50 protein-coding genes and 1 tRNA gene (2 of these 51 cut by a window edge) are annotated in these 57,017 nt (G+C 59.0%); 22 read left to right on the forward strand and 29 right to left on the reverse strand.

Annotated elements, in window-relative coordinates:
- The 4 genes in view from nirB to cobA are tightly spaced (at most 13 nt apart) and all read left to right on the forward strand, a layout consistent with a single transcriptional unit that may run on beyond the window.
- On the forward strand, positions 1-1,058 hold the end of the coding sequence (gene nirB, locus QOL84_RS10060) for a nitrite reductase large subunit NirB (protein ID WP_283437123.1). Its footprint begins 1,396 nt before the window's first position; only the last 1,058 of its 2,454 coding nucleotides appear in the window; its start codon lies off the left edge, out of view; its stop codon occupies positions 1,056-1,058.
- Positions 1,055-1,372 (forward strand): nitrite reductase small subunit NirD, encoded by a 318-nt coding sequence (gene nirD / locus QOL84_RS10065; RefSeq protein ID WP_129391445.1) that lies wholly within the window; start codon positions 1,055-1,057, stop codon positions 1,370-1,372. The genes nirB and nirD overlap by 4 nt, the downstream gene beginning before the upstream one ends.
- Positions 1,372-4,086, forward strand: coding sequence for a nitrate reductase (locus QOL84_RS10070; RefSeq protein WP_283437124.1), 2,715 nt, complete (start codon positions 1,372-1,374; stop codon positions 4,084-4,086). The genes nirD and QOL84_RS10070 overlap by 1 nt, the downstream gene beginning before the upstream one ends.
- Before the next feature lie 13 nt (positions 4,087-4,099).
- Positions 4,100-4,894, forward strand: a complete 795-nt coding sequence (gene cobA, locus QOL84_RS10075) for a uroporphyrinogen-III C-methyltransferase (protein ID WP_283437125.1) — start codon at positions 4,100-4,102, stop codon at positions 4,892-4,894.
- 70 nt (positions 4,895-4,964) lie between these two features.
- Here the strand turns inward: cobA and QOL84_RS10080 are convergent, their stop codons facing one another.
- The 8 genes from QOL84_RS10080 to ppsA form a co-directional block, all read right to left on the reverse strand.
- A complete protein-coding gene (locus QOL84_RS10080) occupies positions 4,965-5,996 on the reverse strand; it encodes an OmpA family protein (protein WP_283437126.1) in 1,032 nt (343 codons plus the stop codon).
- A 107-nt stretch (positions 5,997-6,103) separates the two neighbouring features.
- On the reverse strand, positions 6,104-6,694 hold the full coding sequence (gene sigX, locus QOL84_RS10085) for an RNA polymerase sigma factor SigX (protein ID WP_129391433.1): 591 nt from the start codon (positions 6,692-6,694) through the stop codon (positions 6,104-6,106).
- A 90-nt stretch (positions 6,695-6,784) separates the two neighbouring features.
- Positions 6,785-7,609, reverse strand: a complete 825-nt coding sequence (locus QOL84_RS10090; protein ID WP_007916401.1) for a mechanosensitive ion channel family protein — start codon at positions 7,607-7,609, stop codon at positions 6,785-6,787.
- 2 nt (positions 7,610-7,611) lie between these two features.
- Entirely contained in the window at positions 7,612-7,860 is a 249-nt protein-coding gene (locus QOL84_RS10095) for a hypothetical protein (protein ID WP_008076827.1), read from the reverse strand.
- 63 nt (positions 7,861-7,923) lie between these two features.
- Positions 7,924-8,919, reverse strand: coding sequence for a zinc transporter ZntB (locus tag QOL84_RS10100; RefSeq protein WP_283437127.1), 996 nt, complete (start codon positions 8,917-8,919; stop codon positions 7,924-7,926).
- Positions 8,920-8,940: 21 nt separating this feature from the next.
- Positions 8,941-9,432, reverse strand: coding sequence for a ribonuclease E activity regulator RraA (gene rraA, locus QOL84_RS10105; RefSeq protein WP_129391426.1), 492 nt, complete (start codon positions 9,430-9,432; stop codon positions 8,941-8,943).
- A 226-nt stretch (positions 9,433-9,658) separates the two neighbouring features.
- Positions 9,659-10,648 carry an alpha/beta fold hydrolase gene (locus QOL84_RS10110; protein ID WP_283437128.1) on the reverse strand — a complete coding sequence of 330 codons (990 nt, stop codon included), beginning with the start codon at positions 10,646-10,648 and terminating at the stop codon, positions 9,659-9,661.
- Between the two features lie 185 nt (positions 10,649-10,833).
- Positions 10,834-13,209, reverse strand: coding sequence for a phosphoenolpyruvate synthase (gene ppsA / locus QOL84_RS10115; RefSeq protein WP_129391420.1), 2,376 nt, complete (start codon positions 13,207-13,209; stop codon positions 10,834-10,836).
- A 174-nt stretch (positions 13,210-13,383) separates the two neighbouring features.
- Between ppsA and ppsR the strand changes: the two genes are divergently transcribed.
- Entirely contained in the window at positions 13,384-14,202 is an 819-nt protein-coding gene (ppsR, locus tag QOL84_RS10120) for a posphoenolpyruvate synthetase regulatory kinase/phosphorylase PpsR (protein ID WP_129391417.1), read from the forward strand.
- 94 nt (positions 14,203-14,296) lie between these two features.
- Here the strand turns inward: ppsR and QOL84_RS10125 are convergent, their stop codons facing one another.
- A complete protein-coding gene (locus QOL84_RS10125) occupies positions 14,297-15,712 on the reverse strand; it encodes an aminotransferase-like domain-containing protein (protein WP_283437129.1) in 1,416 nt (471 codons plus the stop codon).
- Positions 15,713-15,803: 91 nt separating this feature from the next.
- Between QOL84_RS10125 and QOL84_RS10130 the strand changes: the two genes are divergently transcribed.
- Complete coding sequence (locus tag QOL84_RS10130) at positions 15,804-16,742, forward strand: DMT family transporter (RefSeq protein ID WP_283437130.1); 939 nt, start codon at positions 15,804-15,806, stop codon at positions 16,740-16,742.
- A gap of 99 nt (positions 16,743-16,841) precedes the next feature.
- Here the strand turns inward: QOL84_RS10130 and prpD are convergent, their stop codons facing one another.
- The 6 genes from prpD to QOL84_RS10160 form a co-directional block, all read right to left on the reverse strand.
- Positions 16,842-18,326: a 2-methylcitrate dehydratase gene (prpD, locus tag QOL84_RS10135; protein ID WP_283437131.1), complete on the reverse strand. Its 1,485-nt coding sequence runs from the start codon at positions 18,324-18,326 to the stop codon at positions 16,842-16,844.
- A gap of 438 nt (positions 18,327-18,764) precedes the next feature.
- Positions 18,765-19,967, reverse strand: a complete 1,203-nt coding sequence (gene prpF, locus QOL84_RS10140) for a 2-methylaconitate cis-trans isomerase PrpF (RefSeq protein ID WP_283437132.1) — start codon at positions 19,965-19,967, stop codon at positions 18,765-18,767.
- Positions 19,968-20,021: 54 nt separating this feature from the next.
- Positions 20,022-22,616 carry a Fe/S-dependent 2-methylisocitrate dehydratase AcnD gene (gene acnD / locus QOL84_RS10145; RefSeq protein ID WP_283437133.1) on the reverse strand — a complete coding sequence of 865 codons (2,595 nt, stop codon included), beginning with the start codon at positions 22,614-22,616 and terminating at the stop codon, positions 20,022-20,024.
- Positions 22,617-22,788: 172 nt separating this feature from the next.
- Positions 22,789-23,916 carry a bifunctional 2-methylcitrate synthase/citrate synthase gene (gene prpC, locus QOL84_RS10150; RefSeq protein WP_283437134.1) on the reverse strand — a complete coding sequence of 376 codons (1,128 nt, stop codon included), beginning with the start codon at positions 23,914-23,916 and terminating at the stop codon, positions 22,789-22,791.
- A 149-nt stretch (positions 23,917-24,065) separates the two neighbouring features.
- Positions 24,066-24,959, reverse strand: coding sequence for a methylisocitrate lyase (prpB, locus tag QOL84_RS10155; RefSeq protein ID WP_283437135.1), 894 nt, complete (start codon positions 24,957-24,959; stop codon positions 24,066-24,068).
- Entirely contained in the window at positions 24,956-25,678 is a 723-nt protein-coding gene (locus QOL84_RS10160; RefSeq protein ID WP_171057355.1) for a GntR family transcriptional regulator, read from the reverse strand. The genes prpB and QOL84_RS10160 overlap by 4 nt, the downstream gene beginning before the upstream one ends.
- A 347-nt stretch (positions 25,679-26,025) precedes the next feature.
- Here QOL84_RS10160 and rloA point away from each other — a divergent pair, with 347 nt between their 5' ends.
- The 4 genes from rloA to pabB all read left to right on the forward strand — a co-directional run bounded on the left by rloA (position 26,026) and on the right by pabB (position 30,658).
- Positions 26,026-26,562: a retropepsin-like aspartic peptidase RloA gene (rloA, locus tag QOL84_RS10165; RefSeq protein ID WP_008081000.1), complete on the forward strand. Its 537-nt coding sequence runs from the start codon at positions 26,026-26,028 to the stop codon at positions 26,560-26,562.
- Between the two features lie 5 nt (positions 26,563-26,567).
- The gene (rloB, locus tag QOL84_RS10170) at positions 26,568-28,103 is read left to right on the forward strand and encodes an osmotic stress tolerance membrane protein RloB (protein ID WP_129391393.1); all 1,536 of its coding nucleotides are present in this window, start codon (positions 26,568-26,570) and stop codon (positions 28,101-28,103) included.
- The gene (locus QOL84_RS10175; RefSeq protein ID WP_129391389.1) at positions 28,103-29,089 is read left to right on the forward strand and encodes an alpha-L-glutamate ligase-like protein; all 987 of its coding nucleotides are present in this window, start codon (positions 28,103-28,105) and stop codon (positions 29,087-29,089) included. The genes rloB and QOL84_RS10175 overlap by 1 nt, the downstream gene beginning before the upstream one ends.
- A 225-nt stretch (positions 29,090-29,314) precedes the next feature.
- On the forward strand, positions 29,315-30,658 hold the full coding sequence (gene pabB / locus QOL84_RS10180; RefSeq protein WP_283437136.1) for an aminodeoxychorismate synthase component I: 1,344 nt from the start codon (positions 29,315-29,317) through the stop codon (positions 30,656-30,658).
- A 132-nt stretch (positions 30,659-30,790) separates the two neighbouring features.
- Here pabB and thrH read toward each other — a convergent pair whose 3' ends face one another.
- Positions 30,791-31,408, reverse strand: a complete 618-nt coding sequence (gene thrH / locus QOL84_RS10185; protein WP_283437137.1) for a bifunctional phosphoserine phosphatase/homoserine phosphotransferase ThrH — start codon at positions 31,406-31,408, stop codon at positions 30,791-30,793.
- Between the two features lie 163 nt (positions 31,409-31,571).
- Here thrH and QOL84_RS10190 point away from each other — a divergent pair, with 163 nt between their 5' ends.
- The 3 genes from QOL84_RS10190 to QOL84_RS10200 all read left to right on the forward strand — a co-directional run bounded on the left by QOL84_RS10190 (position 31,572) and on the right by QOL84_RS10200 (position 35,162).
- Positions 31,572-32,312, forward strand: a complete 741-nt coding sequence (locus tag QOL84_RS10190) for a phosphoadenylyl-sulfate reductase (RefSeq protein ID WP_129391383.1) — start codon at positions 31,572-31,574, stop codon at positions 32,310-32,312.
- Positions 32,313-32,839: 527 nt separating this feature from the next.
- On the forward strand, positions 32,840-34,378 hold the full coding sequence (locus QOL84_RS10195) for an NCS1 family nucleobase:cation symporter-1 (RefSeq protein WP_283437138.1): 1,539 nt from the start codon (positions 32,840-32,842) through the stop codon (positions 34,376-34,378).
- 55 nt (positions 34,379-34,433) lie between these two features.
- The gene (locus tag QOL84_RS10200) at positions 34,434-35,162 is read left to right on the forward strand and encodes an aspartate/glutamate racemase family protein (protein ID WP_064116940.1); all 729 of its coding nucleotides are present in this window, start codon (positions 34,434-34,436) and stop codon (positions 35,160-35,162) included.
- A gap of 132 nt (positions 35,163-35,294) precedes the next feature.
- Here QOL84_RS10200 and QOL84_RS10205 read toward each other — a convergent pair whose 3' ends face one another.
- Positions 35,295-36,221, reverse strand: a complete 927-nt coding sequence (locus tag QOL84_RS10205; RefSeq protein ID WP_283437139.1) for a LysR family transcriptional regulator — start codon at positions 36,219-36,221, stop codon at positions 35,295-35,297.
- A gap of 125 nt (positions 36,222-36,346) precedes the next feature.
- Here QOL84_RS10205 and QOL84_RS10210 point away from each other — a divergent pair, with 125 nt between their 5' ends.
- Positions 36,347-37,093: a 3-oxoacyl-ACP reductase family protein gene (locus tag QOL84_RS10210; RefSeq protein ID WP_283437140.1), complete on the forward strand. Its 747-nt coding sequence runs from the start codon at positions 36,347-36,349 to the stop codon at positions 37,091-37,093.
- Positions 37,094-37,161: 68 nt separating this feature from the next.
- Here the strand turns inward: QOL84_RS10210 and QOL84_RS10215 are convergent, their stop codons facing one another.
- Positions 37,162-37,857 (reverse strand): HAD-IA family hydrolase, encoded by a 696-nt coding sequence (locus QOL84_RS10215; RefSeq protein WP_129391371.1) that lies wholly within the window; start codon positions 37,855-37,857, stop codon positions 37,162-37,164.
- A 247-nt stretch (positions 37,858-38,104) separates the two neighbouring features.
- On the opposite strand from QOL84_RS10215, the gene QOL84_RS10220 reads away from it, so the two are divergent.
- The 3 genes from QOL84_RS10220 (at position 38,105) to QOL84_RS10230 (ending at position 43,805) form a co-directional block, all read left to right on the forward strand.
- Positions 38,105-42,949, forward strand: a complete 4,845-nt coding sequence (locus tag QOL84_RS10220; RefSeq protein ID WP_283437141.1) for an RHS repeat-associated core domain-containing protein — start codon at positions 38,105-38,107, stop codon at positions 42,947-42,949.
- A gap of 2 nt (positions 42,950-42,951) precedes the next feature.
- Positions 42,952-43,344, forward strand: a complete 393-nt coding sequence (locus QOL84_RS10225; protein ID WP_129391365.1) for a hypothetical protein — start codon at positions 42,952-42,954, stop codon at positions 43,342-43,344.
- Between the two features lie 71 nt (positions 43,345-43,415).
- The gene (locus QOL84_RS10230) at positions 43,416-43,805 is read left to right on the forward strand and encodes a hypothetical protein (RefSeq protein ID WP_129391362.1); all 390 of its coding nucleotides are present in this window, start codon (positions 43,416-43,418) and stop codon (positions 43,803-43,805) included.
- Between the two features lie 92 nt (positions 43,806-43,897).
- Here QOL84_RS10230 and QOL84_RS10235 read toward each other — a convergent pair whose 3' ends face one another.
- From QOL84_RS10235 to QOL84_RS10250, 4 genes are all read right to left on the reverse strand, one after another.
- A complete protein-coding gene (locus tag QOL84_RS10235) occupies positions 43,898-44,059 on the reverse strand; it encodes a hypothetical protein (RefSeq protein WP_283437142.1) in 162 nt (53 codons plus the stop codon).
- A 122-nt stretch (positions 44,060-44,181) separates the two neighbouring features.
- On the reverse strand, positions 44,182-44,601 hold the full coding sequence (locus tag QOL84_RS10240; RefSeq protein WP_283437143.1) for a YMGG-like glycine zipper-containing protein: 420 nt from the start codon (positions 44,599-44,601) through the stop codon (positions 44,182-44,184).
- 138 nt (positions 44,602-44,739) lie between these two features.
- On the reverse strand, positions 44,740-45,111 hold the full coding sequence (locus tag QOL84_RS10245) for a bacteriocin (protein WP_129391356.1): 372 nt from the start codon (positions 45,109-45,111) through the stop codon (positions 44,740-44,742).
- Between the two features lie 323 nt (positions 45,112-45,434).
- Positions 45,435-45,623: a hypothetical protein gene (locus QOL84_RS10250; protein ID WP_129391353.1), complete on the reverse strand. Its 189-nt coding sequence runs from the start codon at positions 45,621-45,623 to the stop codon at positions 45,435-45,437.
- 239 nt (positions 45,624-45,862) lie between these two features.
- On the opposite strand from QOL84_RS10250, the gene QOL84_RS10255 reads away from it, so the two are divergent.
- Positions 45,863-46,147, forward strand: coding sequence for a hypothetical protein (locus tag QOL84_RS10255; RefSeq protein WP_283437144.1), 285 nt, complete (start codon positions 45,863-45,865; stop codon positions 46,145-46,147).
- Positions 46,148-46,206: 59 nt separating this feature from the next.
- Here QOL84_RS10255 and QOL84_RS10260 read toward each other — a convergent pair whose 3' ends face one another.
- Both QOL84_RS10260 and QOL84_RS10265 read right to left on the reverse strand, forming a co-directional pair.
- Positions 46,207-46,527 (reverse strand): YbjQ family protein, encoded by a 321-nt coding sequence (locus QOL84_RS10260; RefSeq protein WP_129391348.1) that lies wholly within the window; start codon positions 46,525-46,527, stop codon positions 46,207-46,209.
- A gap of 142 nt (positions 46,528-46,669) precedes the next feature.
- A tRNA-Ser gene (locus QOL84_RS10265) sits at positions 46,670-46,759 on the reverse strand.
- Between the two features lie 295 nt (positions 46,760-47,054).
- Between QOL84_RS10265 and QOL84_RS10270 the strand changes: the two genes are divergently transcribed.
- The 3 genes from QOL84_RS10270 to QOL84_RS10280 all read left to right on the forward strand — a co-directional run bounded on the left by QOL84_RS10270 (position 47,055) and on the right by QOL84_RS10280 (position 49,789).
- Positions 47,055-47,744, forward strand: a complete 690-nt coding sequence (locus QOL84_RS10270) for a crotonase/enoyl-CoA hydratase family protein (protein WP_283437145.1) — start codon at positions 47,055-47,057, stop codon at positions 47,742-47,744.
- Positions 47,745-47,960: 216 nt separating this feature from the next.
- On the forward strand, positions 47,961-48,683 hold the full coding sequence (locus QOL84_RS10275) for a 1-acylglycerol-3-phosphate O-acyltransferase (protein ID WP_129391345.1): 723 nt from the start codon (positions 47,961-47,963) through the stop codon (positions 48,681-48,683).
- Positions 48,684-48,817: 134 nt separating this feature from the next.
- The gene (locus QOL84_RS10280; protein ID WP_283437146.1) at positions 48,818-49,789 is read left to right on the forward strand and encodes a magnesium and cobalt transport protein CorA; all 972 of its coding nucleotides are present in this window, start codon (positions 48,818-48,820) and stop codon (positions 49,787-49,789) included.
- Between the two features lie 60 nt (positions 49,790-49,849).
- Here QOL84_RS10280 and QOL84_RS10285 read toward each other — a convergent pair whose 3' ends face one another.
- The 3 genes from QOL84_RS10285 to QOL84_RS10295 all read right to left on the reverse strand — a co-directional run bounded on the left by QOL84_RS10285 (position 49,850) and on the right by QOL84_RS10295 (position 54,039).
- Positions 49,850-50,572: an amidotransferase gene (locus QOL84_RS10285; protein ID WP_283437147.1), complete on the reverse strand. Its 723-nt coding sequence runs from the start codon at positions 50,570-50,572 to the stop codon at positions 49,850-49,852.
- 92 nt (positions 50,573-50,664) lie between these two features.
- Positions 50,665-52,809, reverse strand: a complete 2,145-nt coding sequence (locus tag QOL84_RS10290; RefSeq protein ID WP_283437148.1) for a 3-hydroxyacyl-CoA dehydrogenase NAD-binding domain-containing protein — start codon at positions 52,807-52,809, stop codon at positions 50,665-50,667.
- 24 nt (positions 52,810-52,833) lie between these two features.
- Complete coding sequence (locus QOL84_RS10295) at positions 52,834-54,039, reverse strand: acetyl-CoA C-acetyltransferase (protein WP_283437149.1); 1,206 nt, start codon at positions 54,037-54,039, stop codon at positions 52,834-52,836.
- Positions 54,040-54,624: 585 nt separating this feature from the next.
- Between QOL84_RS10295 and QOL84_RS10300 the strand changes: the two genes are divergently transcribed.
- Entirely contained in the window at positions 54,625-55,446 is an 822-nt protein-coding gene (locus QOL84_RS10300; RefSeq protein WP_283438645.1) for a c-type cytochrome, read from the forward strand.
- Positions 55,447-55,568: 122 nt separating this feature from the next.
- Here QOL84_RS10300 and QOL84_RS10305 read toward each other — a convergent pair whose 3' ends face one another.
- Together QOL84_RS10305 and QOL84_RS10310 are read right to left on the reverse strand one after the other, a co-directional pair.
- Positions 55,569-56,372 carry a transglutaminase family protein gene (locus QOL84_RS10305; protein WP_008080952.1) on the reverse strand — a complete coding sequence of 268 codons (804 nt, stop codon included), beginning with the start codon at positions 56,370-56,372 and terminating at the stop codon, positions 55,569-55,571.
- Positions 56,369-57,017, reverse strand: the 3' portion of a protein-coding gene (locus QOL84_RS10310; RefSeq protein ID WP_129391327.1) for an alpha-E domain-containing protein. It continues 302 nt past the right edge of the window; 649 of the gene's 951 nt are visible here — the last part of the coding sequence; the start codon falls outside the window, past its right edge; its stop codon occupies positions 56,369-56,371. The genes QOL84_RS10305 and QOL84_RS10310 overlap by 4 nt, the downstream gene beginning before the upstream one ends.

Genomic DNA, 57,017 nt, shown 5'->3' on the forward strand with positions numbered 1-57,017 from the left:
TCGAGCAGATCCTGATCAACACCGTCGGTGGTGCGGCCGACGTCAAACCGAAAAGCGAAAAAGCCATCTGCGGTTGCAGCGATCTCAACCACGGGCAGATCCGTCAGGCCATCCGCGAACAACATCTGCTGACCATCGCCGGCACCATGAGCTACCTCAACTGGCGCACCCCGAACGGTTGCGCAACGTGCCGTCCGGCGCTCAACTATTACCTGATTTCCACCTGGCCCGGCGAAGCCAAGGACGACCCGCAATCGCGCCTGATCAACGAACGCGCTCACGCCAATATCCAGAAGGACGGCACTTATTCGGTGGTACCAAGGATGTGGGGCGGCGTGACCAATCCTTCCGAGCTGCGGCGGATTGCCGATGTGGCCGACAAGTACAACGTGCCGATGGTCAAGGTCACCGGCGGTCAGCGTATCGATTTGCTCGGCATCAAGAAGCAGGACTTGCCGGGCGTCTGGAAGGATCTCGACATGCCGTCCGGCCATGCCTACGGCAAATCCATCCGCACCGTTAAAACCTGCGTCGGCAGTGAGTTCTGCCGTTTCGGCACGCAGAACTCGACGCAACTGGGCATCGAGCTCGAGCACGATCTGTTCAACATGTGGTCGCCGCACAAAGTGAAGCTTGCTGTCTCCGGATGCCCACGCAACTGCTCGGAAGCGGGCATCAAGGACGTAGGAATAATCGGCGTCGACTCCGGTTGGGAGATGTACATCGGTGGCAACGGCGGGATCAAAACCGAAGTTGCCGAATTCTTCGTCAAGCTGAAAACCGCCGAGGAAGTGCGCGAATACAACGGTGCCTTCCTGCAGCTGTATCGCGAAGAAGCCTTCTACCTCGAACGCACCGTGCACTACCTGCAACGGGTCGGCATGGAGCACATCAAGAAAGCCGTGCTGGAGGACCCGGAGCGCCGCAAGGCCCTGAACGAGCGCCTGCAATTCTCCCTGTCATTCGAACAGGATCCGTGGAAAGAACGCCTGGCCCAGCCGCAACTGAAGAAAGAATTTGACGTGATCCCGGTGAAAAACCTGGAGGTGCCGGCATGAACTGGCTCGATATCTGTGCTCTCGAAGAGATCAACGCCCTCGGCTCGCGGATCATTGCCGGGCCAAAAGGTGACATCGCGATTTTTCGTACAAGTGACGATGAGGTTTTCGCCCTCGACGACCGCTGCCCGCACAAGGGCGGGCCGTTATCGCAAGGCCTGATCTACGGTAAACGCGTCGCTTGCCCGCTGCACAACTGGCAGATCGACCTGCAATCCGGTGAAGCCCAGGCGCCGGACATCGGTTGCGCGCATCACCATCCGGCGCGGGTCGAAAACGGTCGGGTGCAGTTGGCCCTGCGGGAAGCCATCTGATGAACCGCCAGACGACCGCCTCGACCTGCTGTTATTGCGGGGTCGGCTGCGGCGTGCTGATCGAGCATGACGGCGAACGTATTTTCGGCGTCAGCGGCGATCCGGCGCATCCGGCCAACTTCGGCAAACTCTGCAGCAAAGGCTCGACGCTGCACCTGACCGGCGACCTCGCGGCCCGCGCGCTATACCCGGAATTACGTTTGGGAAAAAACCTGGCGCGCAGTCGCACGGATTGGGACACCGCGCTGGAACATGCTGCCAACGTGTTCGCCGAGACCATCGCCGAACACGGCCCGGACAGCGTGGCGTTCTATATCTCCGGGCAACTGCTGACCGAGGACTACTACGCCTTCAACAAACTGGCGCGGGCGCTGGTCGGCACCAACAACATCGACAGCAATTCACGCTTGTGCATGTCGTCGGCGGTGGTCGGCTACAAGCGCAGCCTTGGCGCCGATGCGCCGCCGTGCAGCTATGAAGATCTGGAGCTCAGCGATTGCGTGATGATCGTCGGCAGCAACATGGCCTACGCCCATCCGGTACTTTTCCGTCGACTGGAAGAGGCAAAATCGCGCCGCCCACAGATGAAAGTCATCGTCATTGATCCACGGCGCACCGACACCTGTGACCTCGCCGATCTGCATCTGGCGATTCTTCCCGGCACCGATGTCGCTTTGTTCCATGGGATTTTGCACCTGCTGTTGTGGGAAGACTGGATCGACCGTGAATTCATCAAGGCGCACACCGAAGGCCTCGCCGAACTGAAGAGCTTGGTACGCGATTACACCCCGCAGATGGTGTCGCAACTGTGCGGGATCAGCGTCGAGCAATTGCAGCAATGTGCCGAATGGGTCGGCACGTCACCGAGTTTCCTGTCGCTGTGGTGCATGGGCTTGAACCAGTCCACCGCCGGCAGCGCGAAAAACAGCGCATTGATCAATCTGCACCTCGCCACCGGGCAAATCGGTCGGCCCGGTGCAGGACCTTTCTCTTTGACCGGTCAGCCGAATGCCATGGGTGGCCGCGAAACCGGCAGCCTGTCGAATCTGTTACCGGGCCATCGCGACGCGGCCAACCCTGAGCACCGCGCGGAAGTGGCGGCTTATTGGGGTGTCGATCGGTTGCCGGAAAACACCGGACTGAGTGCCATCGAACTGTTCGAACAGGTGCGCAACGGCAAGATCAAGGCGTTGTGGATCGCCTGCACCAACCCTGCGCAATCGATGCCCGATCAACACTCGGTGCGGGCAGCGCTTGAGGCCTGCCCGTTTGTGGTCCTGCAAGAAGCCTTTCGCACCACCGAAACCGCGGCGTTCGCCGATCTGCTGCTACCCGCCGCCAGTTGGGGCGAGAAAGAAGGTTCGGTGACCAATTCCGAGCGGCGAATTTCCCACGTGCGCAAAGCCATTCTCCCACCTGGCGAAGCGCGTCCGGATTGGGCGATCACGGTGGATTTCGCACAACGGCTGGAGAAACGTCTGCGTCCCGCTGAATCGAGCCTGTTCAAATTCGATCAGCCGTGGCAGTTGTTCGATGAATTCATAGAGCTGACACGCGGGCGCGATCTGGATATGTCCGGGATCAGCCACGCCTTGCTCGACCAGATCGGGCCGCAACAGTGGCCCTTCCCCACCGGCGCCCGGCAGGGAACCGTGCGCCTCTATGAAGACGGCGTTTTTCCTACGGCCAACGGACGCGCGCAGTTCATTGCCGAGCCGTATCGCGCTGCCAAAGAGCAGCGTGACGCGCGCTTCCCGTTGACGCTGATCACCGGCCGCCTGCGCGATCAATGGCACGGTATGAGCCGCACCGGCACCGCTGCGCAGTTGTTCGGGCATGTCAGCGAAGCGGTGCTGAGCCTGCACCCGGACGAATTGCGTCGGCAGCGTTTGCAGCCGGGCGATCTGGTCAATCTGAAAAGTCGTCGCGGCGCGGTGATCGTCGCGGTCGGCAGCGATGACGGTGTAAGGCCGGGCCAGGCCTTTTTACCGATGCACTGGGGCGACCGGTTTCTCAAGGGCGGCGTCAACAGCCTGACCCTGTCGGCCTTCGATCCGTTGTCGAAGCAGCCGGAACTCAAACACAGCGGCGTGCGCCTGGAACCGGTGAATTTGCCTTGGCAGCTTTTCGCACTGATCGAGGGTGATGTTCAACGGCATTTCGAGACGCTACGACCGCTCTGTGAGGCGTTTTCCTACGTAAGTCTCAGCCTTGTCGGACGTGAACGATCGGCATTGCTGATACGTGCTGCCAGCAGCGAGGCGCCGAATCCGCAATTGCTCGGTGCTATCGACCAGTGCCTGTCACTGATCGACGGGCCGGTATTGGCCTATGACGATCCGCGTCGGGCGATCGGTAAACGGGTGCGCATCGAAAACGGCCGGATTACGGCGATTCGACTGGCCGGCGAAACCCTCGCGCAACATTGGTTGCAAAGCCTGTGGCTGGAGGGCCGTGCCGACGAGCAGTTGCGGCGTTGGCTGCTGGCGCCCATGAGTGCGCCACCGGGGAGCGTCGGCGGGCAGGTCGCCGTGGATAAAACCCTGTGCAATTGCAGGAACGTCAGCTTCAACGCGGTCTGTGCCGGCATTCGCCAAGGCCTGGATTTGCAGGGTTTGAAAAACAATTTGGGCTGCGGCACGCAATGCGGCTCGTGCGTCCCGGAAATAAAGCGCTTGCTGGCTGCCGAGTTGCAGCCGGTCGCCGTCATCTGATGAGGAACACTGCATGAATGCAAAAGTCTGGCTGGTGGGCGCAGGCCCCGGCGACCCGGAACTGTTGACCCTCAAGGCCGTGCGCGCATTGCGCGAGGCGGCGGTGGTGCTGATCGATGACCTGGTCAACGACGCGGTGCTTGCGCACTGCCCTGGCGCGCGAATCATTGCCGTGGGTAAACGCGGTGGCTGCCGCTCGACACCGCAGGCGTTTATCCATCGGTTGATGCTGCGTTATGCCCGCCAGGGAAAGTGCGTGGTACGCCTCAAGGGTGGTGATCCGTGCATTTTCGGCCGTGGCGGTGAAGAAGCGCAGTGGATGCGTGAACGCGGGGTTGAAGTGGAATTGGTCAATGGCATTACCGCCGGACTGGCCGGGGCGACGCAGTGCGATATTCCGCTGACGCTGCGCGGTGTGGCGCGCGGCGTGACGCTGGTGACGGCGCACACCCAGGACGACAGCCAGTTGAACTGGCAGGCGTTGGCGCAGGGCGGCACGACGCTGGTGATTTACATGGGCGTGGCCAAGCTGGGCGAGATTCGCGATCAGCTGTTGGCGGGCGGGATGGCGGCGGATACGCCGGTGGCGATGATCGAGAATGCTTCGTTGCCGGAGCAGCGGGAATGCCGCAGTGATCTGCGGGGCATGGGAGAGGATGCGTGTGCGTTTGGACTGAAAAGCCCGGCGATTCTGGTGATTGGTGCGGTGGCGGCTGTTGCTGAAGAGCAAAAGATCGCAGCCTGCAGCAGCTCCTACAGCACGTGTGCAGATTTCATGCAGGAGCTGCCGCAGGCTGCGATCTTTTAAAGCTTCAAAGCCAAATCGCAGGCAAAGAAAAGCCCGGCCTAAGCCGGGCTTTCCTCAGAGCGGCAGCTAATTACTTAGCTTGAGCTTCAACCTGCGCTTCTACGCGACGGTTTACAGCGCGGCCAGCTTCAGTTTTGTTGTCAGCAACTGGGCGGGATTCGCCGTAGCCAACAGACTGAACGCGGGACGATTCAACACCGTACTGGTTGGTCAGAACTTGCTTAACGGCGTTTGCACGACGCTCGGACAGTTTCTGGTTGTAAGCGTCAGGACCGACGGAGTCAGTGTGACCTTCAACAGTAGTGGTGGTGGATGGGTACTGCTTCATGAAGTCAGCCAGGTTCTTGATGTCGCCGTAGCTGTTGGTTTTAACAACAGACTTGTCGAAATCGAACTTAACGTCCAGCTCAACACGAACAACTTCAGCAACTGCTGGGCAGCCATCAGCGTCAACAGTTACGTTGGCTGGGGTGTCCGGGCACTTGTCAACGTTGTCGCAAACGCCGTCGTTGTCGCTGTCGGAGCAGACTTCAGCTGGTGCTGGAACTGGAGCAGCAGCAGGCTTGGAGCCGCCACCGAAGTTCACACCGATACCAACGCTAGGAGCCCACTCGGTGTCGCCCTGGTCGATATTGTATTGAGCTTCAACGCCAGCACGGGCGTAGAAGTTCTCGGTGAAGTACAGCTTGGCACCAGCGCCAACGTTGGCGAAGGTGGAGCGGTTACGACCGGACTCGTTCTGACCGATGCTCTGATCGGAGAAACCAGCCGAAACGTATGGACGGACCATGTCGCCTGGGTTGTTGAAGTGGTACAGAGCGTCCAGAGCGGTGTTGGCGCCCTTGATGTTACGGCCGTTGTCGGCACGTACGTTGTGCACTTCGTCGTAGCCCAGACGCAGTTCAACGTCGTCGGTCAGGAAGTAACCAACCGAACCACCGAAGAGGTTGCCGTTGTTCTTGAAGTTACGAGCGCTGTCGAATTGTTCTTTCTTTGCGAAGCCTTCGATTTCAACTGCGCCTTGGCCTTGTGCCAGAGCGCCGAACGAAGTGGCGGCAATCAGAGAACCAATGGCCAAGCCCAAGGTGTTTTTCAGTTTCATCCGTTAAATCCCCATCTGGTGATTGTGAAGCAGTCCCGCAAACCGGGGGACAACTCGGCGGCAAGTCTATCAGAACTTGCCTACACGTAAGAGATATTTGCGCTGAACTAAGTTTCAGCAATGCCTGCAAATTTCTCACGCAATTTATCTAGAGCACGTTTGTATCGCATTTTTGTCGCACTCAAACCCATGTGCATGATGTCTGCGATCTCCTGAAATTCCAGCTCTGCGACAAATCGTAGCACCAGAATTTCGCGGTCGATCGGGTTCACATACACCAGCCAGCGATCGAGTCCGCCCTTCTCCTCGGCTTTAGGCGTCTTTTCTTCAGACGCTTCCTCGAGGGGGTCAAGACTCAATGCGTCCATCAAGCGACGCTTTCGCCGTTCCTTCCGATACTGCGTAATACATTCGTTGTACGTGATGCTATATAGCCATGTCTTGAACTTCGATTTCCCCTCGAAGTTCTTCAGGCCATACAGCACCTTCAACATGACTTCCTGACAGACATCGTCCGCGTCGCGATCGTTCCCAAGATATCTCGCACAGACGTTAAATAATGTTCGCTGGTAACGCCGCATCAGTTCTTCATAAGCGCGCGTTACGTGAAAAAGCTCGGTATGCGAGCGCGCGACCAACTCCTCATCAGAGAGCTCGCGGGGGTCGTAGCGCGTAGATAGCGTTTGGGCTTTATTCAAAACAAGTCGTGCCGACAGTCAGGTCAATGTCCACCGCAACCAGCATCAGCTGGCATTTTGCGGCGGCATACATTAGCAGGGTTTGCCGGATTAGCGGCTACTCACATGCTGTTCCAGCAGGATCCGATTGGAGAGTGAGACTAGCTCACCTTCATCGGTCAGCAATGTGGTTTTAACCGTGCCGATCTCTTCGATCTGGCCTTCGACCTCGCCAACACGCACTTGTTGCCCAACCTGATACAACTCACGCACATAGATTCCCGCAAGAATCTGACCGGCAATTTCCCGGCTTCCCAAACCCATGGCCAGCGCAACCGCCAGACCAACGGTAATCAATACAATGACAATCACATGGTTCAGCAGGTCGGTCTTGACCTCAAGCTGACTGATCGCGACCGAGATGCTGATGATGATTACCAGCCCCTGAGCAATTCGCCCAAGCCCTGAAGCGTAGTCGAGCCCTACGCCTTCTGCCGCCCCGCGCACCAGCCCGTTGGCCAGTTGCGCGAGCAAAACACCTACCAGCAACACCAGGGCCGCACCGAATACTTTCGGCAAATACAGCGCCAACATATCCAGCGTAGCTGAAACTCGCTCAAGTCCAAGGGATTCTGCTGCAGAAACCAGGAAAATCAGCAGAACGAACCAATAGACGATTTTGCCGATGAGCGTCGAGATCGGCACTTGCAGCCCCGCGCGCGACATCAACTTGGTCAAACCGGTGCCGCCCATCAGGCGATCGAGACCCAGTTTGGCGAGCAATTTGGACAGCAAGGTATCGAGCAGCTTGGCCACAACGAAACCCAACAGCAGCACGACCAGTGCGCCGAACAGGTTCGGAATGAAGTTGGCTACTTTGGTCCACAACGCAGTCATTGCAGTGACGAGGCTCTGAGTCCAGAGGTCGAGTTCCATATTCAATCAGCCTTATCAGCAGTGCGAGCGGTAGGTTTACGAAGACGGGAAACCGGCGAGACATGCGCCGATCCATTATTCAGGGCAATCATCAGCGCGGGCAGCCAGCGGCCCAGCAGGCTGAACAGATCACCGGCGCCGACCTGGCGGTTGGCGGTTTTGAGTACGCGGCCCAGACAGGCATCGTCGTCGCGGCTGGACGGCGAAGCGTTGAGCATGTCACGCAAAGACTGTTCAAACGGATCGTGCATACGCACCTCTCGTGATGTCTGTGAAAGACGCGGGCAGATTTGCTCGGGTCACATGCGCCATCTTCAGACCCAGCGCAAACGACGAAATAACCACCACTGACCGAAGGCCAGGGCGAGCACCGTCAAACAGGCGATCAGGAAACCATAAGGGCTGCTGGAGAAGGGAATTCCGCCAACATTTATACCCAGCAGACCGGTGATGAAACTCATCGGCAAAAAGATGCAGGTGATGATCCCGAAGCGATACATCGTGCGGTTCATGCGCTCGCTCAAGCGCCGGTCTTCCGCCTCCAGCACAAGCCCCACGCGCTCTCGGGTCAATTCGAGCTCTTCGAGGTAGCGCGTCAGGCTGTTGTTCAATTCGTTCCAGTAGTCGGCATCGTCATCGACGAACCACGGCATTTTTATCCGCGTCAGTTGGCCGAAAATATCCCGCTGCGGTGCCAGGAAACGCTTCAGTCCGGCAGCCCTGCGCCGGATGTGCAAAATGGCCCCATGCTCGGGGGTGTACCGTTCGTCGGCATCCATCTTTTCTTCTTCCTCATCGGCGATTTCCGAGAGGCAAGTGACCAGATCCTGCACCTTGTTGGTGAGGAACTGGGCCAGATAAAGAATCAGTTCCGACGCGGTGTTCGGGCCTTTGTCGTCGGCCAGTTCCGACAACAGTTCATCGGTGGCGCGCAATGGCCGTAACCGCAGGGAAATCACCCGTTGCGCGGAGGCGAAAATCCGCACCGAGACCATGTCTTCCGGCTCGGCACCCGGATTGAGGTTGACCCCTCGCAGAAACAACAGCAGCTCGGAGTCCGGCAGCGGCAACAAACGCGGTCGGGTGTTCTCTTCCAACAGCAGATCGCAGGTGAATTCGTTGAGACCGCTGGATTTGCGCAGCCAGGTCTGGGTCTGCGGATGGCTGCGATCCCAATGCAGCCACAGGCTTTCGTGGGCCTGCAACTGCAAATCGTCGAGCTCAGTCCGGGCTATCGAACGCGCACCGCCTTTACCGTCCAGCACCAGGGCATGCACCAGCCCCCATTGCGCGTTTTCTTCCTCGAACATCCGCATCCCTTTGTCGAAATCTTATTCAGGCATTTTCAGCGGACTCGGCGAGATGATCACGCCGTTGTTGTCCGCATAAATGTATTGGCCCGGGTGGAACGTCACGCCGGCAAACGTTACCGGGACGTTAAGGTCGCCGATGCCGCGCTTGTCGGTTTTCATCGGGTGGCTGGCCAGTGCCTGCACGCCCAGATCGGTCTGCGCGATAACGTCGACGTCACGGATGCAGCCGTAGATCACCAGCCCTTCCCAGCCGTTTTTGGCGGCCTTCTCGGCGAGCATGTCACCCAGCAATGCACGGCGCAGTGAACCGCCGCCATCGACCACCAGCACCTTGCCATTGCCCTTGAGATCGACTTGTTCCTTGACCAGCGAGTTGTCTTCGAAACATTTGATGGTCACGATTTCGCCGCCGAAGGAATCACGGCCGCCGAAATTGCTGAACATCGGTTCCAGCACCTGCACCAGCTCCGGATAGGCGTCGCACAGGTCAGGCGTGAGGTAATGGTTCATCGAAAAACTCCTGTAACAAGGAAGACGATCAAGGATGACGCACTCTTTTGAGACGAGTTCCGGTGGTCGCTGTTTACCTTAGTTCATGCAATGGTCGCTGAACCAACCTGAACAAACGCTGAAACGTAATCGCTAAACAGCCACCCAATATGACCAGAACCAAACAATCCGTCATATCTTAGCCGCAAGCCGACTCGAACGAAATGGCCTTTTCCGAGCCTTCAGCTCAGACCGCCGCAGCCAGATCGGGCTTCTCGCCGCGCAATGGCGACGTTTGATCGCTCAGCCAGCGCGCCACCAACGGCCAGACTTCAGCTTGCGCCGCTTTGCTCACCAACATCTCGACATGGCCGAAATTATCGTGGAAGCCCTGCTCGCGCCCCAGATTGATGAATTGCTTATGCTCGGAACCAACCTGCTCGAACAGTTTGCGACACGCCCACGTCGGATCCTGATGATCGCCCGCCGCACTCACCGCCAGCACCGGCACTTGAACGTCGGCCAGCCCAGCCCACCAATCCTTGTCCTTATCGCCAAAACGCCCGAACAAGCCGTACCAGCGCATGCTTTCGATGGCCAGACCGATCGGCTCGTCTTCCGGGCCGCGCTTGAGACGCGAACCGGACAATTGCGCAAAGCGCTTGAGAATAAAGCGCCCGCTCCACTCCAGCGGCGGGATTTTCAACGGCCAGTAAGTGCGGCTGACCTGCGTGCCAAAAAACGCCGCCGAGGCTACGGCGGGCTCGCCAAGGTATTCGCCACCCAGCGCCGCCGCCAGCGTGATGCCACCCAGCGAATGACCGATCCAGTGTGGCACTTGCCCGCTCTGCTCACGCACGAACGCGGCAATCGCCGGCAGATCGTAGCGCGCGTAGTCCGCGACACGGTTGCGCCGGTATTCCTCGTTGCGTTGCGACAAGCCGTGGCCACGCATCTCCGGAATCCACACGTCGAAGCCCAGTCGCGTCAGGTACGCGCCCAATCCCAGGCCTTTGGGAGAAAACCAGAAGCGTCGATTGGAAAAACTGCCGTGCAACAGAATCACCGGCACACCGCGTGGCGCCGAGTCATCGGCCATGCCCAGACGGGTGACGGCGATCTCCACGGACCAGTCAGGGCTGTTGCCGGGTTTCAAACGATAGACGTCTTCGCTCAGATCGCCGCGCCGTTCGGCGCTGATCAGGGCGACAGGAAATAGGTTGCTGCTGCTTTGCATAATGCTCTTGCACAAAAAAGGGCGGCATCTACAGGAGCCCGCCCTACTTGAATCTCAAAGCCCTGCCCTTTGTAGGAGTGAGCCTGCTCGCGATTTCGGTGTATCAGCCAACATTTATGGCGATGGTGTGCCGTCTTCGCGAGCAAGCCCGCTCCCACAGGGGGAGTGGGCCGCTTACATACTCATCAAGCCTGCGCTTGGCCTTCGGCAAGGAAGAACCAGGTTTCCAGCACGGAGTCCGGGTTCAGCGACACGCTTTCGATGCCCTGCTCCATCAGCCATTTGGCCAGATCCGGGTGATCCGAAGGACCCTGACCGCAGATACCGATGTACTTGCCAGCCTTGTTGCACGCGGCAATCGCGTTGGCCAACAGCTTCTTGACCGCCGGATTACGCTCGTCGAACAGGTGCGCGATGATACCGGAGTCGCGGTCCAGGCCCAGGGTCAGCTGAGTCAGGTCGTTGGAACCGATCGAGAAACCGTCGAAGAATTCGAGGAATTCTTCAGCAAGGATCGCGTTGGATGGCAGTTCGCACATCATGATGATGCGCAGACCGTTTTCGCCGCGCTTCAAGCCGTTTTCGGCGAGCAGATCGATGACCTGACTGGCTTCGCCCAAGGTACGCACGAACGGCACCATGATTTCGACGTTGGTCAGGCCCATCTCGTTGCGTACACGCTTCAGCGCGCGGCATTCGAGTTCGAAGCAGTCACGGAACGATTCGCTGATGTAACGCGAAGCGCCACGGAAACCCAGCATCGGGTTTTCTTCTTCCGGCTCGTAGAGCTTGCCGCCGATCAGGTTGGCGTATTCGTTGGACTTGAAGTCCGACAGACGCACGATGACTTTTTTCGGCGTGAACGCTGCAGCGAGGGTGCTGATGCCTTCCACCAGTTTGTCGACATAGAAACCGACCGGATCGTCGTAACCGGCGATGCGCTTGTCGACGCTATCCTTGATTTCCTGTGGCAGACCGTCGTAGTTCAACAGCGCTTTCGGGTGCACCCCGATCATGCGGTTGATGATGAATTCCAGACGGGCCAGGCCGACACCGGCGTTCGGCAGTTGCGCGAAGTCGAAGGCGCGGTCCGGGTTGCCGACGTTCATCATGATCTTGAACGGCAGCTCCGGCATGGCGTCGACGGAGTTCTTCTTGATGTCGAAGCCCAGCTCGCCTTCGAAGATGTAACCAGTATCGCCTTCGGCGCAGCTCACGGTCACACCCTGGCCATCCTTGAGCAGTTGGGTGGCGTTGCCGCAACCGACCACTGCCGGAATGCCCAGCTCACGCGCGATGATCGCCGCGTGGCAGGTACGCCCGCCACGGTTGGTGACGATGGCGCTGGCGCGTTTCATCACCGGTTCCCAGTCCGGGTCGGTCATGTCGGAAACCAGCACGTCACCCGGCTGGACTTTGTCCATCTCGGAGACGTCCTTGATGATCCGCACTTTGCCGGCGCCGATGCGCTGGCCAATCGCGCGACCTTCAACCAGCACGGTGCCGGTTTCTTTCAACAGGTAACGTTCCATGACGTTGGCCTGGGTGCGGCTTTTCACGGTTTCCGGACGGGCCTGCACGATGTACAGCTTGCCGTCGTCACCGTCCTTGGCCCACTCGATGTCCATCGGGCACTGATAGTGCTTCTCGATGATCATCGCTTGCTTGGCCAGCTCGCTGACTTCAGCGTCGGACAGGCAGAAACGTGCACGCTCAGCCTTGTCGACATCGACAGTCTTGACCGAACGACCGGCCTTGGCCTCGTCGCCGTAGATCATCTTGATCGCTTTGCTGCCCAGGTTGCGACGCAGGATCGCCGGACGACCGGCCTCCAGCGTGCCCTTGTGCACGTAGAACTCATCCGGGTTCACCGCGCCCTGGACGACGGTTTCGCCCAGGCCGTAGGCACCGGTGATGAACACCACGTCACGGAAGCCGGATTCGGTATCGAGGGTGAACATCACGCCGGCAGTACCGGTTTCCGAACGCACCATGCGCTGCACGCCAGCCGACAGGGCGACCAGTTTGTGGTCGAAGCCCTGGTGCACGCGGTAGGAAATCGCACGGTCGTTGAACAGCGACGCGAACACCTCTTTGGCGGCGCGGATAACGTTTTCCACACCACGGATGTTCAGGAAGGTTTCCTGCTGACCGGCGAACGAAGCGTCCGGCAAGTCTTCGGCGGTGGCGGAAGAACGCACGGCCACGGCCACATCAGGGTTGCCGGCCGACAGCGCGGCGAACGCGGTGCGGATCTCGGCATTGAGTTTTTCAGGGAATTCGGCGTCCATGATCCATTGACGGATCTGCGCGCCGGTCTTGGCCAGGGCGTTGACGTCGTCGACGTCGAGCGCGTCGAGGGCCGCGTGGATCTGGTCGTTGAGGCCACTCAGTTCGAGGAAATCACGATAAGCCTGAGCCGTCGTGGCGAAGCCGCCGGGGACCGAAACACCGGCGCCTGCCAGGTTACTGATCATCTCGCCCAGGGATGCGTTCTTGCCCCCCACATGCTCAACATCGTGTTTGCCGAGCTTATCGAGGGAAACTACGTACTCTACCAAGGTGATCTCTCCACTAACTGTGTTGGAAAAGCTCAGAAACCGGCTGCTCGGGGGAGCGTTGGCCGGTTGTATGGCCTGGACCTGGAAAATAAGTGAGAATGCGGGCCAGTCGCGGCCGACAAATCGCGCCTATCATATCCAAGATTGATGACTAGCTTAAGGCCCAAGGTGCAAATGAAACGATCTGCTTTCTTCATCTCCGATGGCACCGGCATCACTGCCGAAACCCTGGGTCAAAGCCTTCTGGCGCAGTTCGAAAACATTACCTTCAGCAAATTCACGCGACCGTACATCGACAGCGTTGAAAAAGCGCGGGCCATGGTACAACAAATCAACAAAGCCGCTGAAACCGACGGCTTTCGTCCGATCATCTTCGACACCATCGTCAATCAGGACATCCGTGAGATTCTCGCAACGTCCAATGGTTTCATGATCGACATTTTCTCGACCTTCCTCGCCCCGCTGGAGCAGGAACTGACCGAGCATTCTTCCTACACCGTCGGCAAATCCCATTCCATCGGGCACAACTCCAATTACATGGAGCGCATCGAGGCGGTGAACTTCGCCCTCGACAACGATGACGGCGCGCGCACGCACTATTACGACAAAGCCGACCTGATACTAGTGGGCGTGTCGCGTTGCGGTAAGACACCGACGTGCCTGTACATGGCCATGCAGTTCGGCATCCGCGCGGCCAACTATCCGCTGACCGAAGACGACATGGAGCGCCTGACCCTGCCAGCCGCCCTGCGCGCGCATCAGCACAAGTTGTTCGGCCTGACCATCGACCCGGATCGCCTCACCGCAATCCGCAACGAGCGCAAGCCCAACAGCCGCTATTCGAGTTATGCGCAGTGCGAATTTGAAGTGCGCGAAGTGGAGAACCTGTTCCGCCGCGAGAACATTCCGCACATCAATTCGACGCATTTTTCGGTGGAAGAGATTTCGGCGAAGATTTTGGTGGAGAAAGGCGTCGAACGACGCTTCAAATAACCCCGCAAACCTCCTGTAGGAGCTACCGCAGGCTGCGTTTTTTTGATCTTGTCTTTTAAAAACAGAATCAAAAGATCGCAGCCTGCGGCAGCTCCTACAAGGGATTGTGTTGTGTCAGGGCATTTGCCAGAGCTTCAAACCCCGCCAGCAACAAACGGTCATCCCCCACCGCATTGCACACACTCACCCGAATGAATTGCGGCACCGCGCCATGCCCGACCGCAAATGATTCGGCAGTCGCCACCAGATAATTGTTCTCCTTCAACTCGGCCGCAATCTGCGACGCCCGCCACAACTCAGGCACTTCTATCCAGAAATGCGGGCTGTAGGTGTGAGTCTTGTAATTCAGGCCCTTGAGCACCGGCGCGACCAACGTCTTGCGCCGGCCGATCTCGCTAATCTGTTCATCCAGCAAATGCTCGGCCATGCCGTTTTCGATCCACAGGCTCGCCACTTCCATCGATAACGGATTGGCCATCCAGCAGGTGCTGCGAATGGCTGAACTGATCCGCCCGATCAACGCTTGCGGTGCATGCAGATAACCCACGCGCAATCCGGCGGAAACCGCCTTGCTCAGGCTGCCGATCAACACCGCGCGCTCCGGCGCGAAGTAACTCAGTGGCAGCGGACGCTGGCGGTCGAGTACGGCGTGGGCTTCGTCTTCCACAATCAGCAGATTGTGCTGGCGGCAGACGTCGGCAATCGCCTCGCGCCGTAGGACCGACATCATCGCCGCTGTGGGATTCTGGATGGTCGGCGTGCAATACAGCGCCGATACCCGATGCTGACGGCAAATATCTTCCAGCGCTGAGGGCAACAGTCCTTCGTCGTCCATTGCAGCACCGATAAGTTTTATCCCGAGCTGGCGTGCGACGCTGATCAATCCCGGGTAGGACAAATGCTCGGTGACAACGCTGTCGCCGGCCTTGAGCAGCCCCATCAGCGCGCAGAGCAAACCATGCTGACCGCCGTTGACGCACAGCACCTGATCGGCGTGCGGCACGAAGTCGCCATGGCTGAGCCAGACCGCCCCCGCCACCCGATGCCGCGCCATGCCGCCCTCGGCGGTGTACCCGGTCAATTGGCGCAACACGCCCGGCTCATTGGCGAGATCCTGCAGGCTCTGGCTCAGGAAGGTGGTTTCCTGCCCCGGAATCGGCTGATTCCGACTCATGTCGAAGCAGGTTGGCGGCTCATCGCTGACGTTGCGAAAGCCTTTGTCCTGCGCCCGCTCCATCCCACGCTGGGACACATAAGTGCCATCGCCGACGCGAGCGACGACCAGGCCGACCCGTTCCAGCTCACCGTATGCACGGCTGATGGTGCCAATGGTCACGCCCAGGCTGTCGGCCAGCAGCCGGTGCGGCGGCAACTTGCAGCCAACCTCGATCACGCCTTCATCAATCGCCTGCGCGACGCCGTCGGCGAGGCGCTTGTACTTCACACCGACGCCGTTGACGAGGCCGTCACGGAGGATTGACACCATGGCAATACTTACTTTGACAGTCATTGTCACCCCGAATAGCGTGCTGAAAACAGGTTCAATCAGCAATAAACCTTTTCATTGATCAGGTCAATTCCACCGTTCGGAGCTTGCCGCCATGTCGACCGCCATCAGCACCCCCATCAACATCAGCAAACCCTGGCTCGCCGGATTGCTCACCAGCGCGCTGTTCCTGATCGTCTGCCTGAGTTGGGGCACGACGTGGCTGGGGATCAAGATTGCTGTTGAAAGCGTGCCGCCACTGACCGCCGCCGGCCTGCGTTTTCTGATCGCGTTTCCGCTGTTCCTCAGCTTCGCCCTTTTGCGCAAGGAACCGCTGCTGTTTCCGCGCCAAAGCCGCTGGTTCTTTGTCTTCGTCACGCTGAGCTACTTCAGTCTGCCGTATTACCTGCTCAACTACGGCGAGATGCACGTGTCGTCCGGCCTGACGGCGCTGCTGTTCAGTTGCATGCCGGTGTTCATCCTGCTGTTTTCCGCGCTGTTTCTGCGCGAAAAAATCTACCCGTCGCAAATGCTCGGCATCGCCATCGGTTTCGGCAGTCTGTTCATGATCATTCGCAGCCAGGGCCTGCATCTGGATCAGGCGGAATGGCTGGGCGTACTGGCGATTCTGTGTGCGGCGGTGATGCATGCGCTGTGCTACGTGGTGACGAAAAAACACGGCAGCGCGATCAGCGTGATCACCTACAACACGCTGCCGATCGGCATTGCCGGGGCGATGTTATTTATTGGCGGCTTGAGTGTTGAAGCGCCGGTGTTTAGCGACGTGACCACACGTTCGTGGGGTGCCCTGCTCTACCTGGGACTGGTGGCGTCGGTGGGCGGATTCATCGTTTATTTTTTGCTGCTGAAACGCCTGAGCCCGATCATTCTGTCGTTCGTGTTTATCATCTTCCCGGTGTTCGCCGTGATCATCGGCGCCTGGTATGAAGGGCAGGCATTGTCGCGGGAATTGATGATCTATTCGGCGATCCTGTTGAGCGGGTTTGCCATCACCAAATTGCCCATCGAAAAATGGCGGACACGGTCCGTGTAGGAGCTGCCGCAGGCTGCGATCTTTGGATGTTGATTTTTAAAAAGCAAGATCAAAAGATCGCAGCCTGCGGCAGCTCCTACATGTAGCGTGGTTGTAACTTCAGAGGGCGAACAGGTCGACGAAGCGGTTGACCGGGGTGGACTCGAGTCGGGTTTGATCCTTGCACAGTGTGAAAATTTCGCCACTGCGCTGCCCGGTAAAACGCGTCGTGAGATTGGCTTTGAACTTGTCCTCCAGCAATGGAATGCCCTCGGCACGGCGACGGCGGTGACCAATCGGGTATTCCACCACAACGTTTTCAGTGCTGCTGCCATCCTTGAAAAACACCTGCACGGCGTTGGCAATCGAGCGCTTGTCGGGCTCGAGATATTCGCGAGTGAAACGCGGTTCTTCGACGATGACCATTTTTTCGCGCAGCACATCGATGATCGGATGCGCCCGGTGGAAATCGTCTTCGTATTGCTCAGCGACCAGATTGCCGAACGCCAATGGCACTGCAGTCATGTACTGAATGCAATGATCGCGGTCGGCGGCGTTGGCCAGCGGCCCGACTTTGGAAATGATGCGGATCGCCGATTCGTGGGTGGTGATAACGATCCGGTCAATTTCGTGCAGGCGATTGCGCACTTGTGGGTGCAACGTCACCGCTGCTTCGCAGGCGGTTTGCGCATGGAACTCTGCGGGGAAGCTGATCTTGAACAGGACGTTTTCCATCACGTAACTGCCGAACGCGCGCGCGAAAGTGAACGCGCGTTTGTCCTGCGGTTTCAGCGCCAGATCGTTGTTGGTGTGGCTGAACAGCACGTCATAAAAGCCCCACTGTTTTGCCGTCAGCACCCCGGGAATGCCCATCTCGCCGCGCATGGCGATGTCGGCCAGGCGCACGCCACGACTCGACGCATCCCCGGCCGCCCAGGATTTGCGCGAACCGGCGTTCGGTGCATGACGATAAGTGCGCAACGCCTGCCCGTCAGCAAACGCATGGGACAACGCCGACAGCAGTTGCTCGCGATTGGCGCCCATCAGTTTCGCGGTGACCGCCGTTGAGGCGACTTTCACCAGGATGACGTGATCGAGTCCTACACGGTTGAAGGAGTTTTCCAGGGCGATTACCCCTTGAATCTCGTGCGCCATGATCATCGCTTCGAGCACATCGCGAACCGTCAGCGGTGCTTCAGCGTTGGCCACGCGTTTCTGCGACAAATGATCGGCCACCGCGAGAATTCCGCCGAGGTTGTCGGAGGGATGGCCCCATTCGGCGGCGAGCCAGGTGTCGTTGTAGTCGAGCCAGCGGACGATGCAGCCGATGTCCCACGCGGCTTTGACCGGGTCGAGGCGATAGGACGTGCCGGGAACGCGTGCGCCAAACGGCACGATGGTGCCCTCGACGATTGGCCCAAGATGCTTGGTGCATTCGGGGAAACGCAGCGCCAGCAGGCCGCAACCCAGCGTGTCCATCAGGCAGTTGCGGGCGGTGTCGAGGGCTTCGGCAGAGGTGACTTTGAAGGTGAGGACGTAATCGGCGATGTCCTGCAGGACAGGGTCGTAGTCGGGGCGGTTGTTCAGGTCGACGTTGGCGCTCATTGCGGTTCTCCTGTGCGGGAATGATGAGTGGTGCGGTCTTCCTCAGGGCTTGGCTGGGTTGGTCTGGTTGATTGCAGGTCTGGGGTGCCTGCTTGTTTTGGGTTTCTTCAGTGGGTGGCCCCTCACCCTAGCCCTCTCCCGAGGGAGAGGGAACTGATTGGGGGATGTTGTAGAGGTTCGCCGACGTGATCGATCTGCGCTGAATCCGTAATCGATCTGGTCAATGAACAACTTCAAACACCTCGATGCCCTCTTGAATCCATAATCGACTCGATCTTTCAGGTCGCTATACAACCTCAGACACCTCGGTCGGCCCCTGAATCCATAATCGCCTCGATCTTTCAGGTCAATGTACTACTCCAGACACCTCGGTCGGCCCCCTCTCCCTCCGGGAGAGGGCTGGGCGGGCGGCGTTCCGATGAGGGTAAAACTTTCGGATCAGAACGAATCTCCGGGGACGCGTACATAGCCTTCCATCAGCACCCGAGCACTGCGGCTCATAATGGCTTTTTTGACGATCCACTCGCCGTTTTCCAGGCTGGCTTCAGCACCGACGCGCAACGTTCCGGACGGATGCCCGAAGCGCACGGCATTGCGTTCAACGCCACCTGCCGCGAGGTTCACCAACGTGCCGGAAATGGCTGCGGCGGTGCCGATCGCCACAGCCGCCGTGCCCATCATTGCGTGGTGCAACTTGCCCATCGACAACGCACGCACCAGCAAATCCACATCCCCGGCAGCAATCGCTTTGCCACTGGACGCCAGGTAATCCGCAGGCTTGGCAACGAACGCAACTTTCGGCGTGTGCTGCCGTTTCGCCGCTTCATCCAGATTGGCAATCAGGCCCATGCGCAGCGCGCCGTAAGCACGAATCGTCTCGAACATCTGCAGCGCTTGCGGATCGCTGTTGATCGCGCCTTGCAGTTCGGTGCCGGTGTAACCGATGTCTTCGGCGTTGACGAAAATCGTCGGGATGCCGGCGTTGATCATCGTCGCCTTGAACGTGCCGACACCCGGCACTTCCAGCTCATCGATCAGGTTGCCGGTGGGGAACATCGAGCCACCGCCGCCCTCTTCGTCCGCCGCCGGGTCCATGAATTCGACTTGCACTTCAGCGGCCGGAAAAGTCACGCCGTCGAGTTCGAAATCACCGGTTTCCTGCACCTCGCCATTGGTGATCGGCACGTGGGCGATGATGGTTTTGCCGATGTTGGCCTGCCACACGCGCACCACCGCAACACCGTTGTGCGGAATGCGGCCGGCGTCGACCAAGCCATTGCTGATGGCGAACGAACCGACCGCTGCCGAGAGGTTGCCGCAGTTGCCGCTCCAATCCACGAATGGCTTGTCGATAGAGACCTGGCCGAACAGGTAATCGACGTCGTGATCAGCCTTGAGGCTTTTCGACAGGATCACGGTTTTGCTGGTGCTCGAAGTCGCGCCGCCCATGCCGTCGATCTGCTTGTCGTACGGGTCAGGGCTGCCGATCACGCGCAGCAAAAAAGCGTCGCGAACCGGGCCGGGAATCTGCGCCGCTTCGGGCAAATCCTTGAGGCTGAAAAACACGCCTTTGCTGGTGCCGCCGCGCATGTAGGTGGCGGGGATTTTGATCTGCGGTGCGAAAGTAGCTGCGTGAGCCATGGTGCTCCTTAACCACAGGCGTGAGACCGAAATCTCACGCCTGCATCAGTAGATTTAAACGGCAACCGCCGACTCTTCGAGGAAGTCCTGAGCGAAGCGTTGCAACACGCCGCCGGCCTCGTAGATCGACACTTCTTCAGCGGTATCCAGACGGCAGGTCACCGGCACATCAACGCGCTCACCGTTCTGGCGATGGATCACCAGCGTCAGGTCCGCACGCGGTTTGCGCTCGCCGATCACGTCGTAGGTTTCGCTGCCGTCGATGGCCAGCGTGTGCCGGTCGGTGCCCGGCTTGAACTCCAGCGGCAACACGCCCATGCCCACCAGGTTGGTGCGGTGAATGCGCTCGAAACCTTCAGCTGCAATCGCTTCGACACCGGCCAGACGCACGCCTTTCGCCGCCCAGTCACGGGACGAACCCTGACCGTAATCGGCGCCGGCGATGATGATCAGCGGCTGCTTGCGCTCCATGTAGGTTTCGATGGCTTCCCACATGCGCATGACCTTGCCTTCCGGCTCGACGCGCGCCAGCGAACCCTGTTTGACCTTGCCGTTTTCCACGACCATTTCATTGAACAGTTTTGGGTTGGCGAAGGTTGCGCGCTGGGCGGTCAAGTGGTCGCCACGGTGCGTTGCGTAAGAGTTGAAGTCCTCTTCCGGCAGGCCCATTTTCGCCAGGTATTCGCCAGCGGCGCTGTCGAGCATGATCGCGTTGGATGGCGACAGGTGATCGGTGGTGATGTTGTCCGGCAGCACCGCCAGCGGGCGCATGCCCTTCAACGGACGGGCGCCAGCCAGTGCGCCTTCCCAGTACGGCGGACGGCGAATGTAGGTGCTCATCTCGCGCCAGTCGTACAACGGCGTGACTTTCGGGCCGGTGTCTTCGTGGACGGCGAACATCGGAATGTAGACCTGACGGAACTGCTCTGGCTTGACCGAAGATTTCACCACGGCGTCGATTTCTTCGTCGGTTGGCCAGATGTCTTTGAGGCGGATTTCCTTGCCATCGACCACGCCCAACACGTCCTTCTCGATATCGAAACGGATGGTCCCGGCGATGGCGTAAGCAACCACCAGTGGCGGCGAAGCGAGGAACGCTTGCTTGGCGTACGGGTGGATGCGGCCGTCGAAGTTGCGGTTACCGGAAAGCACGGCGGTGGCGTACAGATCGCGGTCGATGATCTCTTGCTGGATCACTGGATCAAGCGCGCCGGACATGCCGTTGCAGGTGGTGCAGGCGAAGGCGACGACACCGAAACCGAGCTGTTCCAGCTCAGTGGTCAGCCCCGCTTCGTCGAGGTACAGCGCGACGGTTTTCGAACCCGGCGCCAGCGAGGATTTCACCCACGGTTTGCGGGTCAGGCCGAGCCTGTTGGCGTTGCGCGCGAGCAGGCCAGCGGCGATCACGTTGCGCGGGTTGCTGGTGTTGGTGCAACTGGTGATGGCGGCGATGATCACGGCGCCGTCGGGCATTTGCCCGGGGATTTCTTCCCACTGGCCGGAGATGCCTTTGGCCGCCAGATCCGAGGTCGCGACGCGGGCGTGCGGGTTGCTCGGGCCGGCCATGTTGCGCACCACCGAGGACAGATCGAAGCTCAAACCACGCTCGTATTGCGCGCCTTTCAGGCTGTCGGCCCACAGGCCGGTGAGCTTGGCGTATTGCTCGACGAGCTGCACTTGCTGGTCTTCACGACCGGTGAGTTTCAAGTAATCGATGGTCTGCTGGTCGATATAGAACATCGCCGCCGTGGCGCCGTATTCCGGGGCCATGTTGGAGATGGTTGCGCGGTCGCCGAGGGTCAGCGCAGCAGCGCCTTCGCCGAAGAACTCCAGCCACGCGCCGACGACTTTCTGTTTGCGCAGGTATTCGGTGAGCGCCAGCACCATGTCGGTGGCAGTGATGCCCGGTTGCAGCTTGCCGGTCAGTTCGACGCCGACGCTTTCTGGCAGGCGCATCCACGAGGCGCGGCCGAGCATCACGCTCTCGGCTTCGAGGCCGCCGACACCAATGGCGATCACGCCCAAGGCGTCGACGTGCGGCGTGTGGCTGTCGGTACCGACGCAGGTGTCGGGGAACGCCACGCCCTCGCGCACCTGAATCACCGGAGACATTTTCTCCAGGTTGATCTGGTGCATGATGCCGTTGCCTGGCGGGATCACGTCGACGTTCTTGAAGGCTTTTTTGGTCCAGTTGATGAAGTGGAAACGGTCTTCGTTGCGACGGTCTTCGATGGCGCGGTTTTTCTCGAACGCCTGTTTGTCGAAGCCGCCCGCTTCCACCGCTAGCGAATGGTCGACGATCAATTGCGTCGGCACCACCGGGTTGACTTGCGCCGGGTCGCCACCTTGCAACGCGATCGCGTCGCGCAGGCCAGCGAGGTCGACCAGCGCGGTCTGGCCGAGGATGTCGTGGCAGACCACGCGCGCAGGGAACCACGGGAAATCGAGGTCGCGTTTGCGCTCGATCAGTTGCTTGAGGGAATCGGTGAGCGTTGCCGGGTCGCAGCGACGCACAAGGTTTTCCGCCAGCACGCGGGAGGTGTACGGCAGGGTGTCGTAACTGCCGGGCTGAATCGCTTCGACAGCTGCGCGAGCGTCGAAATAATCCAGAGGACTGCCGGGCAGGGTTTTGCGGAATTCTGTGTTCATCGGGTCAGGACTCGGGTCACGGTAGTTGCAAAGGGTGATGCCGTCTCGCCGCCCCCCTGTAGGAGCTGCCGAAGGCTGCGATCTTTTGATCTTTTTTTCAGGATCAAGATCAAGGGATCGCAGCCTTCGGCAGCTCCTACAGGGATTGCGCTCAGGCGTTGGCACTCACCATTCAGCGACGTTCGATTGGCACGAACTTGCGCTGTTCGACGCCGATGTACTCGGCGCTTGGGCGGATGATGCGGTTGTTGGCGCGCTGTTCGAACACGTGCGCAGCCCAGCCGGTCAGGCGCGAGCAAACGAAGATCGGCGTGAACAGCTTGGTCGGGATACCCATGAAGTGGTACGCCGAGGCATGGTAGAAATCGGCGTTCGGGAAGAGTTTTTTCTGTTCCCACATGGTCTTGTCGATGGCTTCCGAGACCGGAAACAGCACCTTGTCACCGACTTCGTCAGCAAGCTGTTTCGCCCAGCCCTTGATCACTTCGTTGCGCGGATCGCTGTCCTTATAGATCGCGTGGCCGAAGCCCATGATCTTGTCCTTGCGCTCAAGCATGCCGAGGGTGCCTTTAATCGCCTCTTCCGGCGACGAGAAGCGTTCGATCATTTCCATCGCCGCTTCGTTGGCGCCGCCATGCAACGGGCCGCGCAGCGAACCGATGGCGGCGGTTACGCAGGAATACAGATCGGACAGGGTCGAGGCGCAAACGCGTGCGGTGAAGGTCGAGGCGTTGAATTCGTGTTCGGCGTAAAGGATCAGCGAGACGTTCATCACTTTCACGTGCAGTTCGCTCGGCTTCTTGTCGTGCAGCAAGTGCAGGAAGTGGCCGCCGATGGTTGGCTCGTCACTGACGCAATTGATGCGTTTGCCGTCGTGGCTGAAGCGATACCAGTAGCACATGATCGCCGGGAACGCGGCGAGCAGACGGTCAGTCTTGTCGCGCTGTTCGGAAAAATCTTTCTCCGGTTCTATGTTGCCAAGGAACGAGCAACCGGTGCGCATCACGTCCATCGGGTGGGCGTCGGCGGGGATGCGTTCGAGCACTTCTTTCAGCGCTGGCGGCAGGTCGCGCAGCTTGCTCAGCTTGCCTTGGTATTCATCGAGTTGCGCTTTGGTCGGCAGCTCGCCGTAGAGCAGCAGGTACGCGACTTCTTCAAATTGTGCATCGGCTGCCAGTTCGCGCACGTCGTAGCCGCGATAGGTCAGCCCGGCACCGGCATGGCCTACGGTGGACAGTGCGGTTTGCCCGGCAACCTGGCCACGGAGCCCGGCGCCACTGAGTACTTTTGCTTCGGCCATTGTGTTCTCCAATCTTTTTGAATTTGTATGGGGAAAACTTGTGGGAGCGAGCCTGCTCGCGAAGGTGGCTGGAACACCTCGGTGCGTCAGGGACACCGCGTTATCGTTGGCGTCCTTCGCGAGCAGGCTCGCTCCCACAGGGGTCTTGTTCAGCCTTTCTTTTGTGCAAACAACGCATCGAGCTTCTGCTCGAACGTGTGGTAATCGATGCGATCGTAAAGCTCCATGCGAGTCTGCATGGTGTCGATGACATTCTGCTGCGTGCCGTCGCGGCGGATCGCGGTGTAAACGTTTTCGGCAGCCTTGTTCATCGCGCGGAACGCCGACAGTGGATACAGCACCAGCGACACGTCGGCGCCGGCCAGTTGTTCGGTGGTGTACAGCGGCGTCGAGCCGAACTCGGTGATGTTGGCCAGAATCGGCGCTTTCACACGGCTGGCGAACAGCTTGTACATCTCCAGTTCGGTGATAGCTTCCGGGAAGATCATGTCGGCGCCGGCCTCGATGCACGCGGCAGCGCGATCGAGTGCCGATTCCAGACCTTCCACCGCCAGCGCATCGGTGCGCGCCATGATCACGAAGCTGTCATCGGTCCGCGCATCGACCGCAGCCTTGATGCGGTCGACCATTTCCTGCTGGCTGACGATTTCTTTATTAGGACGGTGGCCGCAGCGCTTGGCGCCGACCTGATCCTCGATGTGAATCGCCGCCGCGCCGAACTTGATCATCGACTTGACCGTGCGCGCCACGTTGAACGCCGACGAACCGAAACCGGTGTCGACGTCGACCAGCAACGGCAGATCGCAAACGTCAGTGATACGGCGTACGTCGGTGAGCACGTCATCCAGACCGGTGATGCCCAGATCCGGCACGCCGAGCGAGCCTGCGGCAACCCCGCCACCGGACAGGTAGATCGCCTTGAAACCGGCGCGCTTGGCCAACAGCGCGTGGTTGGCGTTGATCGCGCCAACCACTTGCAATGGATGCTCGCTGGCGACCGCATCGCGGAAACGCTGGCCTGGAGTGCTGTGCTTGGAACTCATGACTCACCTCGTTCAGTGGCTGTCTTATTGTGGGCGCCGTCCTGGTAATGACGAGCGATGTTGCGTTTCGAGGCGCCGATGTGGCGGCGCATCAACAATTCCGCGAGCTCGCCGTCACGGTCGGCGATGGCATCGAGAATCCGGTGGTGTTCGGCGAAGGCTTGGCGCGGGCGATTCGGCGTGGTGGAGAACTGGATGCGGTACATGCGCACCAATTGATACAGCTCGCCACAGAGCATCTGCGTCAGCGTGCGGTTGCCGCTGCCCTGGATGATCCGGTAATGAAAGTCGAAATCGCCTTCCTGCTGGTAATAGCCAACGCCAGCCTGAAAGGCAGCGTCGCGTTCATGGGTTTCCAGCACGCGGCGCAGTTCGTCGATTTCTTCGACGCTCATGCGCTCGGCCGCCAGACGGCAGGCCATGCCTTCGAGGGATTCGCGGATTTCGTAGAGTTCGATCAGCTCGGCATGATTGAGCGACACCACCCGCGCGCCGACGTGCGGAACGCGCACCAGCAGGCGCTGGCCTTCGAGTCGGTGAATCGCCTCACGCAGCGGCCCGCGACTGATGCCGTAAGTGCGCGCCAGTTCCGGCTCGGAGATCTTGCTGCCCGGGGCGATCTCGCCTTTGACGATGGCCGCCTGAATACGCCGGAAGACGTTTTCCGAGAGCGTCTCGGAATCGTCGCCGCTGATGACCGGGGGATCGAGTTGGTCCAGCATGATTGTCGACACCTTTAAATCCAATGCGGCAAAAACTAGCTAATTCAACCGAATCAGTCAAAGGATAAATGGGTATTGTCGACAATCGTCTAATAACCTTAAAAGATCGCAGCCTTCGGCAGCTCCTACAGGGATCAGTGCAGGAGCTGCCGCAGGCTGCGATCTTTTGATCTTCTATAGACCACCCCCAGCGCTGGCGCCATAAAACCACCGTGCTAGAATGCCGCCCGCATTTGCTGGCCATTTATACGGCTTGTCATAAAAAGCTGATAGGCACACGAAGGGCCTTGCGCAAGTTTTGCCAAGGACCTGAACCGACAACGGAACGCTGCGCACCAGGATTTATGAGACTCAAGCCTTTTCCCACATTCTTTGCCCTGTTTTGCCTGCCCGGCCTCGCCGCCGCGGGGGAAAAAACCGTGTACGGCCTCAACGAATACGCTTCGCTTGACGGCATCAATCTCGAAGTCGCGGCCAAACTCGACACCGGCGCGAAAACCGCCTCGCTGAGTGCCCGCGACATCAAACGCTTCAAACGCAACGGTGAATCCTGGGTGCGCTTCTACCTGGCCATCGACGCTGCGCATTCGCACCCGATCGAACGGCCGCTGGCCCGCGTCAGCAAGATCAAGCGTCGCGCCGGCGATTACGACCCGGAAGAAGGCAAAAAGTACACCGCCCGTCCGGTGATTGAGCTGGATATCTGCATGGGCACCGCGCTGCGCAGCATCGAAGTGAACCTGACCGACCGAAGTGCGTTCCAATACCCGCTTTTGATTGGCTCCGAAGCGCTGAAACGCTTCGACGCGCTGGTCGATCCCAGTCTTAAATACGCTGCCGGCAAACCCGCCTGCACCATCGCCGCTCATACCGCCGAGTAATTTCCATGCGTTCTCTAACCTTCCACCTGAAAATCCTGATCACCATTCTGGTGTTGCTGGGCGTTTCGGTTACGGCTTATCAGATTTTCGTGCTCGGCATCCCGGTGACCGAAGATGCGACCGACGACTTGTGGAACATCGACGCCAAAGTCGAGTTCGTCGCCAGCACCAAGGATCCGGTGAAGATCCAGATGTTCGTGCCGCCGCTGAGCCGCGATTACGTCAGCCTCAACGAAAGCTTCATCTCGAATAACTACGGCGTCGCCGTGAACCGCGTCGACGGCAACCGCAAGGTCACTTGGTCGGCCCGTCGCGCCAAGGGCAACCAGACCCTTTATTACCGTCTGGTGCTGACCAAGCGCTACACCGCAGAAAAAACCAAGATCAAAGGCCCGACCTTCCGCGACAGCATCGCCATCGAAGGCCCGGAGAAAATCGCCGCTGAAGCCCTGCTCGCGCCGATTCGCCAACATTCGGCCGACGTTGAAACCTTCATCGGCGAAGCGATCAAACGCGTCAACAACCTCAACGATGACAACGTCAAACTGCTGCTGGCTGGCGACCCGTCGACCGCGCACAAAGCCAAAATCGTCGAGCTGCTGCTGTCCATCGCCCACGTCCCGGTAGAAAAAGTCCACACCATCCGTCTCGTCGCCGACCAGCCGCAAACGCCTGAACTGTGGCTGCGCAGCTTCAACGGCAACGACTGGCTGTACTTCAACCCGGAAACCGGTGAGCAAGGCCTGCCGACCGACCGACTGCTGTGGTGGACCGGCGATGAAAACCTGATCACCGTCGACGGCGGCAAGAAAGCCAACGTGACCTTCAGCCTGAACAACAGCGAGATGAACGCGATTCGTCTGGCCAAGCTGACCGACGAGAACACCGACGCCAACTTCCTCGAATATTCGCTGTACGGCCTGCCGCTGCAGACCCAGCAGACGTTCATGATCATGGTGATGATCCCGATCGGCGTGCTGGTGATCCTGATCCTGCGCAACCTGATCGGCCTGCAGACCCTCGGCACGTTCACCCCGGTGCTGATCGCCCTCGCCTTCCGGGAAACGCAGCTGGGCTTCGGCATTCTGCTGTTTACCGTGATCACGGCGCTGGGCCTGTCATTACGGTCGTATCTGGAACACCTGAAACTGCAAATGCTGCCGCGACTCTCGGTGGTGCTGACCTTTGTCGTGGTTTTGATCGCGGCGATCAGCCTGTTCAGCCATAAACTCGGTCTGGAGCGCGGCTTATCCGTGGCGTTGTTCCCGATGGTGATTCTGACCATGACCATCGAGCGCCTGTCGATTACCTGGGAAGAACGCGGCGCCAGCCATGCGATGAAAGTCGCGATCGGCACGCTGTTCGCAGCGTCCCTGGCACACCTGATCATGACCGTGCCGGAGCTGGTGTACTTCGTGTTCACCTTCCCGGCGATCCTGCTGATCCTGGTCGGCTTCATGCTGGCGATGGGTCGTTATCGCGGCTACCGCCTGACCGAACTGGTGCGTTTCAAGGCTTTCCTGAAGAAGGCTGACGCCTGATGTTCGGTTTCTGGAAGACCTGGAAGGCGCTGGAGGCGCGCGGCATCATGGGCATTAATCGGCGTAACGCCGACTACGTGCTCAAGTACAACAAGCGCAGCCTGTACCCGATCGTCGATGACAAGATCATCACCAAGGAGCGCGCGATCGAGGCCGGCATTCACGTGCCGGAGCTGTATGGCGTGATCTCCACCGAGAAGGAAATCGACAAGCTCGGCGAGATCATCGGCGGGCGCAGCGACTTCGTGATCAAACCGGCGCAGGGCGCTGGCGGTGACGGCATCATCGTCGTCGCCGACCGCTTCGAAGGCCGCTATCGCACGGTGTCGGGCAAGATCATTGACCACGAAGAGCTTGAGCATCACATCTCGAGCATCCTCACCGGCTTGTACTCCCTGGGCGGCCACCGTGACCGCGCGCTGATCGAATACCGGGTGACTCCGGATCAGATCTTCAAAAGCATCAGTTATGAAGGCGTGCCGGACATCCGCATCATCGTGTTGATGGGTTATCCGGTAATGGCCATGCTGCGTTTGCCGACCCGGCAATCCGGCGGCAAGGCCAACCTGCACCAGGGCGCCATCGGCGTCGGTGTCGATCTGGCCACGGGTCTGACGTTGCGCGGCACCTGGCTGAACAACATCATCACCAAACACCCCGACACCACCAACGCGGTGGATGGCGTGCAACTGCCCTACTGGGACGGTTTCATGAAACTCGCTGCGGGCTGCTATGAGCTGTGCGGGTTGGGTTATATCGGCGTGGACATGGTGCTCGATCAAGAGAAAGGCCCGCTGATTCTCGAGCTGAATGCTCGGCCGGGGCTGAATATCCAGATCGCCAACGACTGTGGGCTGACGTTGCGTACCCATGCCGTCGAGGCGCGGCTGGAAGAGCTGAAGGCGCGTGGGGTGACGGAGACGGCTGAAGAGCGCGTGGCGTTTACTCAGGAAATGTTTGGGCATATTCCTGCCGTCGAGGGCTGATCTCCCCCCGATGATCGTTCCCACGCTCTGCGTGGGAATGCATCCCGTGACGCTCCGCGTCACAGTGGACGCAGAGCGTCCATGGCAGCGTTACCACGCAGAGCGTGGGAACGATCATCCACTCAGCCTGCCGCCAATCTGCCAATCCCCGACATCCCCTCTAGGAGCAAATCGCCCGGAGGACTACAATCCCCACCCCGCCTCAACGGCCGATCTGCCCCGCCCATGTTGACCTGTTCCGTACACCCGCTGCTCTACCGCGCCAATCCCGCCGACTACTTCGCGGCCGTCCGCAACGCCCCCGGCGCCGTGCTGCTCGACAGCGGCCGGCCGAGTGCAGACCGTGGCCGTTATGACCTGCTCAGCGCCTGGCCGCTGGAACAACTGGCAGTGTTGCCGGACGAGAGCGGCAGTCATTTCCTGCAACGATTGCGCGACAATCTGCGCCGCCTCGGCGAGGCTGATTTGCCAGCGGGTTTCGAGCTGCCATTCGCTGGCGGTTTGATCGGTTACCTGAGCTACGACTTCGGTCGGCATCTGGAAAGCCTGCCCAGCCAGGCCCGCGATGATCTGCAATTGCCGGATGCTCGATTTGGCCTCTACGACTGGGCGCTGATCAGCGATCACCAGACGTCAACCAGCCAACTGGTCTTTCACCCGTCCGTGAACGACAGCGAACAACAACGGCTGATCACGCTGTTCACCCAACTGCAAGCTGAAGCGCCAACACCGTTCAAACTGCACACGCCGATGGCTGCCGATCTTTCGGCGGACGATTACCGTCAGGCGTTCGAACGCATTCAGCATTACATTCAGGCCGGCGATTGTTATCAGGTCAACTTTGCCCAGCGCTTCCGCGCGGCGTGCCAGGGCGATCCGTGGCTGGCTTACTGCAAGTTGCGCGAAGCTTGCCCGACACCGTTCTCCGGTTTCCAGAGCCTGCCCGATGGCGACGCGGTGTTGAGCCTGTCGCCCGAACGCTTCGTCAAAGTCAGCCAGCGTCAGGTCGAAACCCGGCCGATCAAAGGCACCCGCCCGCGCGGCCTGACCCCGGCCGAAGACGCGGCCAACGCCGCCGAACTGCTGGCCAGTCCTAAGGATCGTGCGGAAAACCTGATGATCGTTGATCTGCTGCGCAACGACCTCGGCCGCACCTGCCGCATCGGCTCGGTGCGGGTGCCGGAGTTGTTCAGCCTGGAAAGCTATCCGAACGTGCATCACCTGGTCAGCAGCGTCACCGGTGAATTGGCCGATGATCGCGACGCGCTGGATTTGATTGCTGGCAGCTTCCCCGGCGGCTCGATCACCGGTGCGCCGAAGATTCGCGCGATGCAGATCATCGATGAGCTGGAGCCGACCCGACGCGCTCTGTATTGCGGCTCGTTGCTGTACCTGGATGTGCGCGGCGAGATGGACAGCTCCATCGCGATTCGCAGTCTGTTGGTCAAGGATGGGCAGGTGTGCTGCTGGGGGGGCGGCGGGATTGTTGCCGATTCGGACTGGCAGGCTGAGTATCAGGAGTCGATCACTAAAGTCAGAATCCTTCTCGAAACCTTGCAGAACCTCTGAGGAATGATCGTTCCCACGCTCCGCGTGGGAATGCAGCCCGGGACGCTCCGCGTCCCATCCAGAGCCGAACGCGGAGCGTCCGTTGAGGCATTCCCACGCAGGGCGTGGGAACGATCATCAGGTAAGCCAGGTTTACAGGCTGAGGTCGCGGCTGGAGGCTTTGAGGAATTCCTGCTTCAAATCGGCAAAGGTGTGCACCGCCGGGAATTGCGGGAATTCGCGAATCACGTTCTCCGGCGCATGAAACAGAATCCCTGCATCCGCTTCACCCAGCATCGTCGTGTCGTTGTAAGAATCCCCTGCCGCAATCACCCGGTAATACAGACTCTTGAACGCCAGCACCGACTGGCGCTTGGGATCTTTCTGGCGCAGCTGATAGCTGGTCACCCGCCCGGTTTCGTCAGTAATCAGCCGATGGCACAGCAAGGTCGGAAAGCCCAACTGACGCATCAACGGCTGCGAGAACTCATAGAACGTATCCGACAGAATCACCACCTGAAAGCGCTCGCGCAGCCAGTTGACGAATTCCACCGCGCCGTCCAGCGGCTTCAGCGTGGCGATCACTTCCTGAATGTCCGAGAGCTTCAAGCCATGCTCATCGAGGATGCGCAGACGCTGCTTCATCAGCACGTCGTAATCGGGAATGTCCCGGGTGGTGGCCTTGAGGGATTCGATTCCGGTTTTTTCGGCGAAAGCGATCCAGATTTCCGGCACCAACACCCCTTCAAGATCCAGGCAAGCAATTTCCACAAGACACTCCCGTTTGTATTGATTATTTGAGTCGAGCGAGGCCGAACTCTAGCGACTCAATCCCGGCGGCGCAACGCACAGGACGCCCCGAGCGTGGCAGCTTTTTGTTACCATCGGCCCATATAGAGCGCCCAGCGCCACCGACCTGTAGGAAGCCGCCCTGATGAGTGCAACGTTCGACGTCGTGGAACTCGCCACGACCTATGCCAACAAATCCGCGCAAGACATTCTCAAACTCGCGTTTGCCGAGTTCGGCGATGACTTGTGGATATCTTTCAGCGGCGCCGAGGATGTGGTGCTGGTGGACATGGCCTGGAAGCTCAACAAGAACGTCAAGGTATTCAGCCTCGACACCGGCCGCCTGCACCCGGAGACCTACCGTTTCATCGATCAGGTGCGCGAGCACTACAAGATCGACATCGAACTGGTATCGCCGGACTACACGAAGCTGGAACCGTTCGTGAAGGAAAAAGGCCTGTTCAGTTTCTACAAGGACGGCCACGGCGAATGCTGCGGCATCCGCAAGATCGAACCACTGCGCCGCAAATTGTCCGGCGTCAAAGCCTGGGCCACCGGCCAGCGCCGTGACCAGAGCCCGGGCACCCGCAGTGCCGTGGCGGCGATGGAAATCGATACCGCGTTCTCCACGCCGGAGCGCACCCTGTACAAGTTCAACCCGTTGGCGCAGATGACCAGCGAAGAGATCTGGGGTTACATCCGCATGCTTGAGCTGCCCTACAACAGCCTGCATGAGCGCGGCTTCATCAGCATCGGTTGCGAACCGTGCACCCGCCCTGTTCTGCCGAACCAGCACGAGCGTGAAGGCCGTTGGTGGTGGGAAGAAGCGACGCAGAAAGAATGCGGGTTGCATGCCGGTAACATCATCAGCAAATCCAACAGCTAAAAGATCGCAGCCTGCGGCAGCTTCTACAGGTGATCGCATTGCCATGTAGGAGCTGCCGCAGGCTGCGATCTTTTGATCTTGAAAAATGTGTACACACGACTGTCACCATCGGTGCCATTTATGTGTGCACTTTTTTGTTTCCGCGCCCTGAAAAGTTACATCCCGCCTGAAAAACCCTCGCTTCCGTCCGCCGTGAAAATCCCCCGCAAAAAATAAATACCTGTTCAATCGGTCAATTTATAACCACTTATTTTCAGATACTTAGCGCGCTTCGATAACTTTTCGAAATGAGCGCGGCTGCGCATAGATCGATAATTGGCACAAATCTGGCTTAAGTGCATACATGTTTTGTATACAAAACTGCAGAACATAGCCACACTTTCGATCCGCAAGCCTGAAGCGCCCTATCCCGTACAGGCTGCAGATGCCCCGTAACCAGTGATGCTTTCACTGCCGCGACGAAGATTTGTCGAGCCTGACGGCTTATGCACAGTCATCGCGGCCCTGAACATCAGGAGCCTGCCGGAATGCGTACAAGTCTCTCGAATAACATCGCGCTGAATCTGCCCGCCTCTGCCCTCGATCAACCGTTACCCCATGACGGTCTGAGCGAGCCGTTACAACTCAGTCCGCGTCTGCACAACAGCGACCTCGCGCCAACCAAGGCCGAAGGTAGGCGCTGGGGCAAATACAGCATCTTTGCCCTGTGGACCAACGACGTGCACAACATCGCCAACTACTCGTTCGCCATCGGCCTGTACGCCTTGGGCCTGGGTGGCTGGCAGATTCTGTTGTCACTGGGGATCGGCGCGGCGCTGGTGTACTTCTTCATGAACCTGTCCGGTTACATGGGGCAGAAAACCGGGGTGCCGTTTCCGGTGATCAGCCGGATCAGTTTCGGTATTCACGGCGCGCAGATTCCTGCGTTGATTCGGGCAGTTATCGCCATCGCCTGGTTCGGCATTCAGACGTATCTGGCATCGGTGGTATTCCGCGTGTTACTCACCGCCGTGCATCCCGGTTTCGCCGAATACGATCACAATTCGATTCTTGGCCTGTCGACGCTGGGCTGGGTATGTTTCGTGGCGATCTGGTTCGTGCAACTGGCGATCCTCGCCTACGGCATGGAAATGGTTCGCCGCTACGAAGCCTTTGCCGGTCCGGTGATTCTGCTGACCGTCGCCGCCCTCGCCGCGTGGATGTACACGCAAGCCAACGCGACCATCGCCTGGTCGATCCGCGAGCCGCTGAGCGGTGGCGAGATGTGGCGCAACATCTTCGCTGGCGGCGCATTGTGGCTGGCGATCTACGGCACTTTGATCCTCAACTTCTGCGACTTCGCCCGCTCTTCGCCGTGCCGCAAGACCATCAAGGTAGGAAACTTCTGGGGTTTGCCGGTGAATATTCTGGTGTTCGCCGCGATTACCGTGCTGCTGTGTGGCGCGCAATTTCAGATCAATGGCCGGATCATCGAAAGCCCGACCGAGATCATTGCGTCGATCCCCAACACGTTCTTCCTGGTCCTTGGTTGCCTGGCGTTCCTGATCGTCACCGTTGCGGTAAACATCATGGCCAACTTCGTCGCTCCGGCCTTCGTCCTCAGCAACCTCGCGCCGAAGTACCTGACCTTCCGCCGCGCCGGGCTGATCAGCGCCACCATCGCCGTGTTGATCCTGCCGTGGAATCTCTACAACAGCCCGCTGGTGATTGTGTACTTCCTGTCCGGCCTCGGCGCCCTGCTCGGCCCGTTGTACGGGGTGATCATGGTCGACTACTGGCTGATCCGTAAAGGTCGGGTCAACGTTCCGCAGCTCTACAGCGAAGATCCCAACGGCGCTTATTACTACAGCCACGGAGTCAATTTCCGCGCGGTGGCGGCGTTTATTCCTGCCGCGTTGATCGCCATTGTCCTGGCCTTGGTTCCCGGTTTCCACAGCGTTTCGCCGTTCTCCTGGCTGATCGGCGCCGGGATTGCCGGAATGCTCTACCTGATCATCGCCAAGCGTCAGCCGCACTACGCCGATGTCAGTGGCGAAACCATCGCGGTCGACAACGTCTGCCACTAACTCCCTCGCGGCCCGGACTTCGGGCCGCAGAACTGCCCGCTATAAGGATTTCCCCATGCGCATTCTCGTGGTCAACGTCAACACCACCGAATCCATCACTGACGCTATCGCCCGCTCGGCGCAGGCGGTTGCCTCGCCCGGAACAGAGATTGTCGGTTTGACGCCGTACTTCGGCGCCGATTCGATTGAAGGCAACTTCGAAAGCTATCTGGCCGCCATCGCCGTGATGGATCGGGTGATGTCCTACGATCAGCCGTTCGATGCGGTAATTCAGGCCGGTTACGGCGAACATGGCCGCGAAGGCTTGCAGGAATTGCTCAACGTACCGGTGGTGGACATCACCGATGCGGCGGCGAGTACGGCGATGTTTCTCGGCCACGCCTATTCGGTGGTGACCACGCTGGATCGCACCGTGCCACTGATTGAGGATCGGCTGAAACTGTCCGGTCTGTGGGATCGTTGTGCTTCGGTGCGGGCCAGTGGTTTGGCGGTGCTGGAACTGGAACACGAGCCGCAGCGTGCGCTGGAAGCGATCGTGCAGCAGGCGGAACTGGCGGTGACGCAGGATAAAGCCGAGGTGATTTGCCTCGGTTGCGGCGGCATGGCCGGGCTGGATGAACAGATTCGCCGGCGCACCGGGGTGCCGGTGGTGGATGGCGTGACGGCGGCGGTGACGATTGCGGAATCGCTGGTGCGCTTGCGCTTGTCGACGTCCAAGGTGCGGACTTATGCGACGCCGCGACCGAAGAACATCATTGGCTGGCCGGGGCGGTTTGCCCGGTAGACCGCGTTATCGTTTATCGCGGGCAAGCCACGCTCCCACAGGTTCTGTGTCGTACTCAGAATATGTGCACAACTCAGAACCTGTGGGAGCGTGGCTTGCCCGCGATGGCCGCGCCGCGGTCCAAAGCCCTACTCAAATAGCACTAAACCGCTGCGCCAGCCCCAGCTCCGCAAACTGCTCAATCACAAAATCGACAAACGCCCGCGTCTTGCCCGGCAACAATTTATGCTCAGCGTAGTAAATCGAAATATTGCCATCATCGACAAACCAGTCCGGCAACACCCGCTGCAACCTCCCCGCCTGCAGATACCCCACTGCAAACGGCATACTCACCAGCGCGATCCCCAAGCCTTGCTCCGCCGTCCTGCAAGCGGCCTCGGAATCACTCATGGTCATCCGCGCCTTGAGCATCAACGGCCGACAATTCTGCGGATTGCGCCCGACCAATTGCCAGGAGCGCACGCGCCCGGTTTGTGGCGAGCGGATCAGAATACCGTCGTGATGGTTAAGGTCATCCGGCTCGATGATCGGCGGATTGGCCTGTAGATAGTCGGAAGACGCGACCAATATCCGGTGCGCCGGACTCAACTTGCGCGCGATCACGCCTTGCGGCAGTTCGAAGCCGCCACCAATGGCCGCATCGAAACCCTGCCCGATCAGGTCGACCTGTCGATTATCGAAATGCCAGTCCGGATTGATCGCGGGATAGCGCTGCAGAAACTCACCGAGCATCGGCACGATGTGCAGACAGCCAAACGCTGCGCCCATGCTGACCTTCAGCGTCCCCGCCGGACGCCCTTCGACACTGGACAGATTGGCCACGGCATTTTGAATGGTCGTCAGACTGCCGCTGACCTGACTCAAGAACAGTTGCCCGGCCTCCGTCAGCGTCAGGCTGCGTGTACTACGCTGGAACAGCCGCACGCCGAGCCGCATCTCAAGTTTAGCCACGCTCTTGCCGACTGCCGCCGGGGTCAGACTTAAACGTCGTGCGGCCTCGGCAAAGCTGCCGACTTCGGCACTGCGCACGAAGCATTCGATGCTGCTGAAGGTTTCCATGGTCGCCACTATAAACTTCTGGTTTACACAGACTATAGCAATCACGGTCTACACAGTTGTCGATACCACGCCGATACTCGGCACCAATACCAAGGCATTCTGCCTTGAACGTCTGGAGATCGAACATGACCACTCAACACCTCAGCGGCAAAGTCGCTCTGATTCAAGGCGGTTCCCGTGGTATCGGCGCTGCCATCGTCAAACGCCTGGCCGCTGAAGGCGCAGCAGTAGCCTTCACTTACGTCAGCTCCGCCGCCAAGGCCGAAGAGTTGCAGAACAGCATCACCGGCAACGGCGGCAAAGCCCTGGCAATCAAGGCCGACAGCGCCGACGCTGCCGCCATCCGCCACGCCGTCAGCGCCACGGTCGAAGCCTTTGGCCGAGTCGACATTCTGGTCAACAACGCTGGCGTACTGGCCGTCGCACCACTGGAAGACTTCAAACTCGAAGACTTCGACCAGACCGTGGCGATCAACATTCGCAGCGTCTTCATCGCTTCGCAAGAAGCCGCCAAACACATGGGCGAAGGTGCGCGCATTATCAACATCGGCAGCACCAACGCCGACCGCATGCCCTTCGCCGGCGGCGGTGTGTATGCGATGAGCAAATCGGCGCTGGTCGGCCTGACCAAAGGCCTGGCCCGCGACCTCGGCCCTCGCGGCATCACCGTCAACAACGTGCAACCCGGCCCGGTCGACACCGACATGAACCCGGCCCACGGTGACTTCGCCGAAAGCCTGATCCCGCTGATGGCCGTCGGGCGTTACGGTAAAGCCGAAGAAATCGCCAGTTTCGTTGCCTATCTGGCAGGCCCGGAAGCCGGCTACATCACCGGTGCCAGCCTGACCATCGACGGTGGTTTCGGCGCCTGACCGAGTCGACTGAACGAAAAACGCCGCCCCTCCTTAACAGAGGGGCGGCGTTTTTTTGTCTCGGTGGTTTAAGCCCATTCCAGCGCCGGCAAACCACAGGCACTCGGGATGAACGCTTTGAGCGTACGAAGGATGCCGTCAGCGTGAGCGTATTTCTCGTCGGCCATGGCCGCGTCGGGAATGGCGATTGCGGTCATGCCGGCGGCTTTCGCGGCAGTCACGCCAAATGGCGAATCCTCGAACACCAGGCAATCTTCAGGCGCGACGCCCAGGCGTCGGGCAGCGGTGAGGAAAATATCCGGCGCCGGTTTCGCCGCGCCGACCTCCGGATCGTCCGCCGTGACGATGAAATCGAACAGCGCAAACCAGTCACGGTGCAGCGTGGTTTTCTGCCCGAACGATTGGCGCGACGAGCTGGTGCCCACGGCGATTGGAATGTTGTGCGCCTTGAGATGGCGGATCAGTTCCTCGGCACCCGGCATCGCCTGAGCCTGGGGAAAGCGCTCGCGCATCAGCGGCTCGCGGATCACCAGAAACTCTTCGGCGGTGATCGGCAGATCCAGCGCCTGCACGACGTAGTTCGCCAGATCGTTGGCCCCACGGCCAATGATGTTCTGCTTGATGCTCCAGTCGAAGGTGCGCCCGTAACGCCCGGCAATCAACGAGGTGACCTCGGTGTAAATGCCTTCGGTGTCCAGCAGCAAACCGTCCATATCGAAAATCACGGCCTTGATCGGGCCGAACGCCTTCAGCGGTGCATTCATCATCGGATCCGTTAACAAAGACATCCCGGCGGCACGGTCGGCGCCACTACGCGGATCTGATTAAAGGGTTCAGCAGCATAACGAGCGCGAAGGACATTGGGCAACGGGCAATCTCCGTTGAGCCGATGAACTACTCGCGAGCATTTAGCGAAACATCCTACAGGCATCACCTACTTACCCGACTTCTTTCCTTTTTGATCCCCCGCAAAGTCCCCGCACCTTTTTTGATGTGCGCGAGAGACTGCGAATGCTTGAAACCGATCGGTTACTGGCCCTGAACAACAGCATCGGCCTGCTGGTAGTTGCAGCGCTCAATCCCGGGCATCCGGATTTTGAAACCCTGATCAAGGAGTTTCGCCTGTGCCTCAACGACTACGAGGCCTGGGCCGAACAGTTCTGGACCGGCACGGCACTCGATGTCGAGCAAGTGTTCAGCGTCGGCAACGACGTACGCCTCATTGCGCCGATCAAGTCCCGGCAACCGATCAGTTCATCGGTGGTGATGTGCCCGGCCAGCGGGCCGTTGACACTGGTGCACATGTTCGAGGCGGCGCAGTTCGTGCCGATCGGCGATACCCCGGTAACACTCGAACCGCTGCTCAGTGACGTCAACGGGGTCCAGACCTTTGGCGAGCCGCTGCGCCACACCATCGGCCCGAGCGGCATTCTGCAAGTGGCCGACTGTGATCGGGGCCAGCGTTATCGCATCACCTTCTTTCCCGATGTTTCCGCTGAGCATGTACAGGCGCTGTATGCCTCCTACCAGACAGTTCTCGGCCACCTGGAAGGTTGGCTGCGCGACGAGTGGGCAGGGTTTCAGCCGCAGTGGGCGGAATTTTCCAGCGCCGGGTTTCTTGATCGTTACGGTCAGTTGCAGCAGGCGGACTGGCGCGGTTTCGAGAAAGTCCTGAATGGCGTTTGGGATGACCTCAAGCAGCTGTTCGCCCTCCTCGCCGACTTGCAGGCCAACAGCGAAAAACTCCTCGAATACCTGAGCGCGGCTGAACTGACGGCGCTGCTGCAAGCCTCCAGCGAAGCCATCGCCAACGCGCTGCTGATGCTCAGTGATGAGCCGCTGCTGTTCATTCATCTGGCGGCATTTACCAGTTGGCTGAAGATGCTGCCGCCGCAGTATCTGGCGGAAGTGGTGGCCGAAGTTCGCGTCGAACTGCTGATCAGTTTTCTGTTGATGCGTGTGTGCGGCGGCGTCGGCGTGCAGATGCGCTTGAGCAGCAAGGTATTGGCCAAGATCAAGTCGCCACGAGCGCGGGAATGGCTCGCGGCTTCGGCGTTGCGCTTGGCGGAACTGAACTCGGCGCCCGAGCTGAGCAGACACGCGAGCGTGCTGAAGCCGCTGGTGGTCAATGCGCGTGATGTCGAGTTGAAACCGACGCCATCAATTCCGTTGAACATTCGTCAGGCTGATTCGTTGGTTTTGACGGTGCCGAATCCGGCGCCCGTTGCGCGCGACAAGACTCGCAACATGGCTGCCCTGCAACGCCATGAGCATCACGACGACTCCCCCGATCAAGCAAAAAACCCCAACGGTGACAGCGCCGATTGCGCGCTACTGACCTGCACCAACGGCTGTCCGGTGTCGATGGTCACCGGCGAGGAGTTGCTGACCCTGACCGATGCGGTGCTCGATGGGCGGCTGCCGTTCGAGTTCAGCCGTTTGTATCGCAGCAGCGCGGTGGAAATCGACGTTGGCCTGGGCTTTGGCTGGAGCCATTCGCTGGCGCATCGGTTGGTGTTCGAGGGCGATTTTGTCGTCTGGATCGATCATGAGAACCGCCGGACGCGGTTTCCGTTGCCGAACATCGAGCGTCCGGCGATTCACAACAGTCTGTCGCGGGCAGCGATTTTTCTTGGGGATGAACCGGAGGAACTGATTCTGGCGCTGGCGGGGGATTCGGCGCGGTTTTATCACTTTCGCGCGGGTCGGCTGACGGCGATCAGCGATGTTTATGGCAATCGTCTGCACGTTAGACGGGATCGTCAGGATCGTATCAGTCGCCTGGATAACGGCGCAGGTCGCGCGCTGTTGCTGCGCTATGACCGGGCGCAGTTGATTGCGCTGGATTACCAGAGTTTTCAGGGCGGCGAATGGACGACTGAGCAAAACCTCGTCAGCTATTGCTACGACGCCCGTCAGCGTTTGTTGGCCGCGAGCAATGCGGTCGGCGACAGCGAGCGTTACGACTACGACGACGCCAACGTCATTCTGCAACGGCAACTGGCCGGCGGCGCGAGTTTCTTCTGGGCGTGGGAGCGCGCGGGGACATCGGCGCGTTGCGTGCGGCACTGGGCGTCGTTTTCGCAGATGGACACGCGCTATGTCTGGGACGACAACGGCAGCGTCGCGGTGCATTACGTCGATGGCACCGAAGAGGTTTACGTCCACGACGACCGCGCGCGCTTGGTGCGCAAGGTCGAAGCCGACGGCGGCGAGCAGCTCAAGGCCTATGACGCGGCCGGACGTTTGATCGCCGAGCAGGACGCTTTAGGCGCTGTTACCGAATACCGCTACGACGAGATCGGACGGCTGATTGCGCTGCTTCCTGCGCAAGATGAGCCAACGTCCTACGAGTATCGCAACGGTTTCCTCTACCGGCGTTCACGTGGCGATGCGGTGTGGATTTATCGGCGCAATGCCGAGGGCGATGTCACCGAAGCGGTCGATCCTGACGGCAAGGTCACCCATTACTACTACGACGTTCGCGGGCAATTGCTGTCGATCCGCTACCCGGACAGCAGCCGGCATCGACTGGCGTGGAATGAGCTTGGCCAACTCATTGAAGAAACCCTGCCTGACGGTGGTGTGCGGCGCTTTTCCTACGATGCGTTGGGGCGGCGGACTACCACGGTTGATGAACACGGTGCGCTGACGCGTCAGCAGTGGGATGCGGCGGGGCGACTGGTTCAGACGACGTTGGCGGGCGGCGCCACTCGGGCTTACAGCTACGGCGCCTACGGTCAGGTGACTGCCGAGCGTGATGAACTCGGACGCATCACCCGATATGAATATGACGACGATTTGCACCTGGTCTCGCGGCGGATCAATGCCGATGGCACGCAGGTGCAATACCGCTACGACCATGCGCGGTTGTTGCTCACCGAAATAGAGAACGAGTCCGGGGAAAAGTACCGGCTGGATTACACGCCGACCGGGTTGATCCGCCAAGAGACCGGTTTTGATGGGCGGCGCACGGCGTATGCCTATGACCTCAATGGGCACCTGCTCGAAAAAACCGAGTTTGGTGATGACGACTCGCGGTTAGTCACCGCGTATGCACGCGATAGCGCCGGACGCCTGCTGGTCAAAACCCTGCCCGACGGGATCAAGGTCAGCTATCAATACGACCGCCTCGGTCGTTTGATCGCTGTCGATGACGGCCAGAAGCATCCGCTGGCTTTTGAATATGACCGCCAGGATCGACTGATTACCGAGCATCAGGGCTGGGGCACGTTGCGCTACAGCTACGATGCCTGCGGTCAGCTCAAACGCCTGCGCCTGCCGGACAACAGCAAACTCGATTACCACTACGCCAAGGGCGGCGCGCTGACCGGCATCGACCTCAACGGTGCGCAACTGACCACGCACGTCTTTCAGTCCGGCCGTGAACAACAACGCCAGCAAGGTCTGCTGCTCAGCGAATATGCCTACGACGATCAGGGAAGATTATTGGCCCATGCCGTAGGACATTCGCACGATGCGCTGTATCGCCGCGACTATGCCTACAGCGCCAACGGCAACCTGGAACACATCGCCGACACCCGCCACGGCCAACGCACCTACGGCTACGACAACCTCGACCGCTTGATCCGCGTCCGCCACTCGCGCGACGAACTGCCGGAGTCCTTCGCTCACGACCCGGCCGGCAACCTGTTGATGCAGGATCGCCCCGGCCCGAGCCAGATCAAGGGCAACCACCTGCTGATGCAGGGCGACCGCCATTACGACTACGACGCCTTCGGCAACCTGATCCGCGAACGCCGTGGCACCGCGCAAAAACTCGTCAGCGAATACCGCTACGACAGCCAGCACCGCCTGATCGGCCTGACCCGTCCGGACGGCCAAACCGCCTCGTACAGGTACGACGCCTTAGGCCGACGCATCAGCAAAACCGTCAACGGCGTCACCACGGAGTTCTTCTGGCAGGGCGACAACCTCGTCGCCGAAAGCAGCCAAAACGAATACCGCAGCTACGTCTACGAACCCGGCACCTTCCGCCCGCTGGCCCTGCTCGACGGCAAAGGCCCGAAAAAGGCCTGCCCGTTTTATTACCAACTCGACCATTTGGGAACACCGCTGGAGCTGACCGATTACAGCGGCGAGATTGTCTGGTCAGCGCAGTACGACGCCTACGGCAAAGTCGCTGCGCTGAGCCTGGCGGCGGCGGAATACCTCGATCAGCCGCTGCGGTTTCAGGGGCAGTATTTCGATGCGGAGAGTGGGCTGCATTACAACCGGCACCGGTATTACGACCCGCGGTTGGGACGGTATCTGACGCCGGATCCCATCAAGTTGGCTGGGGGGTTGAATCAGTACCAGTACGTGCCGAATCCGACGGGGTGGGTGGATCCGTTGGGGTTGAATTCCAATTGTCCTCCGCCGAAGAAGCCGGGTTGTGCAGTGCCGGGTGGAAGTGATGAAGTTAAGGTCGATAAGGGAGAGCCTCATCTACCATCTACTCAACCGAAAAAAGAATACCTTTATCGTGGAGATCGCAAGGGCCCCGAGGACATCTTTGCAAACGGATTCAAAAGCAAAGGCGAAAGCATAGATCTTTTACTTCACGCAATGGACAGCGACAACCCACCAAGCTACTTTATAAGTACTTCACCATCAAAAATAACTGCAATTGATTTCGGCACAAAGAATGGAACCAGGAAAGGCTATCTATACACACTTAGAAAATTGCTAGGTATCGACGTAAATAAAAAACTCGGAAAACTAGTACCTTTCGCCGACGAAACAGAAATAGCGATTCCCGGGAGCATTCACACCTCTGACATCCTGGGAGTAACTCCATTAAAAAAAGATGGTAGCTACGTTGGTTATTCAATCCCTAACCCTAATAGAGAATGACAATGGAACACGCCAAAATAACCATCATCAGGAATGGTATTAAAGAACAGGCAAGTCTGAATTATGACGACACAAAAGGATTGATAGTATTTTCCATGCTCAATGGTTTTATTAAGACATACAAAGCGAATGACCTGTATTTATGTCTAGCAAAAATCAGACACGAACATCCAGAAATTCTATTTCTTTGTAAAGGTGCAAAACTAAATGTAACCCCGTCAAGAATGTGCTCACAAATGAGCGGCGGCGCCATTGCGTATGATTTGAAACCAGGAATTCCTGCCACTCGAGACGATATAGTGCAGATATTTGATTACGAGGAAGAAAATTTATCTAAAGATTTAAAAGACCAACAAAATTACTACAATCAATGGATAAAATCATTGCAAAAATAAGATGCCAGCCCCCTAACCGACTACCCGACACCTTCTTCCAAAACACAAATACTAATTAAATAAAGACAAAAATGATCAAATCGATAGAAATAAAATTCCTCACCCCAAACGGTTTAGAAACCGCCATCATCGATATTGATAGTAGAAATACAATTCTCATATTTACTAGAAAAAACGGCCTTACAAAAAGCTATACCTCTTACAATCTTTACGGTTGTTTAGGTGAGTTGAGATTGGACTTCCCAGAGTTTACATTCCTGTGCAAAGGCGCAAAAATCAACGTGCATCCATCCAGCATGAGTTCCCAGATGTCAAACGGGCTCGTCGCCTACGAGCTTCAAATGGGAAAAAATGGAGAGGACATTGTCCGTATTTTCGACTATGACGACTGCAACTTAACAAATGATATTAAAATTCAAAAAGCATTCTACCTCGCTTGGGCAAATTCTCTAGCCAACTAATGAAACCTGATAAAAATGGAAATCCATATTCTTTCGCACAACCATGATATCCGATCCTGAAGGATCGGATCGCGACCAGCCAAGCAAATTGGTCACTGCTCATCCTCTTCATACTCAATATCCGCCTCATCCGAATCATTCAACGGCACCGTCGCATCATCCATCAACGACCCCGGATCCTCATTCCCCGGATCATTGATAAACGGTAGCCCGCTCGGGCCTTTTTCTTCCTTGCCTTCGGTTTCGGGAGTCATGGCAAACCTCATCATTCAGGGACGTGTATGACGTTCGAAAAGCCCTACAGCCAATCGTTCCAGTGTCTGACCCGCAAATACAAAAAACCCGGCAAAAAGCCGGATTTCTGTTCGAACCTCCATCAATGATGGCGGTTTTTATGTTTGTTCTTGTGCTTGTGGCCACCGCCCGAGTGCGACCCACCATCGCCCCCCAGGTTATTACCGACCGCACCACCCGCCGCGCCGCCCAACCCTGCACCGACTGCCGAACCGGTTGATCCGCCGAGGCTATTGCCGACCACTGAGCCACCTGCGGCGCCGAGGCCACCGCCAATCGCGGCTTCGGTGCGATTGTTCTTATTCGCCCCGACTGCACCGCCGGCCGCGCCACCCACACCGGCACCGACCGCCGCGCCGGTGCTACCGCCGAGTTGGCCGCCGACCACGTTGCCCAGTACGCCACCCAGTCCACCGCCCACGGCTGCCGAACCATCCCCGGCCGCCATCGCGCCCTGTGCCACCAGCAATCCGAAAAACAGTGCAGATAATGACAATCGCATATGAACCTCACAGTTCCCGAATCGGGACAATCCGCCCAAACAAGGGCCTATGTGAGATTGGAGACGCCAGCGGGAAAAACGTTCAGCAATGAAAAAGCCCGGCATCGAGCCGGGCTTTTTCCTGCAAGACGATCAGTCTCAGTGACGCTTGTGACCTTTGGCCAGGTTGCTGCCCACTGCGCCGCCAGCGGCACCGCCGAGGCCTGCACCAATGGTGGCGCCGGTCTTGCCGCCGAGGCTGTTGCCGATCACCGAACCACCGGCTGCACCGACACCGCCGCCGATGGCCGCTTTAGTTCGGCTGCCCTTGCGTGCCGTCAGTGCGCTGCCCGCCGCGCCCGCAACACCGGCACCCACTGCCGCACCGGTGCTGCCGCCCATTTTCTGACCGAGCACGTTACCCAGCGCGCCACCCAGGCCACCGCCCAGCGCGGCGGTGCCATCACCGGCAGCCATTGCACCTTGAGTCACCAGAAGCCCCAGAACCAGAGCAGGCAGAGTTAAACGCATGAAGAAAACCTCAAAAATTGGGATGACAAAAAGGGCCGGGATTTAATGCCGTCGTGGCGCAAAAGTCCAGACGAAAACAATGAGTTCCGCGCACTCGGCGCCGATTGGACAGCGATTCTGCAAAAGGTTTTATCGCAGGCAAAAAAAAGCCCGCTGGGGAGACGGGCTGGAGACTTGCTTTCTAACGGATGGCTTCACCCTACTGCGCTGGACGTGAAAAGTTTGTGAAAACCCTTCGCACCTTGCCTACCACTTGTAGGACATTTCCGTGCTGAGCGTACGGACGTAAACCCCGTTCATTGACGGGGTTGTTCATTGAAAACTCACTTTCTGGCCCGCGTGGTGACCTTGGGTAAAAATTTCGCCTTCGGCCCTTTCGGTGCCGTCGACTTGATCTTGCCGGTCTGCACCGGATCCTCGCCAAAACCTGCCTGATATTCGGTCTGGCCGCAGCGCACGCAATTGTTGAAGGAAAATTCAGCGCCATCGTCTTCGATATACGGATCAGTCATACCTTCGCCCCTTCGCCATCGGTCAACACCGGCAAAAACCCTTTTGCCTGAAAAATATCGACCTCCAAGGCTTTTGAGACTAGCCGGTCATTCCTGGACTTGTGGTTCAGATCGTCTGACGCCCGACGAATGGCCTACAAAAATTCAACGCGGTGAAGTGCCTTTGGTCCTACACCGCTAAAGAGTTCCGGAGACAGGCCGTTGCCCATTTTCATACAAATGAATCTCAAGGAAAGAACATGCAAATCAACGGATTCCCCAATATGCCCGTCGTAAAACTCACGGACGAACAGATCGCAGCCGGCAAAGCCGGGGCGGAAAAACTCAAGGAAAAGATCGCTTCCGGTGAAATCACCATCAAATTACCGGGGCCGGATACGCCGGTTCTGCAACCTGGGGTCATTTACCATCCCAGTAAGCCAGTCGAACCCAACCCACCTTCTGACACACCGCCTCTCGTCGCCATCGATACACCACTGACCTATGACGGCAAAGGCAACGTGATACTCAAGCCGCAGGGCTGATCCGCAACAAAAAGAGCCCATTCAACTGCTGAGTGGGCTCACTCGCATGAAGGCCGAAACTAGCGCAACTTCACCGCAGTGCCGGTAGCAAACACCACAACCATGCCGCCCTTGCCTGCGGGCATGCTGATCTCGAAATCCACCCCGACCACCGCATCCGCCTGCAACGCACGCGCCCGCTCCTTGATTTCATCCGTCGCCTGAATCCGCGCCTCCTTCAACGCCCGCTCCAGCGTCTGCGAACGCCCACCAAAAAAGTCGCGCATGCCGGCGAACATATCGCGGATCACGTTAACCCCTTGCACCGACTCGGCACTGACAATGTCCAGGTAAGCGGTGATCTGGCGCCCCTCAATGGATTGAGTCGTCGAGATGATCATGGCGGTCGTCCTTTTACTGATGAATAAAAGCGCTGATTGTAATGCTCAACGCTATTCCGATCCGCCGCCTGATAAATTCCAGACGCCAGAAACCACAAAACCCCTGACTTCTTTCGAAATCAGGGGTTTTGTGTACTGAATGTGGCGGTGAAGGAGAGATTCGAACTCTCGATACAGTTTCCTGTATACACACTTTCCAGGCGTGCTCCTTAAGCCACTCGGACACTTCACCGTATCTCTTCAAACATGTTCTGTCTGTCGAGGCGCGCTAATGTAGTCGAAAGCTTTTCCGATGGCAAACTTTTTTTTAAGATTTTCATGCGGTTAAGAGAAAAAGTCGTTTGGCCCGCCGACGGGCCATGGCAAACCGGCCAATCTCTGGTGACGGCGCCCCTTCTATATAGAAGCAGAATGGCGTGTTGCGCCGGGTGAGGCGAGAAACGGTGACTGACGGGTCAGTCACGGCGCTTTACCTGGCTGGCGTCGGTGGGTAACGTCTGCCCATCTTTCTAATAAGGAATAGCGTCATGAGTGAGTTGATTTCCTACCACCTCGAAGACGGTATCGCGACCCTGACCTTGAGCAACGGCAAGGTCAATGCCATTTCCCCGGACGTGATTGCGGCTTTCAATGCGGCGCTGGATCAGGCGGTGACTGATCGTGCCATCGTGATCATTACCGGTCAGCCGGGGATTCTGTCTGGCGGCTATGACCTGAAAGTGATGACCGCCGGCCCTAAAGAAGCCGTGGCGCTGGTGACCGCGGGGTCGACCCTGGCGCGTCGCCTGCTCTCTCACCCGTTCCCGGTAATTGTTGCTTGCCCGGGTCATGCTGTGGCCAAAGGTGCTTTCCTCCTACTGTCCGCCGATTACCGCATCGGCGTCGACGGCCCGTTCAGCATTGGTCTGAACGAAGTGCAGATCGGCATGACCATGCACCACGCCGGTATCGAGCTGGCGCGTGATCGTCTGCGCCGTTCGGCGTTCCACCGTTCGGTGATCAACGGCGAGATGTTTGATCCGCAGAGCGCTGTCGATGCCGGTTTCCTCGACAAGGTCGTGGCTGCCGAAGAGCTGCAAGGTGCCGCCCTCGCCGCTGCGCGTCAGCTAAAGAAGATCAACATGCTCGCGCACAAGAACACCAAGCTGAAGGTACGTAAAGCGCTGCTGGAAACCCTGGATAACGCGATCATCCAGGATCAGGAGCACTTGGGCTGATCGCTCGATCCTGGCAATAAAGAAAGCCCGACCGTCGTGTCGGGCTTTTTCTTGCGCGCTCGATTTAAAAGGCAGCGACGGCTCTAGGACAGGTCTGAGCATGATTTCGGAAACATGCGCTTAAACATCGCCTATCTCCGCACTCTATAGCGGCAATTGCCGAAAACAGTGCACATCCGTACACTGCGCCACCTTTTGTCCCGGTGGGGCCTGAAAATGCTGTTCGTGTTTCGTATGTTATTGATGGGCCTGCACTTTATTCTGGCAGGAGTACTCGGGGTAATCCTCGGGATATGCCGCCCGTTCAATCCGGACAATAGCCGTCTGTGCGCTCGCCTCTACGCTTTGCCGGCCATGTGCATTCTGCGTCTGCGGGTCAAGTCCGACGTCAGTGGTTTGATCAACAAGCCAGACAGCTGCGTGATCATCGCTAACCATCAGTCCAACTACGATCTGTTTGTGTTCGGGAATGTGGTGCCGCGTCGCACTGTGTGTATCGGCAAGAAGAGCCTGAAATGGGTGCCGCTGTTCGGGCAGTTGTTCTGGCTCGCCGGCAATGTATTGATCGACCGTGGCAACGCGCACAAGGCGCGCCAGTCGATGCTCACCACCACCAACACCTTGCAGAACGAAGAGACCTCGATCTGGGTGTTCCCGGAAGGCACGCGCAACCTCGGCGAAGATTTGCTGCCGTTCAAGAAAGGCGCGTTCCAGATGGCGATTGCCGCCGGTGTGCCGATCGTTCCGGTGTGTGTCAGCAGCTACATCAAACACATGCGCCTGAATCGCTGGCGCAGCGGGAAAATCCTCATACGCTCGCTGCCGGCGATTCCTACAGCCGGATTGACCATGGATGACATGCCCATGCTGATCAATCAGTGCCGCGAGCAGATGCGCGAGTGCATCGAATCGATGGATCGGCAGCTCCAAGCTGCATGAAAAACAAACCCGCCTTGTGCGGGTTTTCTTTTGCCCGCTGAACTGTAGAGATTTCACTGACTCTCAAGCAGCGACACGGCTAAGCTGATGTCTTGTATTCCCTGTCATCTGCCAAGAAGAAGTGAACCACCACCATGGGTCGAGTTGTTGCTGCTGCGGTGTACAGCGCGGGTAAGAAAGTCACCAATATCACCCTCGATGAAGGCGCAGCCTGGGCCGCGAAAACCGGCCACTTTGTCTGGATCGGCCTCGAAGAGCCGAGCGCGCAGGAACTGTCCAACCTGCAACGCCAGTTCAACCTGCACGAACTGGCCATCGAAGATGCCCTGGAAAAACACAGTCGACCGAAGCTGGAAACCTTTGGCGACGCTTTGTTTATCGTGACCTACTCGCCGATCCGCGAACATGGGATTCTGCAGTTCATCGAAACCCACATCTTCGCGGGCAAGGGCTACATCATTACCGCGCGTAACGGTCACTCGGCGTCCTACGCTCATGTCCGTCAACGCTGTGAGGCGCGTCCACTGCTGCTGGAACATGGCGAGGACTTCGTTCTCTATGCGCTGCTGGATTTCGTCATCGAGAACTACCAGCCGGTGGGCGAAGCGATCCATGCCGAGATCGATGAACTGGAGCGCAACGTCCTGTGCAGTGCCCTCAACGAGCATGACATCCAGCGGCTGCACGGTTTGCGTCGGGATGTCGTGCGCCTGCGCCGGTATGCCGCGCCGATGGTGGAGATCGGCGAGGAATTGCAGAAACTGAGTTTCCCGTTTATCGACAAGAACATGCGCCCGTACTTCCGTGATGTGCAGATTCACGTGACGCGGCAGATGGAAGACCTCAGCACGCTGGCCGACATTGCCAGTCAGACCATCGAGATCGGTGTGTTGCTGGAGGCGTCACGGCAGAGTGTGGTGCAGCGCAAGTTCGCGGCATGGGCAGCGATTCTGGCGTTTCCGACGGCGGTGGCGGGGATTTACGGGATGAACTTCCAGAACATGCCGGAACTCAGTTGGCACTACGGCTATTTCGGGGTGCTGGGGTTTATTGCGGTGGGGTGCGTGAGTTTGTGGGCGAGTTTCAAGAAGTCCGGGTGGTTGTAAAAGCAAAAGATCGCAGCTTTCCGTAGGAGCTGCCGAAGGCTGCGATCTTTCGCTCTGCTATCAAGCAGCCTCAGGCTTTTGCGCCACAAACCGCATCATCCACTCCGCAACCGTTGCACCATGGTGCTCCTGCTCCAGACTGGCCACGCCCTTGCTGTAAATCTGCGAACCCAGCGCTTCCTGACGCAGATCCAGCAGCGCCCGCGAATAATCGTGGATGAATTCCGGATGGCCCTGGAAGCACAGCACCTGATCATTGATGTGGTAAGCGGCAAACGGGCAGAAATCGCTGGAAGCAATCACCGTGGCGTTTTCCGGCAGCGCAGTCACCTGATCCTGATGGCTGATCAGCAACGTCAGCTCTTCACGCACCGGGCTCATCCACGGCGCCTTGGCCGCGAGTTTGTAGTTGTGGGTGCCGACGCCCCAGCCCTGTGTCGCACGCTCGCTCTTGCCGCCGAGCAGCAATGCCAGCAGTTGATGGCCGAAACAAACGCCGAGCAGTTTGTCGCCACGCTCGTAACGGCTGAGCAGATATTCCTTGAGGGTCTGGATCCACGGATCAGTGCCGAACGAATCGGCCTTGCTGCCGGTGACCAGGTACGCGTCGAAAGTCAGCTCATCGTTCGGGTATTCGCCCTGCATCACGTTGTACACGGTGAACTCGGCGGCAATCGGTTGCTGCGAGAACAGGCGCTGAAACATCTGCCCGTAACCCTGATATTGATCGACCAGTTCCGGACGCAGGATGTCGGTTTCCAGAATGCAGATGCGTAGCGACATAAAAAATACCTGACACGTGATGGGAATAATGAACACCCCAGAGCCTGCCTTGAAACACCCTGACAAGGCAAGCCCCGGAAAGCTCGCTGCCCCTAGAACATTTCACCTTTTGCCGCTTTATCCAGCAGCAATGCTGGCGGCGCAAAGCGCTCGCCATACTGTTCGGCGAGATATTGCGCGCGGGCCACAAAATCCTTTACGCCGTACTGATTGATGAACTGCAGCGCACCACCGGTCCACGCGGCGAAACCAATGCCGAAGATCGAGCCGACGTTGGCGTCCGCCGTCGACGTCAGCACGCCCTCCTCCACACAGCGCACGGTTTCGATAGCCTGCACGAACAGCAAACGATCACGCACATCCTTCGGTGAGATCTGCCCGTCGGCCTTCTCGAAGCGCGTCTTCAGTTCTGGCCACAGATGCTTCTGGCCAGCAGCCGGGTATTCATAAAAACCACCGCCAGCGGCCTTGCCCGGACGCTTGTATTCGTTGAGCAGCAAGTCAATCACGGCGAACGCCGGGTGCTCAATCAGCGGTTTCCCTTCGGCCTGTAGGTCTTTGGCCGTTTGCTTGCGGATATGGCTCATCAGGCTGAGAGAAACTTCGTCAGAGATCGCCAGAGGCCCGACCGGCATCCCGGCCTTGCGCGCTTCAGTCTCGATCATCGGTGCACTGACGCCTTCACCGAGCATGGCAATGCCTTCATTGGTGAAGGTGCCGAATACGCGTGAGGTAAAGAAGCCGCGACTGTCGTTGACCACAATCGGGGTCTTCTTGATTTGCAGGACGAAATCGAAGCCGCGAGCGAGGGTTTCATCGCTGGTTTTCGCACCTTTGATGATTTCCACCAGCGGCATTTTCTCCACCGGGCTGAAAAAATGCAGGCCGATGAATTTGCTTTGATCGGGTACGGCGCTCGCCAGACCGGTGATCGGCAGGGTCGATGTATTGGAAGCAATGACCGCGTCGGCGCCCACCACCTGCTGCGCGGCCACAGACACCTTGGCCTTGAGCTCGCGATCCTCGAACACCGCTTCGATGATCAGGTCGCAACCGGCCAGATCCGCATCGGCCTCGGATGGGGTGATCCGCGCCAGCACAGTCTCACGCTGTGAGACTGTCATCTGCCCACGGGCAACTTTCTTGTCGAGCAACGCCGCCGAATGCGCCTTGCCCTTCTCGGCGGCCGCGAGATTGACGTCCTTGAGCACCACGTCAATACCCGCCGAAGCACTGACGAAAGCAATCCCGGCACCCATCATCCCGGCACCGAGCACGCCAACCTTGCGCGTGACATAGGGCGCGAAGCCCTGCGGCCGCGATCCGCCGGCATTGATCTCGTTGAGCTGGAACCAGAACGTACCGATCAGGTTTTTCGAAATCTGCCCGGTGGTCAGTTCGGTGAAATAGCGCGTTTCAATCAAGTGCGCGGTGTCGAAATCGACCTGAGCGCCCTCAACCGCCGCACACAGAATCTTCTCCGGCGCGGGCATCGTGCCTTGGGTCTTGCTACGCAGGATCGACGGCGCAATCGCCAGCATTTGCGCGACTTTCGGGTTCGACGACGTGCCGCCAGGAAGCTGATAGCCCTTCACGTCCCAACGCTGCACCGCTGCCGGATTGGCAACGATCCAGGCGCGCGCCTTGGCCAGCAGTTCATCACGATCCGCCGCCAGGTCGTCGATAAGACCGGCCTGCAACGCCTGCTGCGATCGGACTTTCTTGCCTTCGAGCAGATACGGCAACGCTTTTTCGATACCGAGCATGCGCACCATGCGCACCACCCCGCCGCCGCCCGGCAGCAGGCCGAGGGTCACTTCCGGCAGACCGAGTTGCACCGACGCATCGTCCACCGCCACGCGGTGATGACAGGCCAGACAGATTTCCCAGCCACCGCCCAGCGCCGCGCCGTTGATCGCTGCGACCACCGGTTTGCCGAGGGTTTCCAGGGTGCGCAATTGCCCTTTGAGGGTCAGCACCATGTCGTAGAAGGCTTTGGCTTCAGGCTTTCCGACCTTGATCAGCTCATTGAGGTCGCCGCCGGCAAAGAAGGTTTTCTTCGCTGACGTGATGATCACGCCGGCAATGCTGTCTTTTTCCGCCAGCAGCCGGGCGACGCACGCGGCCATGGCCTCGCGGTACACGGCGTTCATGGTGTTGGCGCTCTGGCCCGGCATGTCGATGGTCAGCACGACGATGCCGTCCTGGCCTTTTTCGTAACGAATGGCTTCGCTCATAACAAGGTTCCTTGAATTCGGGGCTCAGAGGCGTTCGATGATGGTGGCAATGCCCATGCCGCCGCCGACACAGAGCGTCGCCAGGCCAAAGCGCAGACGCCGCGCTTCCAGTTCATCGAGCAGGGTGCCGAGGATCGCGCACCCGGTGGCGCCCAGCGGATGGCCCATGGCGATGGAGCCACCGTTGACGTTGACCTTGGCCGGATCGACGGCCATGTCCTTGATGAACTTCAGCACCACTGAAGCAAACGCTTCGTTGACCTCGAACAGGTCGATGTCCTCCACGCGCAGTCCGGCCTTGGCCAGCGCTTTGCGCGTCGCCGGAGCAGGGCCGGTAAGCATGATGGTCGGATCGGTGCTGGTCACCGCCGTGGCGACAATCCGCGCCCGTGGTTGCAGGCCCAGTGCGCGGCCCTTGGCTTCGGAGCCGATGAGCATCAGCGCGGCACCGTCGACGATCCCGGAACTGTTGCCCGGCGTGTGCACGTGGTTGATTCGTTCGACATGGCTGTAGACCCGCAGCGCGGTCGCGTCGAAGCCCATCTGGCCGATCATTTCGAAACTCGGCTTGAGCTTGCCCAGGCCTTCCAGCGTCGATTCGGCGCGAATGAACTCATCGTGATCGAGCAGGATGATGCCGTTCTGATCCTGCACCGGCACCAGCGATTTGTTGAACGAACCATCGGCCCGCGCCCGTGCCGCTTTCTGTTGCGAATACAGGGCGTAGGCATCGACGTCCTCGCGGCTGAAGCCTTCGAGCGTGGCGATCAAGTCCGCACCGACGCCCTGCGGGGTGAAGTGGCTGTGCAGGTTGGTCTGCGGGTCCAGCGCCCAGGCGCCGCCATCGCTGCCCATCGGCACCCGCGACATCGACTCGACGCCACCGACCACCACCAGGTCTTCAAAACCGGAGCGCACTTTCATCGCGCCGAGGTTCACCGCCTCCAGACCCGAAGCGCAGAAGCGGTTGATCTGCACGCCCGCGACGCTGACATCCCAATCGGCCACTTGCACCGCGGTTTTGGCGATGTCGGAGCCCTGATCGCCAATCGGCGTGACGCAGCCGAGGACCACGTCATCAACCTGGCTGGTGTCCAGCGCGGTGCGCGTTTGCAGAGCGCTCAGCAGGCCGGCGACCAGATTCACCGGTTTGACGCTGTGCAAGGCGCCATCCGCTTTGCCTTTGCCACGGGGCGTGCGTAACGCGTCGAAAATCAAAGCTTGGGTCATGACGTCCTCGAACCTGTGCGGTGAGTGATTTCTTGTGCCTTCACTCTTGACCCGAGCGGTCGCAGATTCAATGACCACAGCGCTCAATGCGGTTGACGCACACGCTCAGACGGACGGTCATCAAGCCTTGGGTGAACCGGTTCAGGTCGCCGAGTTGTCTAGCAAGCGGGCGGCAAAGAAGCTGGCAATACGCCTCATGCCTTTTTAATCGCAATTTCTTAAAGCTCCATATGAAATGGATCTAAGCCAAGCGTGACGCGGGCCCTAAGGTAGTACATGTACGTCAGGGTCGTCGGGTTTTGCCGGGACAGACGTTCTTCAACAGGAAGTGCAACGCGCGCCGTCATGGATATGCAGGCACGCATCAGGAAATAACAATAAAGGCGGTCAAGCCATGTTCAAACAACCGAAAGTTCGTCAAGCAGGACTCATTCTTTTCGCCACGACGCTGTTGTTGATTTTGCCGAATTTGACCAAGGTAATCGGCTGACTCAAGCGGCAGGTGCGGTTTATCGCCACTGAAAATATGACTGGCCCGCTACCCGGGCCAGCGTGGCTGTGCCAACCTTTGCGCACTTCCACGACATGGACGGCGATCATTTGAAAGCGCTCATTGTGTTCGGGGCCATGCTGCTGAGCATGCCCTTGTCTGCCGCGCAGTTGGACTTGCAACTGGGTGAGAACAGTCGCACCTGGCAGACCGAGGAGTTGCTCAAGCATCCTCAGGTGCAAACCCTGACGATTAAAAACGACGTGTCCTACAAGAAGGACATGACCTATCGCGCCGTGCCCGTGGCCGCGCTTCTCACCGGCATCAAGCCGGAAGATCACCTGCAAGCCGTGGCGCTGGACGGGTTCGCTGCGGAACTGGCCGCAGCGCCGCTGCTCAACCGCCAAGGCGCGCGAGCCTGGCTGGCAATCGAAGACCCGGCCCAACCGTGGCCGCCGTTGTCGGAAGGCAAGCACAGCGCCGGGCCGTTCTATCTGGTGTGGACGGATCCGCAGGCCGGCAATATCAGCCCGGAACAGTGGCCGTTCGAAGTGGCGAGCATCAAGCGCATGGCGCCGGTGGCGGAGCGGTTCCCTGCCCTGCTGCCTGATCCGGCGTTGAGGAAAGATGATCCGGTGAATCTGGGGTTTGCGTTGTTTCAGAAGAATTGCCTGGCGTGTCACCGATTGAACGGTGCCGGGGATGCGCAGTTCGGGCCGGATCTGAATATTCCGTATAACCCGACCGAGTATTTCGGCGTGGACTTCCTGAAGCGCTACATTCGTGATCCGCAGAGTTTGCGCCAGTGGCCGCAGGCGAAGATGCCGGGGTTTTCGGCGGATGTGTTGCCGGATGGGGATCTGGAAATGTTGGTCGGGTATCTGAAGCACATGGCCGGACGCAAGGTTAAACCCTGACGCTTGCGCCCCCCTCTGTAGGAGCTGTCGAGTGCAACGAGGCTGCGATCTTTTGATCTTTGGAATCAAGATCAAAAGATCAAAAGATCGCAGCGTGCCGCAGCTCCTACAGGGGATGGTGTTTACTGTTGCTGGACGGAGATGATCGGGGTCGGCGAGACGAACACCTTCGCGTGCATCTGCTCGCATCCGCCGCCTCGGCGCATGCCGCGCACCGGGCAGGCATCGAGATAGTCCAGACCCACCGCCAGCTTAAGATGCCGCTCCGGCCGCGCCAGTTCGTTGGTCACATCGAAGCTGTACCAGGCGTCATCCAGCCAGGCTTCCGCCCAGGCATGACTGGCCAGGTGTTCACAATCCTCGCTGTACAAATATCCCGAAACGTAACGCGACGGCACACCCAGACTGCGCGCACAGGCCAGAAACGCATGGGTGTGATCCTGACAAACCCCGGCACGCCCGGCGAAGGCTTCGGCGGCGCTGGTGTCGACTTCGGTCGAACCCGGCGTGTAGGTCATGTGCTGGTTCAGGCCGTGCATCAGATCGATCAGCGCGGTGCGATCGCGCCGTTGCTTGCAGGATTTTTCCGCAAATGCGCGCAGGGCCTCATCCGCCTCGGTCAAGCGGGTAAAGCGCAGAAACGGCAGCGCCGACTGGCTTTCGTGTTCGGCCTCGCGCAACTCATCGATATCGACCTGCCCCCGCGCGCCAATGATGATCGCCTCGTGCGGCTCGTCCATGGTCAGCACGTGCAGGATGTTGCCGAACGGATCGAGCTGCGCACGCACCGGCCGTGGCAGGTCGAGCTGCCAGCTCAGCACATGCTGGCGCTCGCTGTCGTGGGGTGTCAGTCGCAGGTACTGGATGCTCGCCCGCACCTTATCTTCGTAGTGATAAGTGGTCTCGTGGCTAATGGAAAGTCTCATGCAGCCTCCAGGTAGGAACTGTGAATGGCGTTACCCAACTGGCGCACCAGCGGGATGAATTCGGTCAGCCAGGCGTGCAGGCCTTCCTCGAGGATTTCGTTGATGCCGGTGTAGCGCAGGCGCGCGTCCATTTCGGCGGCCAGACGTTGCGCGGGGCGACCGTTGGCGCCGGGCAACTGCGCGAGAATCTGGTCGATCTCTTCGGTGCAGGCCCTCAGCGAACGCGGCACATCGGCGCGCAACAGCAACAACTCGGCGACGTGCCGGGCGCCGGGCGCGTCGCGATAGATTTCGGTGTAGGCCTCGAACGACGACAAGGCGCGCAGCAACGCGCTCCACTGGTAATACGCGTGGGCCGTGCCGTCGCTGACCGCTTCGGCCTGATCGCCGGCCATTTCGTAGCGTGCATCGAGCAGTCTTAAAGTGTTGTCCGCACGCTCGATAAAGGTGCCGAGACGAATGAAACGGAACGCATCGTTTCGCATGATCGTGCCGTAAGAGGCGCCACGAAACAGGTGCGAACGCTCCTTGATCCATTCGCAGAAACGGCTCATGCCATAGCGACTGAGACCTTGTTCGGCGATCCCGCGAATTTCCAGCCACGTCGAGTTGATGTTCTCCCACATGTCCGCCGTGATACGTCCA

Origin of the sequence: Pseudomonas helmanticensis (assembly GCF_900182985.1) — a bacterium.
In the GTDB taxonomy this organism is placed as follows: domain Bacteria; phylum Pseudomonadota; class Gammaproteobacteria; order Pseudomonadales; family Pseudomonadaceae; genus Aquipseudomonas; species Aquipseudomonas helmanticensis.

What these genes read in the sequence shown, in the direction of transcription:
- nirD (WP_129391445.1), top strand. Translation starts at nt 1,055, where the DNA reads ATGAACTGGCTCGATATCTGTGCTCTCGAAGAGATCAACGCCCTCGGC.
- QOL84_RS10070 (WP_283437124.1), top strand. Translation starts at nt 1,372, where the DNA reads ATGAACCGCCAGACGACCGCCTCGACCTGCTGTTATTGCGGGGTCGGC.
- cobA (WP_283437125.1), top strand. Translation starts at nt 4,100, where the DNA reads ATGAATGCAAAAGTCTGGCTGGTGGGCGCAGGCCCCGGCGACCCGGAA.
- QOL84_RS10080 (WP_283437126.1), bottom strand. Translation starts at nt 5,996, where the DNA reads ATGAAACTGAAAAACACCTTGGGCTTGGCCATTGGTTCTCTGATTGCC.
- QOL84_RS10090 (WP_007916401.1), bottom strand. Translation starts at nt 7,609, where the DNA reads ATGGAACTCGACCTCTGGACTCAGAGCCTCGTCACTGCAATGACTGCG.
- QOL84_RS10095 (WP_008076827.1), bottom strand. Translation starts at nt 7,860, where the DNA reads ATGCACGATCCGTTTGAACAGTCTTTGCGTGACATGCTCAACGCTTCG.
- QOL84_RS10100 (WP_283437127.1), bottom strand. Translation starts at nt 8,919, where the DNA reads ATGTTCGAGGAAGAAAACGCGCAATGGGGGCTGGTGCATGCCCTGGTG.
- rraA (WP_129391426.1), bottom strand. Translation starts at nt 9,432, where the DNA reads ATGAACCATTACCTCACGCCTGACCTGTGCGACGCCTATCCGGAGCTG.
- QOL84_RS10110 (WP_283437128.1), bottom strand. Translation starts at nt 10,648, where the DNA reads ATGCAAAGCAGCAGCAACCTATTTCCTGTCGCCCTGATCAGCGCCGAA.
- ppsR (WP_129391417.1), top strand. Translation starts at nt 13,384, where the DNA reads ATGAAACGATCTGCTTTCTTCATCTCCGATGGCACCGGCATCACTGCC.
- QOL84_RS10125 (WP_283437129.1), bottom strand. Translation starts at nt 15,712, where the DNA reads ATGACTGTCAAAGTAAGTATTGCCATGGTGTCAATCCTCCGTGACGGC.
- QOL84_RS10130 (WP_283437130.1), top strand. Translation starts at nt 15,804, where the DNA reads ATGTCGACCGCCATCAGCACCCCCATCAACATCAGCAAACCCTGGCTC.
- prpD (WP_283437131.1), bottom strand. Translation starts at nt 18,326, where the DNA reads ATGAGCGCCAACGTCGACCTGAACAACCGCCCCGACTACGACCCTGTC.
- prpF (WP_283437132.1), bottom strand. Translation starts at nt 19,967, where the DNA reads ATGGCTCACGCAGCTACTTTCGCACCGCAGATCAAAATCCCCGCCACC.
- acnD (WP_283437133.1), bottom strand. Translation starts at nt 22,616, where the DNA reads ATGAACACAGAATTCCGCAAAACCCTGCCCGGCAGTCCTCTGGATTAT.
- prpC (WP_283437134.1), bottom strand. Translation starts at nt 23,916, where the DNA reads ATGGCCGAAGCAAAAGTACTCAGTGGCGCCGGGCTCCGTGGCCAGGTT.
- prpB (WP_283437135.1), bottom strand. Translation starts at nt 24,959, where the DNA reads ATGAGTTCCAAGCACAGCACTCCAGGCCAGCGTTTCCGCGATGCGGTC.
- rloA (WP_008081000.1), top strand. Translation starts at nt 26,026, where the DNA reads ATGAGACTCAAGCCTTTTCCCACATTCTTTGCCCTGTTTTGCCTGCCC.
- rloB (WP_129391393.1), top strand. Translation starts at nt 26,568, where the DNA reads ATGCGTTCTCTAACCTTCCACCTGAAAATCCTGATCACCATTCTGGTG.
- QOL84_RS10175 (WP_129391389.1), top strand. Translation starts at nt 28,103, where the DNA reads ATGTTCGGTTTCTGGAAGACCTGGAAGGCGCTGGAGGCGCGCGGCATC.
- pabB (WP_283437136.1), top strand. Translation starts at nt 29,315, where the DNA reads ATGTTGACCTGTTCCGTACACCCGCTGCTCTACCGCGCCAATCCCGCC.
- QOL84_RS10190 (WP_129391383.1), top strand. Translation starts at nt 31,572, where the DNA reads ATGAGTGCAACGTTCGACGTCGTGGAACTCGCCACGACCTATGCCAAC.
- QOL84_RS10195 (WP_283437138.1), top strand. Translation starts at nt 32,840, where the DNA reads ATGCGTACAAGTCTCTCGAATAACATCGCGCTGAATCTGCCCGCCTCT.
- QOL84_RS10200 (WP_064116940.1), top strand. Translation starts at nt 34,434, where the DNA reads ATGCGCATTCTCGTGGTCAACGTCAACACCACCGAATCCATCACTGAC.
- QOL84_RS10205 (WP_283437139.1), bottom strand. Translation starts at nt 36,221, where the DNA reads ATGGAAACCTTCAGCAGCATCGAATGCTTCGTGCGCAGTGCCGAAGTC.
- QOL84_RS10210 (WP_283437140.1), top strand. Translation starts at nt 36,347, where the DNA reads ATGACCACTCAACACCTCAGCGGCAAAGTCGCTCTGATTCAAGGCGGT.
- QOL84_RS10215 (WP_129391371.1), bottom strand. Translation starts at nt 37,857, where the DNA reads ATGAATGCACCGCTGAAGGCGTTCGGCCCGATCAAGGCCGTGATTTTC.
- QOL84_RS10220 (WP_283437141.1), top strand. Translation starts at nt 38,105, where the DNA reads ATGCTTGAAACCGATCGGTTACTGGCCCTGAACAACAGCATCGGCCTG.
- QOL84_RS10225 (WP_129391365.1), top strand. Translation starts at nt 42,952, where the DNA reads ATGGAACACGCCAAAATAACCATCATCAGGAATGGTATTAAAGAACAG.
- QOL84_RS10230 (WP_129391362.1), top strand. Translation starts at nt 43,416, where the DNA reads ATGATCAAATCGATAGAAATAAAATTCCTCACCCCAAACGGTTTAGAA.
- QOL84_RS10235 (WP_283437142.1), bottom strand. Translation starts at nt 44,059, where the DNA reads ATGACTCCCGAAACCGAAGGCAAGGAAGAAAAAGGCCCGAGCGGGCTA.
- QOL84_RS10240 (WP_283437143.1), bottom strand. Translation starts at nt 44,601, where the DNA reads ATGCGATTGTCATTATCTGCACTGTTTTTCGGATTGCTGGTGGCACAG.
- QOL84_RS10245 (WP_129391356.1), bottom strand. Translation starts at nt 45,111, where the DNA reads ATGCGTTTAACTCTGCCTGCTCTGGTTCTGGGGCTTCTGGTGACTCAA.
- QOL84_RS10250 (WP_129391353.1), bottom strand. Translation starts at nt 45,623, where the DNA reads ATGACTGATCCGTATATCGAAGACGATGGCGCTGAATTTTCCTTCAAC.
- QOL84_RS10255 (WP_283437144.1), top strand. Translation starts at nt 45,863, where the DNA reads ATGCAAATCAACGGATTCCCCAATATGCCCGTCGTAAAACTCACGGAC.
- QOL84_RS10260 (WP_129391348.1), bottom strand. Translation starts at nt 46,527, where the DNA reads ATGATCATCTCGACGACTCAATCCATTGAGGGGCGCCAGATCACCGCT.
- QOL84_RS10270 (WP_283437145.1), top strand. Translation starts at nt 47,055, where the DNA reads ATGAGTGAGTTGATTTCCTACCACCTCGAAGACGGTATCGCGACCCTG.
- QOL84_RS10275 (WP_129391345.1), top strand. Translation starts at nt 47,961, where the DNA reads ATGCTGTTCGTGTTTCGTATGTTATTGATGGGCCTGCACTTTATTCTG.
- QOL84_RS10280 (WP_283437146.1), top strand. Translation starts at nt 48,818, where the DNA reads ATGGGTCGAGTTGTTGCTGCTGCGGTGTACAGCGCGGGTAAGAAAGTC.
- QOL84_RS10285 (WP_283437147.1), bottom strand. Translation starts at nt 50,572, where the DNA reads ATGTCGCTACGCATCTGCATTCTGGAAACCGACATCCTGCGTCCGGAA.
- QOL84_RS10290 (WP_283437148.1), bottom strand. Translation starts at nt 52,809, where the DNA reads ATGAGCGAAGCCATTCGTTACGAAAAAGGCCAGGACGGCATCGTCGTG.
- QOL84_RS10295 (WP_283437149.1), bottom strand. Translation starts at nt 54,039, where the DNA reads ATGACCCAAGCTTTGATTTTCGACGCGTTACGCACGCCCCGTGGCAAA.
- QOL84_RS10300 (WP_283438645.1), top strand. Translation starts at nt 54,625, where the DNA reads ATGGACGGCGATCATTTGAAAGCGCTCATTGTGTTCGGGGCCATGCTG.
- QOL84_RS10305 (WP_008080952.1), bottom strand. Translation starts at nt 56,372, where the DNA reads ATGAGACTTTCCATTAGCCACGAGACCACTTATCACTACGAAGATAAG.